The sequence below is a fragment of the Streptomyces thermospinosisporus genome (genome assembly GCF_039526425.1).
In the GTDB taxonomy this organism is placed as follows: domain Bacteria; phylum Actinomycetota; class Actinomycetes; order Streptomycetales; family Streptomycetaceae; genus Streptomyces; species Streptomyces thermocarboxydovorans.
The window spans coordinates 23106-76646 of the sequence record NZ_BAAAIZ010000096.1 but is presented as its reverse complement, the minus strand read 5'-3'; the positions used below and the strand labels follow the sequence as shown (position 1 = coordinate 76646).

Here is a 53541-nt window from a genome sequence, read left to right as displayed (position 1 = left end):
CACATCGGCCAAGAACGGCTACACCACTTCAAGGGACGCCATCCACCAAGTGACAGGCGACCACAAACAAGTAGGGAATCGTTTGCCGCACCCAGTCTGGTCACATGTCGTCATCCAGCGCACGCGCAAGTGAAGACCAGGACGGCCACGCGAACAGGAGCCGAAGAAGCGCGAGTACCGGGAAGCCGCCGGAAGTTGCGCGGCCGGCCGCCGACTGCCGGGATGCTCGGTGGGGCGACTGAGCCGAAAGTGGTCCGAAAGGGCAGTGTCCAAAGTGACAATAGAGGCGGAAGAAAAGGCTTTGTATGGTGCTTTTCTGACGCCTCGTCCGGAGGGCGACGGGGGATGACCACAGCGAGGTTCCATGCGGAGCATACATGTGGCAGCGTCCGGTGTTGTGGCAGTGGCGCTGCTGGCGGGGGCCGCGCCGGCGCAGGCCGCCCAGGTGGGTGCGGGTGAGCGTGCGGCGACGGTTTCGGAGCGACCGGCCGAGACAGCTGCGGCCAAGAAATCGTCAAAGTACAAAATCCTGAAGGAGTTCGACTACTCCCGGAGCAAGCGTTATGACCTGCCGCTGCGGCTGGGCGAGTACCGCCGCAATGCGAAGGGGAAGATGGTTGGCTTCGGCTGGACGAAGATCAAGAAGAAGCACAACATCACCAAGTACGGCATCATCGGATGGCTGGCCAAGTCTCCGAACATCGATCATCTCGCGGGGAAGCGGTACAACCTGACGGGGTGGGCGCACCGGGTGAAGTGCGGACCACTTTCGTGCAAGATCGTTGAACGGCGCAAGATGCTGCTGGCGACGGACGAGACGATGTACGCGGTCGGCGAAGGCCCGCGGATGGCGTTCCTCGGCGCGGTAACGGCATTCTGCGTCGGCTCGGTGAAATGCCCGACCTGGGTGAACACCAAGTTCAAGCCAAAGATGTCCGTCGCATCGGTGAACGCGGCCGGCAGCGGTGAACAGTACCTGTTCACCTACAAGCCTGTGAAGGAGCAGAAGGGCCGCCTGGTCCTGGCCGGCTGAGTCAGAGGACTCTGCCAGAAGGACTGAGTCAGAAGGACTGAGTCAGAAGGACTAGCGTGGATGCTGCTGAGAGCTTGGCGCCTCAGCAGCATCCGTGCGTGTGCGAGAGGGATCGGTCGCGGTGGGTCATGGCAAGCGGCGCCGGAAGCCCGTCACCGTGGGCTCGTTCGAACCGCTGGGGGGTTCGGAGCCGGACAAGAGTCTGCGTGACGCGCGGGACAGGGAGGTTGCGCGGTTCTTTCAGGACGTTGCCGACATGGTCTTCAGGGGTGGGCCGCGCGGGATGGAGCTGATGGCCATGGACGTGGCCGCGCGGACGTTCTCCTTCCGGCATGTGGGCGAGCCTGACTCGAGGGCTCTGGTGAGCGAGGCCGGCGAGGTGCCGGAGGCCGACGCCGAGCGCAGCGACGTGGAGTGGACGCCGCAGCCGGGCTCGCCGGCGTGGGCGCACCTCGCCTATCTGCTCCAGGAACTCCCGTTCGTCCTGTCGTTCCGTGAGTACGGACCGGAGGGCGGGCCGTCCTTGGTTGGTGTCGAGTCGCCGGGGCGCCAGTACGCGGATGTGCTGGTGGAGCACGGGGGCAAGCAGTGGCGCGTGCGCGTGAAGCTGGAGGGGCGTGAAGAGCCCCTCCAGCTTCCGGGGATGGCGATCGGTGAGCTGTTCGGAGAGGGAGGGCACCGAGACGCCGGGCGCGAGGGCGTGGTGGACGCGGGAATCTAGGAGCGATATGGCCGACTGCCCCTCGACCGCGCCGGGTTTCGGTCACCAGCGAATGGCGACGGATAGCCTGCCAATGGCTGGGTCGGGCAGATGCGCCGCCGGCTCTGTGACGTCCAACGGCCACAGGAACAGACGCGCTTCGGATTTTGTGCGGCATCATCCGCCCCGCCAAGCAGGTAAAGGCAGAGTGGGTGGGTGGCGGGAAGGAGGGATGCGGCCCACAGTTCCCACAGCGGGCGGGACCCGGCGGCCCCCCCTTCACCCAGCAGACGGGGTCGACGAGGTTTCCCCGGTGTTCCGCGCCCCATGGGATGGCCCTGGAAGAAAAGCGGCCCTTGGTGAGCACGACCGCGACACTGCTCCGTGGATCAGCCGTGCCGGTGCCGTTGACCTGCTGGAATACGCCGACACCGACGGCGGGGGGCCCGCGGTCTCCGTCCCCGGTGCTTGCACAGGGCGTCCAGCTCCGTCATCCCCGTCCGTAGTGCGCGGGGCACACACTCGTTCCCACTCGGCCCGCTGCCGTGCGTGCTGCAGCCACATACCACCGGCCACCGCGGCAATCACGGCAGCGATGAGAAGGATCCACCAGTGCACCAGCAGCCCGCGCACGATGGTGATCACAAACCCGAGCGCCAGGGCCCCGGCTCCCAACTGGGCAAGCTGGTCGTCCTGCGGCTGCGGATCATCGACAAGCTGCTCAGGCTGCCGATGCGGCGCTACGAGACCCAGTGCTCGACGGCGGACGCGCACCGCCACCGGGACACCCGACCGGATCCTCGCCACGTACCAGCTCGCGTACGACTGACGGTGCGCGGGGAGCGCTGCGGGAAGGCTGCGGGAAGATCAGGCACTGGTCGACAACCCGGCAGCGCCGGAGGGACACTCTCCTGTGGGGGCTGCGGCGGTGTTCCGGCCTGCCACACTGCCGACTGCCGACCGGAAGGACCGACGACGTGATCATCTTCGGCACCAAGGGCTACCTCTACCAGCTCGCCATACTGACCCTGGTCTGCGGCCAGTGCGGCAACCCCGCCGCGCACACGCTCCGCAAGCGGGTCACCAAGTTCACCCTGTTCTTCGTGCCGCTCTTCCCGATCTCGACGAAGTACACGACCCAGTGCACCTTCTGCGGCGCGGAGCAGCGGGTGACCGAGGAGCAGGCGGCACAGCTCCAGGCGCAGGCCGTCGGCGGGCCGGGGCAGGGGCAGGGATTCGGGCAGCCCTCCCGGCAGCAGCCGTACGGGTCCTGAGCCGGCGCCGGTGAGCGCCAGCCGTGCCGGCCGGGGCGACGGGCGCCCTTCGGAGCCGTTGCCTTGCCTGACCGCGGCCGGGACGGACGGCGGTGAAGCGGTGGACGAATCATCGCGTTCCCGCCCTCCTGGGCGTCTTTCAGCGTCAGACTGCCAGGAGCGCTCTGCGCAGGCCTGAGCCAGGAAGGGCCCGGAGAGCCCTGTCCGTTGCCGGAGCTGACCGCGGGTACAGAGGCCTCGGCCAGGCCCGCACGGTGCGACCGGCGGGACAGACATCTGTCTCTTCGCTGGGTGCACCCTCCCAGTGGCGGGCTGAAGATGGACGAGATCCGGACGAAGCGCCCGTCGAGGGTGCCACGGAGGTGAGCAGTTGAAGTTCCCGGTGCACAGCGCGTACAGCCAGCCCCGAAAGGCAGCACTGTTCGTCGATTTCGACAACATTTTCCTGGGTCTCCGTGAATTCGATGCGGAGGCGGCCGAGGCCTTTGCGACCCGCCCGGCTCAGTGGATGAGCTGGCTGGAAACGGTCGACGGCGCCGGAGCCGGCCAGAACAGCGTCAGATCACGGCGTTTCCTCGTGCGCGACGTCTATCTGAACCCGCTGGCTTTCGGACGCTATCGCGCCGTCTTCACCCGGAGCGGATTCCGCGCCATCGACTGCCCGCCCCTCACCACTCAGGGCAAGAACAGCGCCGACATCTACATGGTGCTCGACATCATGGACGCCCTCGGGAATCCGACTCGGTACGACGAGTTCGTCATCCTCTCCGGGGACGCCGACTTCACTCCCGTGCTGCGCAGGCTGCGTGCTCAGGATCGGTGGACCACGGTGGTGACGGCAGGACTCAGTGCCGCGGCCCTCCGGGCGAACTGCGACACGCTCGTCACGCCGGAACAACTCGCCGCAGCGGCGCTCGGCGACCTCTCCGAGCCCGACGAGGAGCCTTCGTTCCCCTGTGTTCCCGCCTCCCCGCTCTTGACGTCCGCGGGACAGGCACGTGCGGTCGCCGCGCGGCCGGCCGCCGATGTCGCCGCGGTCGCCGATGCCATCCGCGCGGCCGTACGGGGCGCCGATCGTCCCCTTGCCGCAGCCGCCGCGGCGCAGGCCGCCCTTCGTGTCGACCCGGGAATCAAGGAGAGCAACTGGCACGGCACCGGATCCTTCCGGGCCTTCCTGGCGGCGCATCTCGGCGACCTGCGGTACGAATCCACCGTGCCCGGCTATGTCCTCGACCCGGCACGGCACTCGACGGACGACATCGTCAGCGACGAGCGAACCAGGATCGACCCGTTCCTTCAGCAGGTGAGCACGGTGACCGGGGTCCCCCCGTTGCCGTCCGACGCATACCGCACACTGTTCGTCACCCTTGCCGAGGACCTGCAGCAGAACGCGTTCGCTCTCTTCCCGACGTCGAAGCGTGTACGTGACAGGACCGAGGAACTGGGCACGCCGGTTCCCCGCAATGCCATCAATTTCGTCATCAAAGGTCTCAAGTACGCCGGCCAGACCTTGACCCAGTCCGTGACCGCGGAAGCACTCGCCGAGGCATGGGCGAGCAACGTCTGCACGCTCTGCACCAATGCGCAGATGCAGCTCACGGACGACGACCGGCAGGCGGTCCACACATGGATCACCGGCGGCGCTGCGGGCACCGACTGACGATGGCCGCGGACCTCGGTGCTGACGAGAGGACGAATCCGGTCGAGGCCGCGCGCGCCGTGGTGGCCGGGCGCCATCCGGAGGCCCGGGCCGCGTTTCTGGGCGGGAGTGTTGCGGCGGGGCGCGGGACGGCGACGTCGGATCTGGACATCGTGGTGCTGCTCGACGGGCCCCCGGCGCCGTATCGTGCGAGCTTCCTGCACGGCGGGTGGCCGGTGGAGATGTTCGTGCACACGGAGGCGTCCTGGCACGGGTACGTCGAGCGGGAGCTGCCGCGGCGCCGGTCTCCGCTGCTGTGGATGTGTGCCGACGGGGTGCTGCTCGTCGACGCGGACGGGCTGGGGGCGCGGATCGCCGCGCGGGCACGGCAGTTGGTGGCTGCGGGGCCGCGCGCGGAGTCCGCGGAGGAGATCGGCGATCGGCGTTATGCGATCACCGACCTGCTGGACGATCTGGCGGGCAGCGTGGACCCGGACGAGCGTCTGTTCATCGCGACGGAACTGGTGCGCCGGACCGGTGAGCTGGCGTTGGCGGCGGCCGGTACGTGGAGCGGTGGCGGGAAGTGGACGGCACGGCGTCTGGAGAGTGCCGCGCCGGGGCTGAGTTCGCGCCTTCGGCATGGCCTGCGGGAGGCACTGGAAGGCCGGGCGGAGCCGCTGGTGGTGGTCGTCGACGAGGTGCTCGGGCAGGTGAGTGGCCGGTTGTGGGCGGGTTACCGGCGGTCAGGCACCGTCTGAGCGAGCTGCCGCTCTATGCTTCTACTCACTTGTAGAAGGACGGTGTCCGGCGCCGTCCTTCAGTGAGGCACGCATGTGAAGGAGTGGACGCCAGGATGGTGTTCAAGCGACTGCTCGGCTCGCTCGGCGTGGGCGGGCCCACCGTCGACACGGTGCTGGACGCGGGGCCCTTCCGGCCCGGCGGGGCGCTGTCGGGGCAGGTGCGCCTCAAGGGCGGCAACGCGGATTTCGACATCGAGCACATCACCCTGGAGCTGGTGGCCCGCGTCGAGGCCGAGCACGAGGGCGGTGAGAGCGAGGGCGTCGTCGCCTTCGAGCGCTACACGGTCGGCGGCGGTTTCCGCCTCGCCGAGGGCGAGGAGCGCAGCGTGCCGTTCAGTGTGACGCTGCCGTGGGAGACGCCGGTCACCGAGCTGCACGGGCAGCCCCTCGGCGTCGTCCTCGGTGTGCGCACGGAGTTGGCGGTGGCCGGGGCCAGGGACAAGGGCGACCTCGATCCGCTGGCCGTGGGCCCGCTGCCCGTGCAGGAGGCGATTCTCGAGGCGTTCGGTCAGCTCGGTTTCGGTTTCAAGTCGGCCGACCTGGAGTACGGGCGCATCGGCGGCACCGGCCAGCAGTTGCCCTTCTACCAGGAGATCGAGCTCACCCCGGCGCCGCAGTACGCGCACCAGGTGAACGAGATCGAGGTGACCTTCCTGGCCAACCCGGGCGGCATGGAGGTGGTCCTGGAGGCGGACAAGCGCGGCGGCTTCTTCTCCGCGGGGCACGACGCGCTCACCCGTTTCACCGTCGGGCACCAGGACGCCCGTGACTGGAACGCGGAAGTCGACGACTGGGTACGGCAGTTGATCGAGCAGCGGGCGGCCCACGGCTCGCCCGGCCCGCACGGGTCCTTCGGCGCGTACGGCCACGGGGAGCACCACGACGGGCACCGGTCCGGGCCGGGCATGGGTACCGCCATCGCCGCGGGGGCGGCCGGGCTCGCGGTGGGTGTGGCCGGCGGCATGGTGGCCGCCGAAGTCGTCGATGAGGTGGGGGACTTCTTCGAGGGTGAAGAGGACGAAGAGGGCTGACGAGCCCGGCGGGGCCTGACGAGAGCTGACAAGGGGGCTGACGAGGGCTGACGGCCCAGTGGGAACCCACCGGGGAACTTCTACGTTCTTGTAGAAGATGCACGGAACTTCTACCTTCTTGTAGAAGATGCGGGCGGCGGGCCGGGACCAGGAACCCGGGCCGCCGCGCCGCGAAGCCCCCTCACCTCTTGGAGAGCGCATGGCCCTGTGGGACCGGATCAGGGAGTCCGCATCGACGATGCAGACCCAGCTGATGGCGAAGAAGAACGAACTGACCAGCGGTGCCTTCCGCGACGCGAGCATGGCGATGTGCGCGCTGGTCGCGGCCGCCGACGGCACGATCGACCCCGCGGAGCGTCAGCGGGTGGCCCAGCTGATCGCCACCAACGAGGTGCTGAAGAACTTCGCGCCCGACGACCTGCACCGCCGCTTCGAGGAGAACCTGAGCCGGCTCACCACCGACTTCGCGCTCGGCAAGGTCAGCGTGATGCAGGAGGTCGCCAAGGCGAGGAAGAAGCCCGCCGAGGCCCGTGCCGTCATCCAGATCGGCATCGTCATCGGCGGCGCCGACGGTGACTTCGACAAGGACGAGCAGGCCGTGGTGCGGGAGGCATGCCACGCCCTGGGCCTGCCGCCGCACGAGTTCGATCTCTGAGAGACGCGTCAGAGCGAAGGGGATCGACGAGCGGCCCGCACCTCACAGGGGCGTCGCCGCGCGGAGGATGAGGACCATGGTCACCGCCGAGTTGGCCGATGACATGGCCGAGACGGCGGCTCCCGCGGCGGCTCCCCAGGCCGCGAGCCCGACCGAGGTGAACACCGGCGGCCAGCGGCGTGCCGCCGGAGCGGGAGCGAGCAGGGCCGCCACCCGGCGGGGCACCGGTCCGACGGCCGCCAGGGCGGCCAGCGTGGGAACCGGTGTGCCGCGGGAGACGAGGGCGGCCTTGCCGATCGCCGAGGCCACGGTCCGGCGGCTGCCGACCGCCTGGGCCGCGTCCTCGTCCGCCCAGCGCTCCGCGGTGTACGCCACCGCGGTGCGCAGGGGGCGCAGGAACGGGTTGGTCCGGGCGGCCAGTTGGGCCACCAGGAGGAAGCGGTGGTGCCGGGCGGTGAGATGGGCGCGCTCGTGGGCGAACAGGGCGCGGCGTTCGGCCGGTTCCAGGTGGTCCAGCAGGGCCGTGGTCACCACTACGCGGTCCCGTCGGCCGGCGCCAGGGAGGGCGTAGGCGTAGGGGACGTCGTCGGGGAGGACCGCCACCTGGTTGCCGCGCACCCCGGCCAGCGCGCGGTGGGCGCGGCGCCGGACCCGGCCGTGCCGCCACAGGGTACGGGCGCAGGCGGCGAGCACCAGGACGAGCGCCGGGATGGCGGCCCGGCCCGCCACCTCGTCGTACGGCACGGCCTCGCGCACCTCGGGGTCGGACCAGCCGTCGGGCAGCGGATTGCCGGGGAGCTGGGCCGTGCCGACCACCATCAGCAGGGCGAGGCAGACGGTGCTGCACACCGCCATCACCGCGGTCACGGCCGTCAGCAGCCGGGTCGCGGTCCTGGGATGCAGATGCTGCTCGGCGAGGCGCGCGACGGGCCAGGCGGTCAGGGGCAGCACCAGCGGAAGAAGGACGAACACCCCCATGAGGTTTCAGTCTTCCCCCTCTTCTCCTTCTTCTCCTTCTTCTCCTTCTTCTCCTTCTTCTCCTTCTTCTCCTTCGCCGCCTTCGTCCTCCGCCTGCCGCAGCAGTTCGCGCAGCAGCCGTTCGTCGTCCGGCCCGAGACCGGTGACGAAGCTGGCCAGCACCGCCTCCCGGTCGCTCTGCGCGTCGAGCACCTTGCGCATCTTGCGGGCGGCCAGCCCGGCCTGGTCGGCGGCGGGGGTCCAGGCGAAGGACCGGCCCGCGCGCTCCCGGGTGACGGCGCCCTTGGCGAGCAGCCGGGTCAGGATGGTGACCACGGTCGTATAGGCGAGGTCGCCACCCAGCCGCTGCTGCACCCAGCCCGCCGTCGCGGGTCCGTCGGCCTCCCGCAGCGCCGACAGGACCATCGCCTCCAACTGGCCCTGACCGCGCCGCCGCCGGGGACCCTGCTGCTCCTCCCCCACGCCTCGTCTCCCTTCCGGCACCGCCGCCTGTCGTACGGGCGGACGTCGAATACGGGCGGACATCGTATAGACGGTCTCGGGTGCCCTCCGCTGCGTGCCCCGGATCGGTGTGCCAACGGGTGACCGGTCCGGGAGAGGGGTGGTCGGGGCGGCCTCCCCTCTGCCCCATTCAGGGCAGGTGCCGTGCCGCTCTGCCCCGCTCAGGGCAGATGCCGCGCCGCGAAGTCCAGTTCCAGGCGGACCTGCTTGATGCGCTCGTCGACCACCAGGGAACCGTGGCCGGCGTCGTAGCGGTAGACCTCGTGGACCGCGCCCCGCTCCTCCAGGCGGCGGACGTAGTTCTCGATCTGGCGGATGGGGCAGCGCGGGTCGTTGACGCCGGCGGAGATGTAGACGGGGGCCTTGACCTGGTCGACGTAGGTGATCGGGGAGGACGCCTCGAAGCGCTCGGGGACCTCCTCGGGGGTGCCGCCGAGGAGGGTGCGGTCCATCGCCTTCAGGGCCTCCATCTCGTCGTGGTAGGCCGTGACGTAGTCGGCGACGGGGACGGCGGCGATGCCCAGCGCCCAGGCGTCGGGCTGGGTGCCGAGGCCGAGCAGGGTGAGGTAACCGCCCCAGGAGCCGCCGGTGAGGATCAGCCGGTCGGGGTCGGCGAGGCCGGAGCCGATCGCCCACTCGCGGACGGCGGCGATGTCCTCCAGCTCGATCAGGCCGACCCGGTGCTTGAGCGCGTCCGTCCAGGCGCGGCCGTAGCCGGTGGAGCCGCGGTAGTTGACGCGGACCACCGCATAGCCGTGGTCGACCCAGGCGGCGGGGCCGGCGGCGAAGGAGTCGCTGTCGTGCCAGGTGGGCCCGCCGTGGATGTCGAAGACGGTGGGCAGCGGGCCGGTGGCGCCGGCCGGCTTCTGCACCAGGGCGTGGATGCGGCCGCCGGGCCCCTCCACCCAGACGTCCTCCACCGGCACCGAGCCGGGCGACTTCATGCCGGGCGGGTCGAGGACGACACCGCCGGCGGTGGAGCGGACGGCAGAGGGCTCGGCCGCGGAGGACCACAGGTACTCGACGGTGCCGTCGGGGCGGGCGGTGGCGCCGGAGACCGTGCCGGGCGGGGTGGGCAGCTCGATCAGCTCGCGGGTGGTGAGGTCGTAGCGGAACAGCTCGCTGCGGGCCTCGAAGCTGTGCACGATGAGCAGCCCGGTGCCGTCCGGGTACCACTCCGCGCTCACGTCGCCGGGCAGCTGAAGGGCGAGGTCGGTCTGCTCGCCGGTGGCCACGTCCCACACCATCGGCTCCCAGCGGCCCCGCCGCTGATGCCCGACGAGCAGCCGGGTGTCCCCGGCGACGGGTGCGAAGCCCAGCACCTCCAGGCCCAGCTCGCGGGTGCCGCCCTCGGTGTCGTCGAGGTCGGCGACGATGCTGCCGTCGGGGCGCAGCACGCGCAGCGCGGAGTGCATCGCGTCGCCGTGCTCGGTGTGCTCGACGGCGATGAGGGAGCCGTCGTGGGAGAGGTCGCCGACGCCCGCGGACTCACGGTGCCGGTAGATCTCCAGGGGCCGCTCGCCGATGCGGGCGAGGTGGATCGTGGTGCCGTCCTCGTCGGTGGAGCGGCCCACGACCGCGGTGCGTCCGTCCCGGCCGAGGGCGAGACCGGCGGGGTAGGACGGGTCGAGGCCGGGGACGGCCAGCTCGTCCTCGCCGCCGGCGAAGCGCTGACGGCGCCAGACGCCGAACTCGTCGCCGTCCTTGTCGTCGAACCACCAGATCCACTCGCCGTCCGGGGAGAGGACACCGTCCGTGGTGCCGTTGGGCCGGTCCGTCACCTGGCGCTGCTCGCCGGTCCTGCGGTCCCAGGCGTACAGCTCGTAGGTGCCGGTGGCGTTGGAGACGAACAGGGAACGGTCGGGTGCGTCCTCCGCCCACTCGGGGAGGGACACCCGGGGGGCCCGGAATCGCTTCTCCCAGTCGGGCATCTCGGAGGCTGGGGCGGCGTGTGGCTCAGTCATGGGGCCATACTGCCCGCTCGGAGGGACATCGCACCGTCACCCCCGCCCGGCCTGTGGACAACCTTCGCGAGCCCTCCAGGACCCCCACGGTTTCCGGCCGGCGGCTGCCCCGTACCGTTGTGGTGTGTACCGGTTTCTGCTGACGCCCCGGTGGTGGGGGATCAACCTCTTCGTGGTGCTCGCCATTCCCTTCTGCATCTTCATGGGGTCCTGGCAGCTCGGCCGGTTCGAGGACCGGGTCGACGGCCACCGCCAGGCCGAGGAGCAGATGGCGTCCGCCCGGAAGGAGGCCCCCCGGCCGCTGGACGCGATGCTGCCGGTGACCAAGGAGACCTCCGGCAAGCAGGTCACCGCGCGCGGCCGGTACGACGAGCAGCTGCTGGTGCCGGACCGCGAGCTGGACGGCAAGCAGGGCACGTACGTCCTGACGCTGCTGCGCACGGAGGGCGGCAAGGCGCTGCCGGTGGTGCGCGGCTGGCTGCCCGGCACGCCCGACGAGGCGGACGTCCCCGCGCCCCCGGCCGGCGAGGTGAGCGTGACCGGTGCGCTCCAGGCGTCGGAGACCCCGGGCAACAACGGGGTGAGCGCCCGCGGCGGGCTGCCGCGGGGGCAGACGGCGGCGATCAGCGCGGCGTCCCTGGTGAACCTGGTGCCCTACGACGTGTACGACGCGTACGTCACGCTCAACCGCGGCGACTCCGGGATGAAGGCGGTCCCGGCCACCGTGCCGGGCGGCACGGGGCTGGACCTGAAGGCCTTCCAGAACCTCGGCTACACCGCCGAGTGGTTCGCCTTCGTGGGCTTCGTGGTGTTCATGTGGTTCCGGCTGCTGCGCCGCGAGCTGGAGTTCGCCCGCGACGCGCAGCTCGGGCTCGTCCCGGACGGGGCGGCCGGGACGAACGGGACCGCTGAAACGGACGGTACTGCCGGGACGAACGGGACCGCCTCCGAGACGAACGGTACGGCCGAGACGAACGGTACGGCGAGCGCCGGCGCGTCCGGCGGGACGGCAAGGTCCGACAAGACCGGCGAGGATCAGGTCGCCGTCAGCAAGCCCGTCCAGTAGACCGAGCCGGCGCAGGCGTTACCCACCACGGCCGACGCGGAGCCGCTGCCCGTCGCGGGCGTGTAGGTGACCGTGACGCTGCCGTCGGCCGGGCCGTCCTCCGTGAGCAGCTGGGCGGAGGTGCCGGTGTCGCTGCCCGTGGTCGCCCCCTCGGTGCCCTGCGCCGGCTCGTCGGTGGGCGACGGGTCGGTGGTGGGGCCGCCGGAGGAGTCGCCGGGGGTGGGGCAGGTCTCGGTGGGCACCCAGGCGAACTTCACCTCGTAGGCCTCGCCCGGCTTGAGCACCAGCTGCGGCACCTCAAGGGAGGGGTCGGGCAGCCCGGCGGCCGGGTCGCCCGCGACATGGCGCGAGGTGCCGATCCTCGCCCGGTCGGCCGCGCCCGCCGGGGTGACGGTCACGCCGCCGGGGCCGGTGACGGTGCAGCGGGTACCGGAGACGTTGCTGACCCGGAAGGAGCCGTAGACGGCGCCAGTGGAGTCGGGGGCGGCGCTGGTGGCGACCGCGGGACCGAGATGGGCGCTGGTGCAGGCGGGGGCCTCGGCGGTGGTGCCGGCGGAGGGGCCGGTGCCCTCGGTGGCGCCCTGGGTGGCGCCGGGGGTGCCCTTCTCCTTGCCCTTGCCCTTCTCCTTGCCGCCCTTGCCGGCCTCGTCGGAGGAGCTGCCGGCGGTGGTCTCGCCGCCCGTTCCGCCCATGGCGTCGCCGGTGCCGCCCTGGGTCTGGGAGGCGTGGCCGACGGCGGAGGGGTTGGCGTCGGAGCCGGTGCTGTTGGAGACGTGCACGAGGGCCGGGACGGCGGTGCCGACGAAGAGGGCGGCGGCGGCCATGCCGATCATCGCCTGCCGCTTGCGTGCCCGGCGGGCAGGGACGGCGCGGCGCAGATACTCCAGGGTGCCGTCGCTCGGCTCGACCTGCCGCACCGCCTGGTGCAGCAGCTCGCGCAGTTTCTGCTCGTCCGAGTCGAGCCCCTCGGGGCTCTGGCCGTCGAGGCCGTCGTTCACTGTTCCGTTCCCAGCGTGTGGTTCCTTGGCCCCGGGCCCGGGGAGCGCGGTGGGTTCGCGCGTCTCCTCGGCCTCGGGGGGCGCGGTGGGCTCGCGCCTCTTCTCGGCCCCAGCGGGGGCAGTGGACTCGCGCTCCTGCTCGGCCCCAGCCGGGGCAGTGGACTCGCGCCCCTGCTCGGCCCCAGCCGGGGCAGTGGACTCGCGCCCCTGCTCGGCCCCAGCCGGGGCAGTGGACTCGCGCCCCTGCTCGGCCCCAGCCGGGGCAGTGGACTCGCGCCCCTGCTCGGGGCCTGTGCCCTCGGGGCGGGCGGTGCTGCCGTCGCTCATGCCGGCGCCTCCATGGCCAGCCGCAGCGCCGCGATGCCACGCGAACCGTACGCCTTGACCGAGCCCAGCGAGATGCCGAGGGTCTCGGCGACCTGGGCCTCGGTCATGTCCGCGAAGTAGCGCAGCACCAGCACCTCGCGCTGGCGGCGCTGCAGCCCCTTCATGGCCTGGATGAGGGAGTCGCGCTCGAGCTGCTCGTAGGCGCCCTCCTCCGCGCTCGCCATGTCGGGCATCGGCTTGGACAGCAGCTTCAGCCCGAGGATGCGGCGGCGCAGCGTGGACCGGGAGAGGTTGACGACCGTCTGGCGCAGATACGCCAGGGTCTTCTCCGGGTCGCGGACGCGCTTGCGGGCGGAGTGCACCCGGATGAACGCCTCCTGGACGACGTCCTCGCAGGAGGCGGTGTCGTCGAGCAGGAGCGCGGCGAGACCGAGCAGCGAGCGGTAGTGCGCCCGGTAGGTCTCGGTGAGGTGATCGACGGTCGTTCCGGCCGCCACTGCCTCGTCGGCGCCGTCACGCTGGTTCGGGAGGCGGGCCGGCCGCGCTGCTGGCATCGGCGCGATCACCGGCATGCCACCGGGCGACCCGGGCATACGCGGTCGGACGGCCTGGCGGGGCGGGCGCAGGCCCAAGCCAGGCGGCGCTGTGAAGTCGAGTACCTCAGCCACGCAAGTTGGACACGTTTCCCCTCGTAAGGGTTGTACGTGCCGGGCGTCACTTCTGCGCCGACGTCCTTTGCCCTCATGTGCCCCGCTCATCCCCTATGTCGCGTCATAACGGGCGTCCCCACGCCCGGTTCCAGGCGTCCCCACGCACCGGAAAGGGTGACCGCATAGACGCTCCCCGCCCTCTGCGCGGTTGCGGAGAACGGGGAGGCAAATTTACACACGCCCTTCATGGAATCTTAGTGCTGGGCACAACTTTTCCGCCTGAGGGCCCGGAGCAGGACAAATCCTCCGCGTGCGGACCGCCGGAAGGCTAGCTCTCGGCGGCCACCAGCTCGGCGATCTGCACGGTGTTCAGGGCCGAGCCCTTGCGCAGATTGTCCCCGCAGACGAACAGCTCCAGCGCGGTGGGGTCGTCCAGCGCCCGGCGTACGCGCCCCACCCACGTCGGGTCGGTGCCGACCGCGTCGACGGGCGTGGGGAACTCGCCCGCGGCCGGGTTGTCGCAGAGCACCACACCCGGTGCCGTGGCCAGGATCTCCCGGGCCCGGTCGACGGTGACCTCGTTCTCGAAGCGGGCGTGCACGGTGCACGAGTGCGTGGTGACCACCGGCACCCGTACGCAGGTCACGGCCACCGGGAGGTTCGCCAGGCCGAGGATCTTGCGGGTCTCCTCGCGGACCTTGAGCTCCTCGGACGACCAGCCGTCCTCCCGCACCGTCCCCGCCCAGGGCACCACGTTCAGCGCCACCGGCTCCGGGAAGGGCCCGGTGTTGTCGCCCACGGCCCGCCGCACGTCGCCGGGGCTGGTGCCCAGCTCGGTGCCGGCGACCAGGGACAGCTGCTCGCGCAGAGTCCGCACGCCCGCGTGCCCGGCGCCGCTGGCGGCCTGGCAGGCGGAGACGACCAGCTCGCGCAGGCCGAACTCGGCGTGCAGCGCACCCAGGGCGACGATCATCGACAGGGTGGTGCAGTCGGGGTTGGCGATGATGCCGCGCGGCCGCAGCCGTACCGCGTGCGGATTGACCTCGGGGACGACGAGCGGCACCTCGTCCTCCATGCGGAAGACGCAGGAGGTGTCGATCACCACCGCGCCGCGCGCGGCGGCGACGGGCGCCCACTGCCCGGCGACCTCGTCGGGCACGTCGAACAGGGCGATGCCGACGCCGTCGAAGGCCTCCTCGGTGAGCGCCACGACCTCGACCTCCTCACCGCGCACGGCCAGCTTGCGGCCGGCCGAGCGCGGTGAGGCGATGAGTCGGATCTCGCCCCAGATGTCCTTCCGCTGGGACAGGATCTGCAGCATGACCGTGCCGACGGCACCGGTCGCCCCCACGACCGCGAGCGTCGGCCGCACGACCCCGCCGGGCCGTCCGGTACCGGCCATCAGCGGCCGGTGCCTCCGTAGACGACGGCCTCGTCGCTGTCGGAGTCCAGTCCGAAGGCGGTGTGCACGGCGCGCACGGCCTCCTGCACGTCGTCCTTGCGCGTGACGACCGAGATGCGGATCTCGGAGGTCGAGATCAGCTCGATGTTCACCCCGGCGTCGCTGAGCGCGGTGAAGAAGTCGGCCGTGACACCCGGGTTGGTCTTCATGCCGGCGCCGACCAGGGAGATCTTGCCGATCTGGTCGTCGTAGCGCAGCGAGTCGAAGCCGATGGCGGCCTTGGCCCGCTCCAGGGCGTCGATGGCCTTGCGGCCGTCGGTCTTGGGCAGCGTGAAGGTGATGTCCGTCAGCCCCGTGGACGCGGCGGAGACGTTCTGCACCACCATGTCGATGTTGATCTCGGCGTCGGCGATGGCGCGGAAGATCGAGGCAGCCTCGCCCGGCTTGTCCGGCACGCCGACCACCGTGATCTTGGCCTCGGAGGTGTCGTGCGCGACACCGGAGATGATGGCCTGCTCCACCTGCTTGTCCCCTTGCTTGATCGGCTCGCTGCTGACCCACGTGCCCTGAAGGCCGCTGAAGCTGGAGCGGACGTGGATCGGGATGTTGTACCGGCGGGCGTACTCCACGCAGCGGTGGAGCAGCACCTTGGACCCGGAGGCGGCCAGTTCGAGCATGTCCTCGAACGAGATCCAGTCGATCTTCCGGGCCTTCTTCACCACGCGCGGGTCGGCGGTGAACACACCGTCGACGTCGGTGTAGATCTCGCACACCTCGGCGTTCAGCGCTGCGGCCAGCGCCACGGCCGTGGTGTCGGACCCGCCCCGCCCGAGGGTGGTGATGTCCTTGGTGTCCTGGCTGACGCCCTGGAACCCGGCGACGATGGCGATGTTGCCCTCGTCCACCGAGGCCTGGATCCGGCCCGGCGTGACATCGATGATGCGGGCTTTGTTGTGGACCGAGTCGGTGATGACACCTGCCTGGCTGCCGGTGAAGCTCTGGGCGTTGTGGCCCAGGTTTTTGATCGCCATGGCCAGCAGTGCCATGGAGATCCGCTCTCCGGCGGTCAGCAGCATGTCGAGCTCGCGCCCGGCAGGCATCGGGGAAACCTGCTCGGCGAGATCGATCAGCTCGTCCGTCGTGTCGCCCATCGCGGAAACCACGGCGACCACCTGGTGGCCGTTCTTCTTGGCTTCCACGATCCTCTTGGCGACGCGCTTGATGCCTTCGGCATCGGCTACGGAGGAGCCTCCGTACTTCTGCACGACAAGGCCCACGTGCGCTCCTCGCTCAGTCCGTCGTTTTCCACGGTCCGTACACATGTGTGCAGGCCGCAGTCGGCAGTCAGTCTAACGAGCGTCCGAATTTCCCCTTCGCGATATCGCATCGTGAGACATCCGGGCACCCGTGCAGCAGGGCTCATGCCCAGGGCCGCCAAGACCACTCGGAAAAGCGACCTGAGTCACACACCTGCCGGGGCGGAATCAGCCGGATTCCAGGCGCACGGTCCCCATGATCTTGCGCACGGTGGTCTCGGTCACTTCCCCGGGCACCTTCGTGGCGCCGACGAGGGAGACGGACATGACCTTCCCCTCGGAGTCCCGGAAAGCGAAGGTCCACGCCCGGCCGTCCGACGCACACTTCTTTGCCGTGCTCACACCAGTGGACCAGGCGGAGGCCAGGGTGCCGGACAGGCCCGACCGGGTGGTGAAGTTCTCCACGCGGCCGGAACGGACCTTGCCGCGGTCCGGCTGGGCGTACTCCCCGTACACCCAGGCCCGGGAATCGCCGGAGGCGGCCTCGCGGGGATCGGCGGCCCCGCTGTTCCCCCTGCTGCCTACGCTCGCCAGCGGGGTGTCCTCCTGTGACCCGTCCCGGTTCTCGTCCGAGGTGCACCACTTCTCTTTGAGATACGCCGGGGCGCGCATGGCGACCAGCGGCGTGTCCTCGGGGTCGTCGTTCTCGGCCGTGTACCGGACCCAGTCCGCGGATTTCGGATCCCACTCGGGCGGCACGTCGAAGGCGATGCCCCGTTCCGGGTTCAGCACGACCTTCCAGCCGCGGACGAGGGGTTCCGGGCCGGCGTCGCCCCGGGAGTCCGCCGGGCTCTGACTCCGGGACTGCGTAGGCGGGGCGGGTGCGGGGCCCGGATCGCTGCCGTCGCCGTCACCCAGCAGTACGTACCCGGCGACGGCCGCACACGCCACGACCACCGTTGCGGACGCCGCGACCGCGACGGTGACGGCCCGGTTGCTCCGCCGGGGCGGCGGGGGTCCGGCCGGCTGCCCGGACGGGCTCGTGGGCATGTCCCGCCACGCGTGCTCACTCTTCGCCGGCTGCTCCCCTGGCCACATGCCGCACCACGATACGGCGCAGGGAAGAAGGTGATCGTGTGGGGTGGGCCGGGCCCGAGTTCTCAGGCCCCGGGCCGGAGTTCGGCGATGAAGGCGGCCCAGGCGGACGCGGGAACGGTCAGACGAGGGCCTTCGGCGTTCTTCGAGTCGCGGATGTGGACGGGGGTTTCCAGAGCCACCTCGACGCAGTTGCCGCCCTCGTCGTCGCTGTAGCTCGACCTGATCCACTTCCGCTGGTCGCTCATGGCTGAGCCACCATCCCGTCGATGAAGCGGGCCGACTCAGCAGGGCTGAGAGCCTGTGCGCGGATCATGCTAAGCCGCTCGGTCGCACGATTGACAACCCCCGGATCGGCCGACAGATCGCTCGCCAACGAACCCTCGGTGAAAGCGAATCGCTCATGCGCTCGCGTCTCCAGCAACACCATGGGGCCCAGGAGCGCCACAGGAATGGCTCGCTCGAACGGCAGTACTTGCAGGGCGACATTGCGGGGAGGCCCCACCTCGAGCAGGCGGCCCAACTGCTCCTGGCCGGCCAGGGGTTGCGCAGTGCCGCCTCGGGGCCCCCGGGCGGGCAGCAGCTCGGCGGCCGGGGTGAGCGTGCCGTCACCTACCTCGGGGTGCCGGCCCTGGACGGCAACACCTGGCCCCTGCGCTGGTACGGCATCCCGACCCGGACCGCCCCGCACGTCCCGCCGGAGGCACGGGCACGGGTGCTGGGCGTCAGGGGGCAGCGATGAACGCCAGTTGGCAAGTCGGCCTTGCGGCCGCAGGCGTCACTGCACCGGGCGCATGCCCAGCGGCTCGCCGATCTCGCGGGCCATGACCCTGCCCGCCTCGAACTCCAGGGTGTCGTCGCCCACGTCCTGGTCGGTGTCCAGGCCGTCGAGTTCGGCGAGGGGCTGGTTCAGGCGGACGTGGGCCACCACCGACTGCAGGGCGCGCAGGGTCGCGGAGGCGGTGCTGCCCCAGTTGGAGAAGTAGGAGAACTGCCACCACCACAGGGCCTCGGTGGTGCGGCCGGCGCGGTAGTGGGCCATGCCGTGGCGCAAGTCGGTGATGACGTCGGCCAGGTCGTCGGAGATGCGGGCCGGGACCGGCTTCTTGCGGGGCTCGTAGGGGTCGAAGACCTCGGAGTAGACGTCGACCGGCTCCAGCATGCGGGCCAGGTTCTCGCGGAGTTCGTCCACGTCGGGCTCCGGGCCCGGGTCGGGCTCGTAGCGCTCGTCGGGGACGAAGTCCTCGTGCGCCCCCAGCCGGCCGCCGGCGAGGAGGAGCTGGGAGACCTCCAGCAGGAGGAAGGGGACGGCCGAGTCCGGCTCGTCGCCCTTCGCCACCTCCGTGACGGCGACCAGGAAGCTCTCGATCTGATCCGCGATCTGGACCGCGAAGTCGTCCGGGTTCTGGTCCGTCGCGTGCAGCGTGGCATCAGACATCTAGGAGTCGTCTCCCCTCGAAGGCACGGCCGAGGGTGACCTCGTCCGCGTATTCCAGGTCGCCACCCACCGGGAGGCCGCTGGCCAGGCGGGTGACCTTCAGGCCCATGGGCTTGATCATGCGGGCGAGGTAGGTGGCCGTGGCCTCGCCCTCCAGATTCGGGTCCGTGGCCAGGATCAGCTCGTTGACCGTGCCGTCGGCCAGCCGTGCCAGAAGCTCGCGGATCCGCAGGTCGTCGGGGCCCACTCCGTCGATGGGGCTGATCGCGCCGCCGAGGACGTGGTAGCGGCCCCGGAACTCACGGGTGCGCTCAATCGCCACGACGTCCTTCGGCTCCTCCACGACGCAGATGACGGCCGGGTCGCGGCGGGCGTCGCGGCAGATGCCGCACTGCTCCTGCTGCGCCACGTTCCCGCAGACCGCGCAGAAGCGGACCTTGGCCTTCACTTCCATGAGCGCGTGCGCGAGGCGCCGTACGTCGGCCGGCTCCGCCTGAAGGATGTGGAAGGCGATCCGCTGGGCGCTCTTCGGACCGACGCCGGGCAGCCGCCCGAGCTCGTCGATGAGGTCCTGCACCACGCCTTCGTACAACGGACTGCCGTCCTTCCTGGGGTTCCTTCACTACGTACGGTAGAGGGCTCGGCCGGTCTGAGAAAGGCAGAGCGACTCAGAACGGCAGACCGGGGATGCCGCCCCCGCCCAGGCCCTGCGCGAGCGGGCCGAGCTTCTGCTGCTGCAGCTCCTGGGCGTTCTCGTTGGCCGCGTGGACCGCCGCGACGACCAGGTCGGCGAGGGTCTCGGTGTCCTCCGGGTCCACCGCCTTCGGGTCGATCCTCAGCGCGCGCAGCTCTCCCGAGCCGGTGACGGTGGCCTTCACCAGGCCGCCGCCGGCCTGCCCCTCGACCTCCGTGCCGGCCAGCTCCTCCTGCGCCTTGGCCAGGTCCTGCTGCATCTTCTGGGCCTGCTGGAGCAACTGCTGCATGTTGGGCTGGCCACCACCGGGGATCACGATCAGCTCCCATCGTCACCGCGTTGTCGGGCGTTTTCCCGTTCGGCACGAGCCTACGTGGTCGCAGCGGCCGTCGCCCCAGCACTCTTTCGAGTGAGCCGCGCCGGGACCCTATACCTGATCAAGGCCCCCGTACGGGCGGAAAAGCGGCCGAAACACCGGCGCGCCCACCCTTTGGGCGGTATCAAGGGTCCGCCGCATCGACACCGGGCGTCATCGTCCGGGTGCGCGGAGTGAACGGTACGTGCCGGCCGGGGGCGGTCGGGGAGCAGGCGGATCGGTCGGGGTCAGTCACGTAGTCGCGGTCAGTAGGGAGTACCGGGTGGGTCAGCCGGAGATGCAGCCCGAGGGTCGGCCTCAGAACGGGCGGGGCGAGCTGCGCGGCGAGGGGGCGGCCTGGCTGCGGCCGGGGCAGGCGGGGCCGGGGGACCTCGGCGGCCGGGTCTTCCCGCTCGGTGACTGGGGCGAGCCCGCGGCCCGGCTGGACGAGCTGTACCGGTGGGTGGAGCGGGGCGCGCTGGAGACGGCCGCCTGGTATCTCGCCGACCGGGTCTGGAAACGCCGGTGCGCCCGGGCGCTGCGCTCCGGCGCGGCGGCGGGCGCGGTGACCGGGGCGGCGCTGCCGCTGCTGGACCTGGCCGGGGCGGTGAACGGGGTCGCGCCCTGGGGGTATCTGGCGCTGCTGCTGGGTGTGGCGTGTGTGGCCGGGGACCGGTTCTTCGGGGTGACGTCCGGCTGGATGCGGGACGTGGCGACCGCGCAGGCGGTGCAGCGGCGGTTGCAGGCGCTGCAGTTCGACTGGGCGTCGGAGTGCGTCCGGGAGGTGCTGGGTCCCGCGGAGGGCACGGCGAGCGAGGCGGCGGAGCGGTGCCTGAGCGTGCTGCGCCGCTTCTCGGAGGACATCACGGAGCTGGTGCGGGTCGAGACGGCGGGCTGGATGGTGGAGTTCCGCACCGGGAGCGCGCCGGTGAGCGTGCACACGGCGGTGGCGAGCGGCGGGCGGCAGGAGCAGGGCTCGTCGCCGAACGGGCGGGTCCCGTCGCACCCCGGCCAGCCGCGCCCCAACATGCCGCGCCAGCGGCCCCCGGAGCCGAGGTAGGAGCCAGAGCCCAGGTAGAGCCGGGGCCCAGGTAGAGCCAGGGGCCGGGGTCAGTCCCGGTTGAAGGTCAGCTCGCCCCCGCTGTGGACGCGGCGGAGCGAGCCGTCCGGGAGCAGGGTGATCTCGCTGGCGGAGCCCGGTGTGCAGGCGCTGCTGGGCCGGCCGACGGTGACCGTGGACGGGCCGAGCCGCAGCCGGTCGTCGGAGGCGGAGGTCAGGTCGGCCTCGAAGACGCAGTGGTAGGTGCCGTTGCCGGTGGGGCCGTCCGCGACGAGGGAGAGCACCGTGTCGCCGGTCTCGCCCTGCTGGAGGGTCAGCCGGCGGGAGTGCTCCCCCATCGCGTTGGTGAACGAGGTGGACCAGCTGCCCAGATAGGCGGTGGGGATCGCCCCGTCGGACGGCGGCGGGGTGGTGCTCGGCCGCTTCGGGTCGTCCGGTCCGGTGGTGGGGGTGGTGGCGCCGGTGGTCCCGGGTGCGGTGGCGGCCGTCGAGGGCGGCGGATGCTCGGCCTGGTCCTTGTCGCCGCCGCTCATCAGCGCGTACACGGTGCCGCCCGCCGCGACCGCGACGACCAGGGCGATCAGCACGAGCATCGCGGTGGAGGACCGCGGGTCCCGCCGGGGGTCCTGCCCGCCGGGTGCCCCGTAGTAGGGCGGTGGGCCGTACGGCGGGGTGGCGCCGCTCGGGTAACCGCCGTACGGGTAGCCGTAGGCGGCGGGCTGGGGGTGCTGCTGCGGGTGGCCGGGGGTACCCGGGGCCGGGCCCGGGGGCGGCATGGTGCCGCCCGGACCGCCGACGACCACGGTCGGCAGGTGGTTCACCGGGCCTCCGCTGCCCGGCTCACCCGGAGGCGGCGGGGCGGAGTCGTCGTCCGCGGGGGCGTGTTCGGGCGTCGCGGCGGGGGCGGCGCCGGAGGAGGATGCGGCGGGAGCGCTTCGGGCAGCCCCCTCGGGTGACGCACCGGCCGGGGTCCCGGACACGGCGGTGGGCGTCGGCCCGCCCGGGGCCGCCTGAGCCGCCGGGGCCTCGGGGTCCTCCGTGTCCAGCAACTGCACCGCGTGGCGGCCCAGTTGGGCGACCAGGGCGCTCGGGAGCCACGGGTCGCGGGAGCGGCCGTCGGCGACCGTGTCCTGAGCCCCGGTCCGCCGCAGGATCTCGTCCAGTCCGGGACGCGCGGCGGGATCCTTCTTCAAACAGTCGCTGATGAGGTCCCGCAGCGCCTCGGGCACCGGCTCGAGGTCCGGCTCCTCCTGCGCGATGCGGAACATCAGCGCGTGCACCCCGCTGTTGGCGGTGCCGAAGGGCAGCTTGCCGGTGGCGGCGTAGGCGAGGACCGAGCCCAGGCAGAACACGTCGCAGGCCGGGGTGATGCGGTCGCCGCGCACCTGCTCGGGCGCCATGAAGCCGGGCGAGCCGACCAGCGCCCCGGTGCGGGTGAGCCCGCCGTCGGTCACCGTCTGCAGGGCCCGCGCGATCCCGAAGTCGATCACCCGCGGGCCGTCGATGGTGACCAGCACATTGGACGGCTTGAGGTCCCGGTGGACCATCCCCGCCGCGTGAATGTCCTTCAGCGCGTACCCCAGACCGGCGGCGAGGATGCGCACCGACCGCTCCGGCAGCGCCCCGTGGTCGTGGCCGACGACCTGCTGCAGGCTGGGCCCCGCGACATACCCGGTGGCCACCCACGGCACCGAAGCCTCGGTGTCCGCGTCCAGCACGGGCGCCGTCCAGTGGCCGCCGACCTGCCGGGCCGCCTGCACCTCCTGCCGGAAGCGCGCGCGGAACTCCTCCTGCCGGGCCAGCTCCTCCCGGACGAGCTTCACGGCGACCGTGCGGCCCCGCTCGGAACGGGCCAGATAGACGTGCCCCATCCCCCCGGCCCCGAGCCGCGCGAGCAGCCGGTACGCCCCGATCTGCTGCGGATCCCCGGGCCCGAGCTTCTCCATCGCTGCGCCGCCTTCCCCCCAAGTGAGCAACAAGCCGAGGATAGTGCCGGGCCGGGGCGGGGTGAGCTGGGCTACCTCTACGGTTCCGTAACAGGCCCGTCCAGGCGGTCGAGGACCTCGGACAGGCGTTCCAAGGCCGCGACCGCACCGGCCAGTTCAGCCTCCCCGTACGCCCGCGCCAGCCGCTCGGCGAAGGCCGCGTGCCCGGGGTCGATGCGGGCGATCGCGGCCCGCCCCTCCTCGGTGGGCGCGAGGAGCTTGGCGCGGCGGTGGGCCGGGTTGGGGCGGTACTCGGCGAGGCCCTGCCCGACCAGCAGGTCGGCGATGCGCTGGACGCTCTGCCGGGTGATGCCCATGACGCGGGCGATGCCCGCCACCGGCAGCGGCTCGGTGAGGACCGCGCCGAGCACCTGCCAGCGGGCCGCGGTGAGGCCGGCGGGGCGGGCCAGCTCCTCGGCCAGCTGCAGGAACTGGCCGTTGAGCCGGAAGACGCCGAGCGCGGCGCGGCTGAGCAGCTCCTGCCGCGCCCTGCCGCCTGCGTCGTCCGGGGTCGTTGTGCTCACTGCGCCGCCGCCTGCAGCTCGGCGTACGCGGCGGCGTCCGAGTCGTGGAACAGCCGGTACCAGGCGTCGATCACCTTCTCGTCGTAGGCGCCGAGCAGCCGGAAGATCTCGCGTGCGAAGGCGACGGGCTCGGTGGGCCCGGCGGTGATCAGCCCGCGGTCGGTGACGGCGTCGGTGCCGGCGTACCGCTCCCCGCCCGCGTATCCGGTGGCCGCGAGGTAGGGCAGCGCGGCGCTGGTGTGCGCCCGGTCGTCCAGCAGGCCGTCGCGGGCGAGCCCGGCGGTGGCGCCGCAGATCGCGGCGACGGGCACCCCGGCGTCGAGGAAGGCGCGGGCGGCCCGGGCGAAGGGGGCGAGCGAGTCGCCCTCGTCCCACAGGCGGGCGCCGGTGAGGATCAGCAGCGAGCTGTCCTCGGGGCGCAGCGCGTCGAGCGCCAGGTCGGGGACGATGCGCAGTCCGCCCATGGTGGTGACGGGCTCCGTGGTGGGTCCGACGGTACGGATCCCGAACCCGGCCTGTGTGAGATGGGCGGTGGTGTGGCCGGTCTCCCAGTCGGCGAAGGTGTCGTAGAGGGCGAGGTGGACGGGTTTGCGGGTCATGACCGCTCCCTGGGCTCGGGGGGATGGGTGACACCTGCTTCTGGTCCTGTGGTCCTGCTCCCGATGACAAAATGCTGTCATTTCGACAGCATGCTGTCAATAGCCGAATGGCCCGTAGGCCCTGCCTTCCGCCCCTGCTGTCGACAACTTGTCGCGGAAACCCCGCGACCGCAGACAGGCCGCCGATGTCGCCGCCGCCCGCGTGCCCCCTACGCTCGGCGTATGACCCCTCAGACCCCTCAGCCGAACCCCGAGGCCGGCGCCGCCGTCAAGGCCGCCGACCGTGCGCACGTCTTCCACTCCTGGTCCGCGCAGGAGCTCATCGACCCGCTCGCCGTCGCCGGAGCGGAGGGGTCGTACTTCTGGGACTACGACGGGCGCCGCTACCTCGACTTCACCAGTGGTCTCGTCTACACGAACGTCGGCTACCAGCACCCCAAGGTCGTCGCCGCGATCCAGGAGCAGGCGGCGAGGATGACGACCTTCGCGCCGGCGTTCGCCGTCGAGGCCCGCTCGGAGGCGGCCCGGCTGATAGCCGAGCGCACCCCCGGCGACCTGGACAAGATCTTCTTCACCAACGGCGGCGCCGACGCCAACGAGCACGCGGTGCGCATGGCCCGCCTGCACACGGGCCGCCCCAAGGTGCTCTCCGCGTACCGCTCGTACCACGGCGGCACCCAGCAGGCGATCAACCTCACCGGCGACCCGCGCCGCTGGGCCTCCGACACCGCCTCGCAGGGCGTGGTGCACTTCTGGGCGCCCTTCCTGTACCGCTCGCGCTTCTACGCCGAGACCGAGGAGCAGGAGTGCGCCCGGGCGCTGGAGCACCTGGAGACGACGATCACCTTCGAGGGGCCGTCGACCATCGCCGCGATCCTGCTGGAGACCATCCCCGGCACCGCCGGGATCATGGTGCCGCCCGCCGGTTACCTCGCGGGCGTGCGGGAGCTGTGCGACAAGTACGGGATCGTGCTGATCCTGGACGAGGTCATGGCCGGGTTCGGGCGGACCGGCAAGTGGTTCGCGGCGGACCTGTACGACGTGGTCCCCGACCTGATGACCTTCGCCAAGGGCGTGAACTCCGGCTATGTGCCGCTGGGCGGCGTCGCCATCTCCGGCGCGATCGCGGAGACCTTCGGCAAGCGCGCCTACCCGGGCGGTCTGACCTACTCCGGCCACCCGCTGGCCTGCGCCGCCGCCGTCGCGACGATCAACGCGATGGAGGAGGAGGGCATCGTCGAGAACGCGGCCCGGCTCGGTGAGACCGTCCTCGGTCCCGGACTGTGCGAGCTGGCCGAGCGCCACCCGAGCGTCGGCGATGTGCGCGGCGTCGGCATGTTCTGGGCGGTGGAGCTGGTCCGCAACCGCGAGACCCGCGAGCCGCTGGTGCCGTACAACGCGGCCGGCGAGGCCAACGCCCCGATGGCGGCGTTCGCGGCCGCCGCGAAGGAGGGCGGCCTGTGGCCCTTCGTGAACATGAACCGCACCCATGTGGTGCCGCCGTGCACGGTGAGCGAGGCGGAGCTGAAGGAGGGCCTGGCGGTGCTGGACGCGGCACTGTCGGTGGCCGACCAGCACGTGGAGTAGCGGCACCGGGCGGGGCATGGGGCCTGCCCTGCCCCAACGCGTAAGGTGACGTGCTCGTAAGGACCGTGGACCGGGCCCGCGCGGGCGGCCGTGTGCGCCGCGGGCCACCGGACCGGCCCGCGGGGCTTAAGGTCCCCACGAGCACGTCACCGGCTTCGCGACGAGGGAGACACCCGACCATGCTCAGCGGCCATGTCGCCGTGACCCGCAGCACCCTGCGGCAGCAGATCGCCGACGCGCTGCGCGACGAGGTGCTGGCCGGGCGGCTGCAACCGGGGCAGGAGTTCACGGTCAAGGAGATCGCCGACCAGTACGGGGTCTCCGCGACCCCCGTGCGGGAGGCGCTGGTCGACCTCTCGGCGCAGGGCCTGCTCGACGCCGACCACCATCGCGGCTTTAGGGTGCACGAGTACTCCGCGGCCGACTTCCGCGGCATGATCGAGGCGCGGAGCCTGGTCACCGACGGCATGTTCGCCGCGCTGGAAGAGGGCCGCCTCACCCACCTCGCGCCCGAGGAACCCCGGACCGCCGCCGCCCTCGCCGGTGTCCGGCGGCGCGGTGAGGAGGCCCAGCGGGCGGCCCTCGCCGGGGACCTCACCGTGCTCATCGGCTACGACCTGCGCTTCTGGCGCGAGCTCGGGTCGCTGTTCGGCAACCCGTACCTCAGCGACTTCCTGCACCGGCTGCGGGTGCAGACCTGGGTGTGCGTGGTGCAGCAGCTGCGGCGGATGCCCGACCTGCGGGGGCGGCTGTGGTCCGACCACACCGCCCTGGTCGACGCCCTCTCGCGCGGCGACATCAAGGCCGCCCGCGCGATCGTCGAGTCCTACAACGCCCACGGACTGGCGCTGGTCGACCGCCTCCGGGACGGCTGATCCCGGAGGTCGTTCGTCCTGCTGCGTCGCCCGCCCCCGTACGGGTAGGGGACCTGCACGAAGACGAAAGCACGGTGCTCGCCGTACTCTTCCTTGACGACTTCCCCGATCCTCCCGACGACCGACGGCCCTGGGGCCGTGTGAGGAGCCCTCTTTGGCCTGTGACCTGTGGCTGGTGCCCCTCGTGGACGTGTTGTGCCACACGCCCGGCAATCCGTTCGCCGAGGAACTCGCGCAGTACAACTCGGTGCTCGCCGCTGCGGGCCTGCCACCGGTGCCGGTGTACCAGTACATGCCGGGACTGTCCGGGGAGGTCGCCCCGGTCGCGGGATTCGACTACGACGCGCTGCACTTCCTGCGCCGCGCCTATCTGCTCCAGGTGTGCGGCCTTCCGGTGACCCCGGTGGACGAACTCGGCGGTGACTACGAGCAGCTGCTGGAGATGTTCGACGCCACGGCCCAGCAGTCCCACCTCGTCTGGCACTACGACCACGCGGGCGCGTACGTCCCTCTCGACTTCCCGACCCCGCTGTCCAGCGACGAACTCCTCGCCGGCGGCGGCCCCCTGGGCTCCTCCCAGGCACTCCTGCGGGAACTGGAGCTCGTCGCCCCCACCCTCGGCATCGACCCGGCCAACCCCCCGGCCGCGCCCGAACCCCCGCGTGCCCCCACCGAGCTGGAGGAGCCGGCCCTGCCCGCCCCGTACGACCCCAGCCCCTTCTCCCGCGAGCGCCACGTCTGGCTGGGCCTGCACGCGGCGGCGACGCGGAGCCTGGCGCAGGGGTCGATGATCGTGTTCAGCTGAGCCGCAATCCTGGGGCGAGGGTCACCGCCCCAGCTGGGCGAGTCCCTTCTGCATGTCGTCGACGTTCATCACCGGTGTGTAGGTGATCTCCGCGCCGAGCTGCATGAAGTACGGTTCGCTGATCACCGGCATCTGCGAGCTGTCCTGCATGTCGAAGACCAGATAGGCGGTGCGCTTGCCGTGGTCCGAGGTGAAGTAGGCCGCCTCGGGCTTGATCTGTTCCAGGGATTCCCCGATCAGTTTCGCCAGCGTGCCGTTCCTGATGGCCTCGTTCGCCTTCTCCGTGTCCATGGAAGCCTTGAGCATCACGCGCATCGCACTCACCTTCTCCGGTCGACGCACGTGGGGTACACCCTCAGGCTATGCCCGCCGCACGGACCCGTCGACCGTGCCCGGCGAGCCGCACCGGCGGGCCGCACCGGTGGGCCGCCCCGGCGGGCTGCCCTGGCCCCGGCGATCCCCCGCGCTCGATCCCCTGCCCCCAATCCTCCGTCAGCTCGCCCGGGAATCCCCTATCCGCTGATGCCGACGCCGACGCCGACGCCGACGCAGGAGACGACGTACGCCCCGAACAGCGCGAGAAGCAGCCCCAAGAACCGGGTCCACCGGGGCAGGGGGCTGTGCCGGTGGGCGGTGTGCATGCGCCTGAGTTCCACGACGGCGGAGAGCACGCCGAGCGCGGCGATCGCGGTGAACACCCAGAACAGCGTGGGCCGTTCGTCCAAGGACGTCTTCTGCACGCCGGCCTTGCCGGTGACGAGCGACAGATACGGAACGACGTACTGAACGGGGCTGAACCCCGGCGCCTCCTGCTGCTCCGGGCTGTCGGTGTGATCCATCGGGGCTGTCGTCTCCCTGGTGTCGCGGCAGCCGGCGGCCTCTGCGGCCGAGGTCATGCCAGCGGGCTCCGCGGCCGAGGAGCCGAGGTCATGCCAGCGGGCTCTGCGGCCGAGGAGCCGAGGTCATGCCGGCGGCCTCTGCGGCCGAGGTCATGCCAGCGGGCTCTGCGGCCGAGGTCATGCCGAGGTCATGCCGAGGGGGAGGCACCCGGCGCGGAGTGCCTCCCGTTGCGGTGCATCGTGCGGTCAGAAGCGGCTGACCATGCCCGGGATGCCCTTGGGCGCCGGGATCGGCAGCACGTTGAAGCCGTTCTGCTGGGACGCCCCGGCCTTGCAGGTCACGTCCTTGGACGGCAGCTTGCCGGTGGTGAGGTAGGCGGTGGCCGTCTTGTCGGCGCAGGACTTGGTGCCGTAGATGCCGTGGCCGACACCCCCGCGGACGGTGACCATCCTGGCGCCCTTCATGGCCCTGCGCAGGCCCTGGCCGCTGGTGAGGGGCGTCTGGGGGTCCCACTCGTTCTGCAGGATCAGCGCACGCACCTTGTTGTCGATCCTGGTGGCGGGCTCGCTGCCGTTCCGCTTCCAGAACGCGCAGGGCTTGATGCTGGAGCCGAAGTCCCCGTACAGCGGGTAGGTGCCCTTGTCGCGGACGGCGTCGGCCCGGTACCGCTCCGGATCGCGCGGCCAGTTGCGGGTGTCGGCGCAGACCACGGTCCAGAAGGCGGCGTCGCCGTTGTCGGCGGGCACCTTGCCGAAGGCCGGGGGTGCCGGGGTGGGCGTCCTGAGCCCGGGGCCGCCGGACGTGGCCTTCCTGGACTTCTTGGCGGCGGCCTTCTTCAGCTCCACGACGGCCTCGGCGGCGTCCTGCACGCTGAAGAACACCGGACGCAGGCCGACGCGGATGTCGTCGCCGGTCAGCTTGGTGCCGTCGAGGACGATCGGCTTGCGGTCGGCCTGGGCGACCAGGTCGTAGAAGCTCTTGCGCACCGCGGCCGGGGTCCTGCCCAGCTTGTAGGTTGCGTCGCGGCGGGCCGTCCACTCGGTCCACCGGGTGAAGGCGGGCTCGGCTCCCTCGGCCCACACCTGGATCATGCCGCGCCACACCCGGGCCGGGTCGACCGCGCTGTCCAGCACGAAGCGGTCGGTGCGCTTGGGGAACATCTGCGTGTAGACGGCGCCGAGGTAAGTGCCGTACGAGTAGCCCAGATAGGAGATCTTCTTCTCGCCGAGCACGGCACGGATCACGTCCATGTCCCGCGCGGTGTTGCGGGTGGTGATGTGGCTCAGCCTGTCGCCCTGCTTGTTGTTGCACTTGTCGGCGAAGGTCCGGGCCCACTTCACGTCCTTGGCGAACGTCGCGGCCTTGTAGGGCCGTTCCCAGTCCCGCTCCTTCTCCGTGAGCCCGCAGCCGACCGGGGAGCTCTGGCCGACGCCCCGCGGGTCGAAGCCGACGAGGTCGTACTTGGCCTTCACGGACTTGGGCAGCTCGTTCACCATGTACTGCGGCATGTCGACGCCGGGGCCGCCCGGGCCGCCGGGGTTGAGCAGGAGCACACCGCGGCGCTGCTTCTTGGTGCTGGTCTTGTACCTCGAGATCGCGAGGTTCAGCTTCTTGCCGCCCGGCTTGCGGTAGTCGAGCGGCACCTTGATCGTCGCGCACTGGAGGGCGCGGGGTGCCGACTTGTCGCAGCGGTGCCAGGAGACCTTCTGCTTGAGGTAGGGGCCGAGCTGGTTCTCCGCCGCGGACGCCGTGGCGGGAGCCAGCGCGGGCACCAGCGTGGCGACGGTGCCGACCGCCGCCAGGAGGGCTATTCGACTGTTTCTCACGAGGAGTGGGCCCTTGTCGATCGACTACGGGGACCCATCTACCCTTTCGTGCACAGCAGTTGGGGTAATCCGTCCACGGGCCGGATTTTCTCCCACCTCAGAAGGACGAGGTTGCCGTGACAGATGGTGCTTGAGTCGCACAACCGGAAACGGCCCGTGGTCATCTTCCTCAGAAGGCCGGCTGACGCACGTTCAGTTCTGGCCTACGTCAGAAACGTCATCGGCTGTCTCGGCGGTGCCGCCGGGAGTGAGTACGAGCCGGGGGCGGAACGATGGACGGCCGGTACGGACTTCCGCACCGGCCCTCCGTTCACCTGCGCGCCCTACAGGCGTCTGCGGCCGGTGGCTACCCCTTTGCGGCAGTCGGGCCACTTGCTCTCCGGCACGATGAGGGTGGCGGTGGTGTCGTCGAGGGCGTAGCAGAGCTGGGCGTGCAGCACTTCCGCCTCTGCCGGGCTGAGGCGCAGCGCCGTGTCCGCGTCGTAGACACCGTCCCGGCACAGCCAGAGGTCGATGGCGATGGTCCCGTCGTCCTCTCGGCGGACGGGCTTGCTGGGGACGCGGTTGACCTGGACCCGCGGGTTCTTGTGCTGTGTCGCGCTCATCAGGCCGCCGCCCCCAGGGACACGGCGGGTGTGCCGATGTGTCGCTGTTGTCGTTCGTGAGCGACGAGATACGGGCGGACGAGGGGGCCGGTGCAGAGGGGAGCCGTGTGCTCGGTCCGCTTCGTGGTACGCGACCGCGCCACGAGTGCCTCGCTCAGCGCAGGTACGGCAGCGCTGTGCACGAACAGCCGCAGTCCGGAGAGCGTGCGCGGGGCCGCGTGGGCGGGCCGGCCTCGACGCCGACGGCGACCGGTGGCGGGAAGGAGGAGGACGAGGATCACGGCGAGTACCCGTTCGAGGGCATGCCGGATAGGCTTGGGCATGTTGACGCTCCTGTGCAGCGTTGACCTGCCCCGGGGTGCTGGAGACACCGCCGGGGCATCTTGCGTCAGACGGTAATCGTGCGACTACCGCCCGAAGTCAGGCTAGCGCCAGCGATGCTGACGCATCAACATTGATGCACTTATTGGCTCAGCCGGTGACCTGGGTCAGAGCAGTTCGTCGAACTCTCCGGCCTTGGCTCCGGCCAGGAACGCTGCGAGATTCGCCCGGGTGGTCCTGACGACGACATCGGGCTCGTCGCTCTCCCTCACCAGTACGTGCCCGTCGACTACCGCCAACTCCAGGCAGTTCCCCGCCTGTTCGGAGTAGGACGACTTGCGCCACTGAATGTCCATCCGATTCACGCTCTCACAGTTCGTGCAGCACCTTGCGTATGAAGTCACGCGAGGGTCCGGGCTCCAGGGACCGCTGCTCCATGCGGTCAAGTACAGCGCGGTAGTTCGTCAGATGCGTCTCCGAGTCCAGGAACGTCACGCCGTTCGGCACATCGATCTGAACGGTGTCGAGCTGCCGGACGGGACCGCAGGCGTACATGGTCGAGCTGCCCGCGCTCGGAAACCCGCCCGCCGAGAAGGGCACCACGCGCAGGGTGACGGCCTCACGCTCCGACTGTTCCAGCAGGAACTCCAACTGCCTCTTCACGACGGCCGGTCCTCCGAAGAGCATCCGCAGCGCGGCCTCATGGAGCAGAAAGGAACACGCAGGAGGGTCCGCACGGTCCAGAAGCGCCCGACGACGCATACGGAATTCGACCTGGAGGTCCAGAGCCTCCGGGGACAGCGGCGGTACGGCCTCGCCGAACACCGCCCGTGCGTAGTCCTCGTGCTGCAGGAGACCGGGAAGGTGGGTGATCTGTACGTGGCGAAGAGACACCGCGTGATGCTCCAGCTCGGCCAGATCGAGCATGAACGAGGCGATGGAGTCCCGGTATTCGTCCCACCAGTGGGACCCGGCACGCTCCCTGGCCATGCCGGCGAGGGCATCGACGTAGGCAGGGTCAGGGCAGGAGTAGTTGGCCGCCCACACCCGCACTCGGTCAGGGCTCACCCCGAACCGGGCTGACTCCGTGTTGCTGATCGCCGTCTTGTCCACCCGGTGCAGCGCGGCGGCCTCGGTGAGGGAGAGCCCTACATGCTCACGCATCCGCCGAAGCTCGACTCCGAGTCGCCGCTGTCGTGCAGTGGGCGGCTTCCTGATGGGCATCGGACACTCCGGACGGACAGTTGCCCTGGACAGTGGTCACTTCACCGCACGCTCGGACTGTGCAGAGCGGACGGCCGGTCGGGTTCACCGTACCGGCCGTCCGATCTGCTCCGCGCGCCCGCGGAAACAGCGCCTCAGAGGAACGAGTTGATCTCGATGGTCTCGTCGCGGCCCGGGCCGACGCCGATCGCGGAGATCGGGGCGCCGGACATCTCCTCCAGCGCCTTGACGTAGTTCTGCGCGTTCTTCGGCAGGTCGGAGAAGGACTTGGCCTTGCTGATGTCCTCGCTCCAGCCCGGCAGCATCTCGTAGACGGGCTTCGCGTGGTGGAAGTCGGTCTGCGAGTACGGCAGCTCCTCGACGCGCTTGCCGTCGATCTCGTAGGCCACGCAGACCGGGATCTGCTCCCAGCCGGTGAGGACGTCCAGCTTGGTGAGGAAGAAGTCGGTCAGACCGTTCACCCGGGTCGCGTAGCGGGCGATCACCGCGTCGAACCAGCCGCAGCGGCGGTCCCGGCCGGTGGTCACGCCCCGCTCGCCGCCGATGCGGCGCAGCGCCTCGCCGTCCTCGTCGAACAGCTCGGTCGGGAACGGGCCGGCGCCGACGCGCGTGGTGTACGCCTTGAGGATGCCGATGACACGGCTGATCTTCGTCGGACCCACGCCGGTGCCCGTGCAGGCGCCGCCCGCGGTCGGGTTGGAGGAGGTGACGAACGGGTAGGTGCCGTGGTCGATGTCCAGCAGCGTGCCCTGGCCGCCCTCGAAGAGCACCACCTTGTCCTGCTCCAGCGCCTGGTTCAGGATCAGCACGGTGTCGGCGACGTACGGCCGCAGCTTCTCCGCGTAGCCCAGCAGCTCCTCGATCACCTGGTCGGCGGCGATGGCGCGCCGGTTGTAGAGCTTGGTGAGGATCTGGTTCTTGACGTCGAGGGCCGCCTCGACCTTCTGCGTCAGGATCGACTCGTCGTACAGGTCCTGCACCCGGATGCCCACGCGGTTGATCTTGTCGGCGTAGGTCGGGCCGATGCCGCGGCCGGTGGTGCCGATCTTCCGCTTGCCGAGGAAGCGCTCGGTGACCTTGTCCACCGTGACGTTGTACGGCGTGATGATGTGCGCGTTGCCGCTGATCAGCAACTTGGACGTGTCGACGCCGCGCTCGTTCAGCCCGCTCAGCTCGGAGAGCAGGACCGAGGGGTCGACGACGACACCGTTACCGATGACCGGCGTGCAGCCGGGTGACAGGATCCCGGAAGGGAGCAGGTGCAGCGCGTACTTCTGATCGCCCACCACCACCGTGTGGCCGGCGTTGTTGCCGCCCTGGTAGCGCACCACGTAATCGACGGATCCGCCGAGCAGGTCCGTCGCCTTTCCCTTGCCTTCGTCACCCCACTGAGCACCGAGCAGCACAAGTGCGGGCACGCGCGTACACCCCTTCCGGGCGGGGCATGTCCATGGTCGAGGGCGTACGCGGAGGATCACCGCCGCGTGCACCGCGACCGTCGTTGGCCGCCAACCGTCGGACCGGATGCCCCGGAATAGACGAAGCCCCTGACGCGACAGCGCAGCGCAAGGGGCTCTTGCACAAAGATGCTACCCGAGGAAGCGAGGCATGGCCGAGGTGGCGACATCCGCGAGACATTCCGCGACGTCCTGGTCCGCTCCCGAACAGCTCCTTGTGGTCGTCGATCCGGTCGCCCGGCGCACCGACGGAGAGTCCGTGAGGATCGCGAAAGACGTGCTCAGCGCGGGTGCGGCCGGCACCAAGGTGTGTCTGCCGGACGGTCCGGAGGAGTTCGCCCGGGCCCTGCGGCGGCGCGGCTCGCGGCGGCCGGTGCTGGTCGGCGACGACCGGGCTCTGGTGCGGGCGGTGAGCCTGCTGCACCGGCAGCGTGAGCTGGCGGCGTGCGTGCTGTCGCTGGTGCCGGTGGGCGGCGCGCTGTCCCTCGCCCGGTCGCTGGGCGTGCCGGCCAGTGCGGTGGCGGCGGCGCGGGCCGTGCTGGACGGGGTCGAGCGCCGGATGGACCTGCTGGTGGACGACAGCGACGGGGTGGTGCTGGGCACGCTGCGGATCCCGCCGCTGGGTACGGGGCTGGGGCGGGAGGAGTCCGGGGCGGGCCGCCCCTGGCTGCGGACCTGCCAGTCGCTGGTGCGCACCCTGGTCCCCGCCCGGCCGTCCCGCCTCGTCACCGCCGTGCCCGATGCGGGGCCGTCGCAGCTGCGGGTGGAGGTCGACGGCGAGATGCTGGTCGATCTGCACCAGCCGGTGGACTCCGTCCAGGTGAGCCCGGCGCCGCCGGGCCGGGCCCGCGTCGAGGTCCGCCCGGCGTCGGCCGGCTCCGGATCGTCCGCGCTCCTGGCGGAGGGCCGCACGGTGACGGTGTCCGGCGCCCACTTCCGCTACCGCGCGGACGCGGTGATCTCCGGTCCCGTCCGCACCCGGACGTGGGAGGTGAGAGAAGCAGCCTGGGGGCTGACGGTGCCGGCGGGGTAGCCGGTGGGGGGCGGGCGGTCAGGGTGCCTGGAAACCGGCGGTGTCCAGCAGGAAGTCGAGGGGGGCGGGCATCGGCAGCTTCTCGCCGAACGGCCGGGTGTCATGCGCCTCGTATCCCTTGGCAGAGGGCGCCCAGAAGACCGTGGTCTGCTCCTCCTGCATGTCCAGGAGCAGGTAGACGGGGACTCCGGCCCGTCCGTAGACCTCGACCTTATCGGTGAGGTCGTCGTCGCGGGTGCTGGAGGAGGTCAGTCCGGCCACGAGGGACAGGGCTTCGCCGTCCAGGTGGGTGCTGGTGATCCGGCTGGCTCGGCGGTGGGCCACGTGGATGTCAGGCCCGTACGCGCGCTCCGCGCCCGGGAACACGTAGAGGAAGGGGCCGTAGCTGATCCGGTGATCTGCGGGAAGGTGCGGCCCGAGCTGTTCGCACACCGACTCCATGACGTCGAGGTAGTAGCCCCGGGACCACGGCGACAAGACGATGCTCCCCCTGATGATCTCGGCCTTGTAGCCGTCGGGTACGACCAGTTCGTCGAGAGTGGCCAGCAGCTCATCGAAACTCGGGGAGTCGTTGTCGCCTATCGTCGGTCGCTCGGCCATGACTGTCATGATGCGCCATCCCCTGCACGCGAACCAGCCGCCACTCAGCGTAGCTGATCAGTCACGCATGGAGGTGTCCGATCCGAATCGCCGCTCCCGGTGCACGCGCCAGCGTTCCATCATGTCTGCGACCTCCTTCTCCACGAACTCGAAGAAGGCCAGCGTCTCGGCGAGGCGGCGGCCCGCCGGGGTGGTGGGGCCGAGGCTGGTGACGCCCTCGCGCAGGGCGTCCCCCCAGCGCCGGATGATCGCCTCGCGGTTGGTGAGGGCCTCGTACCACTGGTCGCCGTGGACGCGGTAGCGCTCGCGGCGGGAGCCGGGCTCGCGCTCGCGGGAGATCATGTGGACCTGGGCGAGATAGCGCACGGCGCCGGACACCGCGGCGGGTGAGATCTTCAGCTGCTCGCCCAGTTCCGCCGAGGTCAGGGCGCCGGTGTCGGAGGCGAGCAGGGCCGCGAAGACGCGGGCCGGCATGCGCGGCAGGCCGGCCTCCACCAGCTGCGCCGCGAAGTGCTCCACGAAACGGGAGACCGCCTCCGGGTCCCGGTCCACCGCCCCGGCCGCCGCCTGTGTCATGCCTCGATCACTCCCCTGCTACGACTGCCGCGCCCCGCTGCGACTCCGTCCGCAACCCTAACCGCCGCTTCAGCCCCTTCTTCATCTTCACAAATTTCTGAAAGAAGCGTAAGTTCCGAAGCATGACGAAGGCCATCACCGTCTCCGGGCTGCACAAGTCGTTCGGCCGCACCCGCGCCCTCGACGGCCTCGACCTGGACGTCGAGTCCGGCGAGGTCCACGGCTTCCTCGGCCCCAACGGCTCGGGGAAATCCACCACCATCCGCGTCCTGCTCGGCCTGCTGCGCGCCGACTCGGGCGCCGCCCAGGTCCTCGGGCACGATCCGTGGACGGACGCCGTGGAGATCCACCGCCGCATCGCCTACGTCCCCGGCGACGTCACGCTGTGGCGCAACCTCTCCGGCGGCGAGGTCATCGACCTCTACGGACGCCTGCGCGGCGGCCTCGACCCGCGCCGCCGCGCCGAACTGATCGAACGCTTCGAGCTGGACCCGACGAAGAAGGGCCGGACGTACTCCAAGGGCAACCGGCAGAAGGTCGCCCTGGTCGCCGCGTTCGCCTCCGACGTCGACCTGCTGATCCTGGACGAGCCGACCTCCGGGCTCGACCCGCTGATGGAGGAGGTCTTCCAGCAGTGCGTCGCCGAGGAGCGGGACCGCGGCCGGACCGTGCTGCTGTCCTCGCACATCCTCAGCGAGGTGGAGGAGCTGTGCGACCGGGTGAGCATCATCCGCAAGGGCCGCACGGTGGAGAGCGGTTCGCTGGCCGACCTGCGCCATCTCACCCGGACCAGCGTGAGCGCCGAACTCGCCGGCCCGCCGAACGGCCTCGCCGCCCTGCCCGGCGTCCACGACCTTCAGGTGCGCGGCAACCGGGTCCGGCTCCAGGTCGACACCGACCGGCTGGACGCCGTGCTGCGCTCGCTCACCGACTCGGGCGTGCGCTCACTGACGTCCACACCGCCGACGCTGGAGGAGCTGTTCCTGCGTCATTACCAGGAGGACGTCACAGCGTCCGCCGAGGCGGTGGCCCGATGAGCACCACCCCCACCACCCCGTCCGCCCTCTCCGCCTTCGCGGTACGTCCCGCCGCCGCGCGGCAGCTCGCCGGTACCGGCACGCTGCTCCGCTTCGCCCTCCGCCGCGACCGCCTGCTCATCCCGCTCTGGGTCGCGGTGAACGCCCTCATGGTGCTCTCCATGCCCGGCACCCTGGAGGGCCTGTACGGCACGCCGGCCGAACGCGCCGACCTGGTCCGGCAGATGGCGACCAACTCCTCCCTGCGCGCGATGGTCGGCCCCGTCTTCGGCGACTCCCTGGGCGCGCTCACCGCCTGGCGGGTCGGTGTCTACGCGGCCGCCCTCGCCGCCGTGATGAGCCTGCTGATCGTCGTACGGCACACCCGTGACGAGGAGGAGAGCGGCCGTCAGGAACTGGTGGCCTCCGGCACCGTCGGCCGCCGGGCCCCGCTGACGGCGGCCCTCCTCACGGCCGCGGTCGCCAACGCCGCGCTGGCCCTGCTGCTCGCCGCGGGCCTGTCCGGCCAGGGCGCCGCGGGCGCGCTCGCCTTCGCCCTCGGTGTCGCGGGCACCGGCATGCTCTTCGCCACGGCCGCCGCGGTCCTCGCCCAGCTCACGGAGAGCGCCCGCCTGGCCCGGGGCCTGACGGCCGGCCTGCTGGGGGCGGCGTTCGTGCTGCGCGCGGCCGGCGACTCGGCGACCACCGACGGCTCCTCTCCTCTCACCTGGCTCTCCCCGCTCGGCTGGCAGGAGAACCTCCGCCCCTTCGCCGCCGAACGCTGGTGGGTCCTGCTGCTCATCGCCGGCGCCGCCCTGCTGCAGGGCGCGGTGGCCTACGAACTCACCGGCCGCCGCGACCTCGGCATGAGCTTCCTGCCGACCCGCCCCGGACCGGCCACCGGCCGCCTGGGCACGGCCGGCGCGCTCGCCTGGCGCCTCCAGCGGGGCGGCGTCCTCGGCTGGAGCATCGGCTTCCTCCTCGCCGGGCTGGTGTACGGCGGGATGACCGAGGGGGCGGCCGATCTGGTCGGCGACAACGAGCAGGCGCGGCAGATCATCGAGCGGATGGGCGGCCAGGCCCGGCTGACGGACGCGTTCGTCGCCTCGATGATCGGGATGCTGGGGCTGGTCGCCGCGCTGTACATCGTCGGCTCGGTGCTCCGCCTCACGGGGGAGGAGACCTCCGGCCGGGCCGAACCGGTGCTGTCCTGCGCGGTCGGCCGGCTCCGATGGGCCGCGGGCCACCTGGTCATCGCCTTCGGCGGCGCGGTGTGGATCCTGCTGCTGGCCGGCGCCGGCTACGCCCTGGCCTACGGCAAGGACCCGGGAGGCGTCCTGAGCGCCTGCCTGGTCCAGGTCCCGGCGGTATGGGTGATCGGCGGCACGGCCGTGCTTCTCCACGGGCTGCTGCCGAGGGCGGCGGTGGGGGCGGCCTGGGGCGTGGCCGGCGCGGTCCTCCTCCTGGGCTGGGTGGGCCCGGCCCTCGACCTGCCCCAGGCCGTACTGGACCTCTCCCCCTTCGGCCATCTGCCGAAGGTGCCGGGGGCGGAGATGAGCTGGGGCCCACTGGTGGTGCTGTGCCTGATCGCGGCGGGGCTGGTGGCCGCGGGCCTCGCAGCGCTGCGTCGCCGCGACCTGACGACGTAGACGACGCCCCGTCAGCCGCCCCACCGGTCAATTGCCGTCAGCCGCCCCACCGGTCGATTGACCGTCTCGAAGATCAAGGAATACCAGGTCAGACCTCGACCTCCAGGCCCTCCAGCCCCCGGATCACGAAGTTCGGCTTCCTCTTCGGTTCCGCCACCGGCTTCAGAGCGGGGGCCTTCCTCAGCAACGCGCCCATGGACGCCGCCAGTTCGATGCGGGCCAGCGGGGCGCCGATGCAGTAGTGGATGCCGGCGCTGAAGGAGATGTGCGGGTTGTCGCGGCGGGCGAGGTCGAGGTGCTCGGGGTCGGTGAAGACGGCCGGGTCGTGGTTGGCGGAGCCGAAGAGGAGGGCCAGTTCGGAGCCCCGGGGGACGACCGTGCCGTCGATCTCGATCTCGTCCAGCACCCAGCGTTCGAAGAGCTGCAGCGGGGTGTCGTAGCGCAGCAGCTCCTCGACCGCCGAGGGGACGAGGGAGTGGTCCGCGCGCAGGGCCGCCAGCTGGCCGGGGTTGCGGAACAGGGCCCACCAGCCGTTGACCGTGGCGTTCACCGTGGCCTCGTGGCCCGCGTTCAGCAGGAGCACGCAGGTCGAGATCATCTCCTGCTCGGTGAGGCGGTCGTCCTCGTCGTGCGCGGCGATCAGGCCGGAGATCAGGTCGTCGCCCGGCTCCTTGCGGCGCTCGGCGATCAGCTCGCGCAGATAGTCCGAGAACTCGATCGAGGCCCGCACCGCCTTGCGCGCCGCCTCCTCGGACGGGTTCAGCTCGTACATGCCGCAGATGTCGGCCGACCAGGGCCGCAACGGGCCCCGGTCCGCCTCCGGAATGCCCAGCATCTCGGCGATCACCGCGACCGGCAGCGGCTCGGCGACGTCCCTCAGCAGATCGCCCCCGCCCGCGGCGACCAGGCGGTCGACCAGTTCACCGGCCAGCTGCTCCACGTACGGCTTCAGCCGCTCGACCGTCCGCGGGGTGAACGCCTTGGACACCAGGCGCCGGATGCGGGTGTGGTCCGGCGGCTCCAGGTCGAGCATCCCGTGATCGTTGAGGGTGTGGAACGGCTCGTGCTCCGGCGGGGGCGGCGTGCGCCCGAACTCCTCGTGGCTGAAGCGGTGCAGATACGTCCGGCCCAGCCGGCGGTCCCGGAGCAGCGCCGAGACGTCCGCGTGGTGCGGCACCAGCCACTGGTTCGTCGGCTCGAAGTAGTGCACACGCCCCTTGGCGCGCAACTCTGCGTAGGCGGGGTACGGGTCGGCGACGAACGCCGGGTCCCACGGATCGAAGGCTGCCATGAAGGGACGCTAGCCTGGAGCCCCCGTGACTGACCAGGGGCTTGAGCAGAGAGCCCGGCGCTGCCCTCAACTCCGTGCCCCCTGGTGCTCACCCCGGCGTCACCAGCCGGGCCTCGTAGGCGAAGACTGCTGCTTGGGTGCGGTCGCGGAGGCCGAGTTTGACCAGGATTCGGCTGACGTGGGTCTTGATGGTGGACTCGGCGACGACCAGGCGTCCGGCGATCTCCGCGTTGGACAGGCCCTGGGCGATGAGGACCAGGACCTCCGTCTCGCGTTCGGTCAGGTCGCCGTAGGCCGCCTGGGCGGAGGGCATCAGGCGCGGGCCCTCGGAGAGCTTGGAGAACTCGGTGATCAGGCGTTTGGTGACCGAGGGGGCGAGCAGAGCCTCGCCGGAGGCGACGACCCGGACGCCGTCGGCGAGCTGGCGGGCGGAGGCGTCCTTGAGGAGGAAGCCGGAGGCGCCGGCGCGCAGCGCCTGGTAGACGTACTCGTCGAGGTCGAAGGTGGTCAGCACCAGGACCTTCGCCGCGCTGTCCGCCGCGACGATCTCCCGGGTCGCCTCGATGCCGTTCAGCTCGGGCATGCGGATGTCCATCAGGACGACGTCGGGGGCGAGTTCGCGGACCTTGCTCACCGCCTCGCGGCCGTTGACGGCCTCGCCCACCACCTCGATGTCCGGCATCGCGTTCAGCAGGACCGAGAAGCCCTCGCGCACCATCATCTGGTCGTCGGCGACCAGCACCCGGATGGTCATGCGTCCTCTCCTGCGCGTTCCGCTGCCGTGACCGGCAGGAACACCGCCACCTCGTAGCCTCCGCCGGACGTCGCGCCCGCCGTCATCTCGCCGTTCAGCATGGTCACCCGCTCCCGCATGCCGGTGATGCCGTGACCGGCGCCGGGGGACGGTTTCACCAGGGCCGGGTTCGGCGGCGGGCCGTTGACGATCCGCAGGCCGAGCCCGCCGAGGACGTACCCGATCTCCACGCGCGCACTGGCGCCGGGCGCGTGGCGCAGGCTGTTGCTCAGCGCCTCCTGCACGATCCGGTACGCCGACAGCTCCACGCCCTGCGGCAGCTCCCGCACCGCCCCGGTCACCACCTTCTCCACGTTCAGCCCGGCGTCGCGCACATTGGCGAGCAGGCCGTCCAGGTCGGCGAGGGTGGGCTGCGGGGCGTCCGGTGCCTCGTAGTCCTCGGCGCGGACCACGCCGAGCACCCGGCGCAGCTCGGTGAGGGCGGCCACCGCGTTCTCGCGGATGGTGGCGAACGCCCGCTCCAGCTCGGGCGGCGGGTTCTCCACCCGGTACGGCGCGGCCTCCGCCTGGATGGCGACCACCGACATGTGGTGGGCGACCACGTCGTGCAGCTCGCGGGCGATGTTGGTGCGCTCCTCCAGCAGGGTGCGCCGGGAGCGTTCGTGCGCGGTGACCGTCTGCTGGGCGGTCACCTCCTCCTCGGCCGCCCGCCGGATGTGCCACACGGACACGGACAGCAGGCCCAGCGCGGAGACGAACAGCATGGGCGCGCTGTCGGTGTAGTCGTGACCGCCGCCGAAGACGGTCTCCGCGACGAAGCCGTAGAGGGCGGTGAGCGCCCACATCCAGGCGGCGGTGCGCGGCCGGGTCCGTATCGCCACGACGATCAGCACGGAGAGGTGGCAGATGAAGGCGCCGGGCATCCAGGGCCAGTCGCCCCAGCCGCTGAGCACCGACACCACCGGCGTGGCCGCCATCGAGAGCCAGAAGGCGCCGACCGGGCGGAGCAGAGTCATCAGTACGGGCAGCGCACAGGCCAGTCCGGTCAGCAGCGCCAGCAGGCCCCGGACGCCGTAGCTCTCCACCGAGCCGACCCAGAAGGCCAGCAGCGCGGCGGCCGACACCACGGCGTGCGGCCCGTAGCCGCGCAGTGGGCGGGGCAGCAGGCGGGTCAGCCACCCGTTGGCCGCGGTGCGGGGCAGCGGGCGGTAGGCGAAGGCGTCGTCGAACAGGTCCTGGCGCAGTCCGCGCAGGGCGTTCCGGGCCAGCTGGAGCTCCGGGCTGCGCTGCGCGGACCCGTCCGCCGCGGAGCGCGGGGAGCCGGGCGATCCCGGGGAGGGCGTCTGGGTCGTGTCGGTCACGGTGCCACCGTAGGCCGAACGGGTGGCCGGGGTCGTCCCCGGTGAGAGGGGTTCCGGGGGGTCCGTCGGAAGTACTACGGCCTCGGTGAGGGCGGCGGCCGGCGGCCTCGATGAGCTGCCCTCAGTAGCCCGAGGGGCGGACCAGGCCGGACTCGTAGGCGAAGACCGCGGCCTGGGTCCGGTCCCGCAGGCCCAGCTTCACCAGGATCCGGCCCACATGCGTCTTCACCGTCTGCTCGGCGACGACGAGACGCTGCGCGATCTCCGCGTTGGACAGGCCCTGGGCGATCAGCGCCAGCACCTCCGTCTCGCGTCCGGTGAGGCTGCCGACGCGTTCCTTCAGCGGGGAGCGGGGGCGGGCGTCCAGCCGGGAGAACTCGGCGATCAGCCGGCGGGTGATGGCGGGTGCGAGCAGCGCGTCCCCGGCGGCGACGACCCGCACCGCCTCGGCGAGCTGCTCGGCGGAGGCGTCCTTGAGGAGGAAGCCGGAGGCGCCGGCGCGCAGGGCGTCGTAGACGTACTCGTCGAGGTCGAAGGTGGTCAGCACCAGCACCCGGATGTCCGGGTGGGCGGCGGTGATCCGGCGGGTGGCCTCGATGCCGCCCAGTTCGGGCATGCGGATGTCCATCAGCACCACGTCGGGGGTGAGCTCCGCGACCTGGGCGACCGCGTCGCGTCCGTCCACCGCCTGGCCGACGACCTCGATGTCGGGCTGGGTGTTCAGCAGCACGGTGAAGCCCTGTCGGACCATCTGCTGGTCGTCGGCTATCAGTACGCGGATCATGCGGTGCCGTCCTTGGGTAGCAGGGCCTCTATCCGGTAGCCGCCGTCGGCCGAGGGTCCGGCGGTGAGGCTGCCGCCGAGCATCATGGCGCGTTCGCGCATGCCGAGCAGACCGTGCCCGGCGCCCGAGGACGGCGGGGCCTGTCCGGTGGGCCGGGTGTTGGTCACCTCCACCCGCAGCGCGTGCGGCTGGTAGGCGAGGGCGACGCGGGCGGTGGCGCCGGGCGCGTGCCGCAGCACGTTGCTCAGCGCCTCCTGCACGATCCGGTACGCCGACAGCTCCACGCCGGGCGGCAGCGGCCGGCGCTCCCCGGTGACCTCGGTGGTGACGGTGAGTCCGGCGGCCCGGGTGTTCTCCACCAGGGTGGCGAGCCGGTCCAGGGTGGGCTGCGGGGCGTGCGGGGCCCCGGCCGGGTCGCCCTCGGGGCCCTGCGGGCCGGGGTGCTCGGAGCGCAGGACGTCCAGGACGCGGCGGAGTTCGGTGAGCGCCTCGACCGCGTTCTGGCGGATGCCGGCGAGGTTCTCCCGCAGCTCCTCGGACGGGTCGTCGACCAGGTGCGGGGCGACCTGGGCCTGGATGGAGATGACGGACATGTGGTGGGCGACCACGTCGTGCAGCTCACGGGCGATGCGGCTGCGCTCCTCCAGCAGGGTGCGGCGGGAGCGTTCCTCCGCGGTGAGGGTGGTCTGCTGCACCAGCTCGGCGCGTGCCTCGCGGCGTCCGCGCAGGGCGGAGCCGAGGAGCACGACGACGGCGTAGAGGATGACGGCGATCTGGCCGGTGGCCAGGTAGTTCTCGCCGCCGATCAGGCCCTGCAGCACATAGGTGGCCAGGGCGGTGAGCGCCAGCACCTCCGCGGCCACGCGGGTGCGGACCCGCAGGGCGAGCAGCAGCAGGACGAACAGGTGCCCGACGATCCCGGCGGAGGTCCAGGGCCAGCTGAACTCGTAGCCGCCGGGCTCCATTCCGGCCCGTACCGCGAGCGCGCAGAACACCATCGTGAGCAGCGACAGCCACCAGGCGGGGACCGGCCGCCACAGCGCGAGCACCATCGCCCCGGACTCGGCGGCGGCGAAGAACAGGGCGGTGCCGGGGCCGAGCATGCCGTGTTCGCGCAACTGGGCGGCGTCGCCGACCAGCACGCCGAACGCGGCCAGGCACACGACGCCGTGCGGCAGCCAGCGCACCCACACGGAGGGCGGCAGCGGGTCGGCCCGCCAGGTCCACAGATCGTCCCGCAGCACCCCCAGCCACCGCCGGACGAGCCCCTCCCCCTTCTTCGCCCCCTTCTTCGCCCCCTTCTTCGTCACGCGGTCCAGCCTAGACATGGCGTACGTCCTTCACGGGGCGGTGCGTGCGCACGACGCGGGACCGGCCGCGCGGCCCGCCGGGGCTCTGCTCACTCCCCTTCCGCTGCCGTGTCCCTTGCCGTTGCCGTGTCCCTTGCCGTGGCCCTTGCTCCCAGGTGCGGAAGGCGGCCCAGCAGACGGTCAGGGCGAGGACGAACACCGGCAGCCACAGGAGGCGTTCGGCGACCCAGCCGAGGTGGTCGGGCCGGGTGTGCAGGCCGGGCTGCCTGCCGAGGTGCAGGGTCATGGCGGTCGTCGCCATCAGCGCGGTCTGATGCCACAGGAAGAGCGTCATCGCGGACAGATTGACCAGCGCCACCGCCGCCCAGGCGAGGGGCCGGCGCAGGGCACGGGCGAGCGGTTCGCGCAGCAGCAGCGCAAGACCGCACTGGGCGAGCCCGAAGGTGACGACGGCGAGCGTCGGCGGGTCGAGGTTGGAGACGGCGGCGCCTGGGACGCCGACCATGGCCGCCGGGTAGCCGGCCAGGGCGACGAGCGCGGCGGTCGCCGCCGTGCCGCAGAGGAGGAGGATCCAGCCGGAGCGGCGGCGGTCCAGTTCGCCCCGGCTCCAGGCGGCGCCCAGGGTGTAGGGCACCAGCCAGCCGGCGGCGACATTGATCCAGCCGAGGGCGTCGGGGGCGCCCGGCCCGAAGCGCAGCAGGTCGACGTGGAGGACGACGGCGAGCGGCCACAGCGGGTGGAGCCGGGTCAGCATCGGGGTGGCCGCGGTGAGCACGGCGAAGACCAGCAGGAACCACAGCGGGGACAGAGCGAGCTTCACCAGGGTGCGGGTGGTGGTGAACTCCACGCCCGACAGCAGCAGCGCGAACGCGACCACCGTCCACAGGCTGAGGACGGCGACGACCGGTTTGAACAGCCGGACCATCCGGCTGCGCAGCCAGTGGCGGTACGGGACGCCCCGGGCGCGCGCCGAGGCCAGCGAACGGGTCGCCACATGCCCGCCGACCAGGAAGAACACGGCGAGGGTCTGGCACACCCAGGAGACGGGGGCCAGCCAGGGCAGATGCTGCAGCGGACTCGCGGTGCGCAGGGTGCGGCCGTCCCCGACCAGGGCGGTGACCAGCCAGTGGCCCAGGATCACACCGAGCACGGCGCACGCGCGCAGGGCGTCGACGGCGCGGTCGCGGTGGGCGGGCGTGGCGGCGTCGATACGGGCGGCCAGCCCGGTCAACCCGATCAGTCGGGTCCCGGTCAGCCCGGTCATGGCGGTCGGGGTGGTCATGGCGGTCGGGGTGGTCGGGGCGGTCAGGTCATTCATGGGTCGCATGGCCGCGCGCTTCCTGGTCTCGCTCTCCGGCCGCCTCCTCGAGCGCCACCGCGTCGGTGTCGCCCAGCACGATCCGGGTGAGGTTGGTCAGGGACGGGGAGCCGGGGGTGAAGTAGTCGCTGTGGCCGCCGTCGCCCGCCGGGAAGACCCGGGCGCCGAAGGCCGGGGAGACCGGGTCGGTGCCGAAACCGACGGTGGTGCCGAGGAGTCCGGCGCTGATGTGCGGGACGTGCTCCACCCAGTCGCCGGCCCCCCGGGCGGCCCAGACGCGGGCGGGGGTGTCCAGGCCGGCGGCGGTACGGGCGCCGGTGCCGGGGCTGCCGAGGAGGACGAGGTCGTCGACGCCGGAGCCGGCGGCCCGGGCGCAGACGACGGAGCCGTAGGAGTGGCAGAGCAGGGAGACACGGGGGCGTCGCGGGCCGGTGAGGGTGCGCAGCTCCCTCAGGAACGCCCGGAGTCGGGGTGCCGCCCGTTCGGCACGGGTCGTGGTGGTGACCGCCGGGCTGACGGTGCCGGGGGTCTCGTAGCCGAGCCAGGCGACGACGGCGACGCGGGTGCCCGCGGGCGCCTCCCGGGTGAGGCTCCGGTACAGGGAGAGGGCGGCGGTGCGGAAGCGGTCGTAGGTGTCGAGGCTGGTGTCCGAGCCGGGGACGAGGACGGCTACGCGGTGCGCCGCCGCGAGGTCGCCTAACACCTCGGTGACCAGGCCGCGACCCCGGCCGTCGAAGGCGAGCAGGTGCCGCGCCGGGTGCGCGAGCCGGCGATCGGCCGCGGCGCGGCCGCGGGCACCGTACGCGGCGGCCATCCGCGCGGCCTCGGCCGCGTTGGCGCGGTTGGCCGCGTAGATGCCGTCGAGCGTGGCCGGGGTGGGGGCGCCGACGGCCGCGGGGGCAGGAGCGGGGATGCGTGCCTCGGCCGCGGCCGAGAGAGGGAGGGCCACGGCGCCGGCGATGAGCGCGGCGAGCAGGGTGCGGCGGAGCCGGCCGGGGGCCGAGCCCCGTCGAGTTGGCCGCAACTCGGGGGCACCACACGCCACTTCCGGCCTGCGGCTGACACACCGTCGGATCCGGTGGGCGGACGGCCGCTCGCCTCCCCGCGCCTGACCCGCCGCGCCCCTGGTCCTGAGCGCCCCGTACGATCCCCGTCCCACGGTGAGCTTCCTCCCCCGGCCCGTCCATCGGGCCTGTCAGGCAAGGAAGTTAGGGCGGCGGGCTGGTAGACCGCGTCCCACCGGAGGGCTCACCTCCGGGGTAGCTCTCAGGTACTACGGGTCTCACCACGCCAGTTGGGCGATCTCCTCCGCCACCACCGCGCAGGCGTCGGCCGCCGGGTCGATCAGCGGGAAGTGGCCGACGTCCTCGAGCAGTGTCAGACCGACCACCTCGCCCGCCTTGGCCGCCGCGTCCGCGTACGCCTCGGCCACCGCCTGCGGCACGTCGATGTCGCGCCGGCCCTGCACCAGGGTGGTGGCGATGCCGGTGGGGACCAGCAGCGCGGGGTCGGCGTACGGCTGCCGCTCGGCGAACTTGCCGTCGCCGCCGAGGAACTGGCGCACCGCGCCGCCGCACACCTCCAGCTTGTCGGCGACGGCGAAGTCCGCGATGGGGGCGAGGGCGACCACACCGCGCAGCGGGGCGGGGCGGTCGGTGCGCCAGGGCGCGTCCTCGGGGAGCAGGTGGCGGGCGGCGGCCCACAGGGCGAGGTGGCCGCCCGCGGAGTGGCCGGTGAGCACGATCCGGCCCGCGTCGGCCTGCGGCAGATGCTCCCGGACCAGCGCGGGCAGCGCGTCGACGGCGGCGGCCACGTCGTCCAGGGTGTCCGGCCAGCGGCCCGCCACCGGATCGCCCTCGCCTGCCTCCGCCGCGCCCCTGCGGTACTCGATGCTGGCCACGGCGAAGCCCCGGCGGGTGAGGAAGGCGGCGAACGGGCTGATGTGCCGCCGGTCGTACGGTGCCCGCCACGCGCCGCCGTGCAGCACGGCCACCACGGGGGCAGGCCGGCCCGCGGCGCCCTCGGCGCGCGGGACGTAGAAGTCGATCACCTGGTCCGGGTCGTCGCCGTAAGCCGCGGTGGCGTCGGGGTCGACGGGCGGATGGGAGAGGGCCGACTTCTCCTCGGCGGCGGCCCGGGCGGTGTCTGCGGCGGCGTTCGCGGCGTCCGACATGTCCCAACCTTCCAGCAATGCAACCTACTTGGTGGACCGGCGAAGAGATCGGCCGTCGAGCCGGGACGGTATCAGGCCGGGAACCCCCGCCGGCATGGGGATGTCACGCTCGGTCACCCGCGAGGGGGCCGCCCCGGCGGTCACCGCGACGGCCCCCTCAGACACGAGCACCGCCATCTACTCCCCGGCCAGCACCTCGGCCAGCACCCGGGCCGCCCGCTCCACGTCCGCGAAGCCGACGTACAGCGGGGTGAAACCGAAGCGCAGCACGTCCGGGTGGCGGAAGTCACCGACCACGCCCCGCTCGATCAGCCGGGGCATGACCTCGGCCGCGTCGTCGCAGCGCAGCGCGATCTGACTGCCCCGCTCGCTGTGCTCACGGGGTGTCACGCACTCGACGCGCCCCTCGGGGACGTACTCCGTGACGCACTCCAGGAAGAAGTCCGTCAGGGCCAGGGACTTGGCCCGCACCGCCTCGATCGGCACCCCGTCCCAGACCTCCAGCGCCGCCTCCAGGGCGAGCATGGAGAGGATGTCCGGCGTGCCCACCCGGCCGCGCAGCGCGCCCTCCGCCGGTTCGTACCGCGTCCGCATGCCGAAGGGCTCCGCGTGGGAGTTCCAGCCGGGCAGCGGCGAGTCGAAGGAGTCCTGCAGCTCGCGCCGGACGTACAGGAACGCCGGTGAGCCGGGGCCGCCGTTGAGGTACTTGTAGGTGCAGCCGACGGCGTAGTCCACGCCGTGCTCGTCCAGGCCCACCGGCAGGGCGCCCGCGCTGTGGCACAGGTCCCAGACCACATACGCGCCCGCCTCGTGCACGGCGGCCGTGAGGCCCGGCAGGTCGTGCAGCCGGCCGGTGCGGTAGTCGACGTGGTTGAGCAGCACCGCGGCGGTGCGCTCCCCGACCGCCTCGGGCACCTCGGCCGGGGTGACCGCCCGCAGGGTGCACTCGGTCATCCGGGCGGCCGAGTGGGCGATGTACCCGTCCGTCGGGAAGGTCGTCGCGTCGACCAGGATCTCGGTGCGGTCCGGGTCGGCGAGCTCGGCCCGCCGCTGCGCGCCCACCAGGGCCTTGAAGACGTTGACGCTGGTGGAGTCGCCGACCACGATCTGCCCGGCCGCCGCACCGACCAGGGGCGCGATCCGGTCGCCGATCCGCTCGGGCGCCGTCCACCAGCCGCTCTCCGTCCAGGAGCGGATGCGCAGCTCGCCCCACTGGCGGCGCACCACGTCCTCGACCCGGCCGGGAACGGCCGCGGGCAGCGCGCCCAGCGAGTTCCCGTCCAGGTACACCACGTCGTCGAGCACGAACTCGGCGCGCTTGTGGGCCAGTTCGTCGGCACCGTCCAGCTTCTCGGCCCGCGCGCCCAGCTCGGCCTGCTTGCTCCTGCTCAGCTCGGCCCGCGGCTGCAGCACGGCCCGCGTGTTCGGCTCAGACATGGGACCGCGCCGTCCACAGCTCGGGGAACACGTTCTTCTGCGCCCGCCTCTCCAGCCAGGCCACCCCGGCGGAGCCGCCCGTGCCGGGCTTGGAGCCCATCGCACGGCGGGTGGCGACCAGGTGGTCGTTGCGCCAGCGCCACACCAGTTCCGCGACGTCGGTCAGCGCCTCGCCGAGGCGGGCCAGCTCGTCGTCCTCGTCGCCGGAGTAGATGTCCGCCCACACCCGTTCCACCTCGGGCGAGGACTCGTAGCGCTGCGACACGTCCCGGCCCAGCACCTCCTGCGGCACCGGGTGCCCGCGCCGTGCCAGCAGCCGCAGCACCTCGTCGTACAGGCTGGGCTCGTGCAGCGCCTTCTCCAGCTCGGCGTACGCCCGCGGGGATCCCCGGTGCGGGACCAGCATCGACGCGGACTTCTCACCGAGCAGGAACTCCAGCCGCCGGTACATCGCCGACTGGAAACCGGAACCCTCGCCGAGGGAGGACCGGTAGGAGTTGAACTGCTGCGGGGTGAGCTGGGCGAGCGGCGTCCAGCTGCCGTTCAGCGCCTCCAGCTCGCGGATGGATCGTTTCAGCGCGTCCATCGCGGTGGGCACGTCGTCCTTGCGCAGCGCCTTGGCCGCGGTCTCCCACTCGTGGACGATGCAGGTGAACCACAGCTCCATCACCTGTGTGGTCACCAGGAACACCATCTCTCCGGGGTCGTCGGAGAGCAGGTGCTGCAGATGGGTGAGGACGTCCGCCTTGACGTAGTCCTCGTAGGGGGTCGTCCCCTGGAAATCGAGATGCGGGGTCTCGGGCTCGTGAGCCTCGTGGGACATCGCTGTCTCCTGAATGCACTCCGGGTAGCGGTCCGCCCCTGCCGTTACCGGCACGGGGGCCCCGGTCCCCACCGTGCATCCTCCGTAATCGGGCGCACCCTCGCAAGAGCCGCCTCTCCAGACCGACCGCGCCCCAGCCGCGCCCCAGGGGGCAGGTGGCAGACTGACCGCATGACGACGCACAAGAACCTGCTGGGCGGCCCGGACCCGACCCTGCTGCCGGAGAACGAAGAGGCGTACCGCCTGCTGGGTGAGGAGTCCAGGTCTCCGGCCGAGGTCGCGGCGGCGCACCCCACGTTCTCGCTGGCCTGGGCGATGCTCGCCGACGACGCCTTCGAGGCCGGGCGGGTGATCGAGTCGTACGCCTACGCCCGCACCGGCTACCACCGGGGCCTTGACGCGCTGCGCCGGGCCGGCTGGAAGGGACACGGCCCCATCCCCTGGGAGCACCGGGCCAACCGGGGCTTCCTGCGCTGCCTCGCCGCGCTCGCCCGCGCCGCCGGGGAGATCGGCGAGCAGGACGAGTACGAGCGCTGCTGGCAGTTCCTCAAGGACAGCAGCGAGGAGGCGTACGCCGAGCTGAAGCGGTAGCCGTACGGCACCGTGCCGGTACATGCGCCGGGCCCGGCACCGCAGGTGCGCGGTGCCGGGCCCGGTTCGTTCTGCCGGACGGCCGTCGGGACGGCCTGGCGGCCGGACGGTTACTTGATCTTGGTGCCGGTGGAGCGCAGGTGGCGGCAGGCCTCGACGACGCGGGCGGCCATCGACGCCTCCGCCAGCTTGCCCCAGCTGCGCGGGTCGTAGACCTTCTTGTTGCCGACCTCGCCGTCGACCTTCAGGACGCCGTCGTAGTTGCGGAACATGTGGTCCGCGACCGGACGCGTGAAGGCGTACTGGGTGTCGGTGTCGATGTTCATCTTGACCACGCCGTTCTCCAGGGCGGTGTGGATCTCCTGCTCCGTGGAGCCGGAGCCGCCGTGGAAGACGAAGTCGAACGGCCCGGGAGACGCGGCCTTGCCGAACTTGGCGGCGACGCCCTCGTTCAGCTCCTTCAGCAGCTCGGGACGGAGCACCACGTTGCCCGGCTTGTAGACGCCGTGGACGTTGCCGAAGGACGCGGCGAGCAGGTAGCGGCCCTTCTCGCCCAGACCCAGCGCCTCGGCGGTGCGGATCGCGTCGTCGACGGTGGTGTAGAGGGAGTCGTTGATCTCGTGCGAGACGCCGTCCTCCTCACCGCCGGTCGGGGTGATCTCCACCTCGAGGATGATCTTGGCGGCGCGGGTGCGCTCCAGCAGCTCCTGGGCGATGGCCAGGTTGTCGGAGAGGGTCTCCGCGGAGCCGTCCCACATGTGGGACTGGAACAGCGGGTTGCGGCCGGCCTTGACACGCTCCTCGGAGATGGCGAGCAGCGGACGTACGTACCCGTCGAGCTTGTCCTTCGGGCAGTGGTCGGTGTGCAGGGCCACGTTGACGTCGTACTTCTCGGCGACGATGTGCGCGTACTCGGCCAGGGCGACCGCGCCGGTCACCATGTCCTTCTTGTACTGGCCGCCCAGGAACTCGGCACCGCCCGTGGAGATCTGGACGATGCCGTCGCTCTCCGCCTCGGCGAAGCCGCGCAGTGCCGCGTGCAGGGTCTGGGACGAGGTGACGTTGATGGCCGGGTAGGCGAACTTGCCTGCCTTCGCCCGGTCGAGCATCTCGTTGTAGACCTCGGGAGTTGCGATGGGCATCTGTCCGCTCCTTAGCGCTGCGGGTTGGCGTACTGCGTACTGTCGGCCCTGACCTGGAACCTTGGAAGCGACGTCATTGTCGGTCACATCCTTCCAGACTCGGCCGGAACGTCCATCCCGCTGTCCGCGGGCTGGGCGGTCGGCCGGTCAGTCCAGGCCCAGCTCGTCCTTGGAGTAGGCGAACAGGTAGGGCACCCCGGCGCCCTCCCGGATCTTCTCGGCGGCACCCGTCGCCCGGTCGACGATGGTCGCGACGGCCACGACCTCCGCGCCGGCCTCACGCACCGCCTCGACGGCGGTGAGCGGGGAGCCGCCGGTGGTGGAGGTGTCCTCGACGACCAGGACCCGGCGGCCCTTGATGTCCGGGCCCTCCACGCGGCGCTGCAGCCCGTGCGCCTTGGCGGCCTTGCGCACCACGAACGCGTCCAGCTTGCGGCCGCGGGCCGCGGCGGCGTGCAGCATGGCGGCGGCCACCGGGTCGGCGCCCATGGTCAGGCCGCCCACGGCGTCGAAGTCGTACTCGGCGGTCAGGTCCAGCAGCACCTGCCCGACCAGCGGGGCGGCCTCGCCGTCGAGGGTGATGCGGCGCAGGTCGACGTAGTAGTCGGCCTCCAGGCCCGAGGAGAGGGTGACCTTGCCGTGCACCACGGCCTTGTCCTTGATCTGCTGCAGCAGCGCGCCGCGTGTGTCCGTCATGCCTGTCAGCTTAAAGCCGGGTCCAGGTCCAGGTCGTCGAGGCCTCCAGCGGCTCCAGCGGGGTGACCAGGCGCGGGTGCGTGTTCAGCCCGTTCGGCGGGCCGGTCTGCGGCTCCACGCAGACGGCCTCCCGCTGCTCGTCGTAGATCACCACCCACTCGACGCGGCCGGCCACGCGTAGCCGGAGCTGTTCCGGCCAGGTGAGGGTGACGTCCACGCCGCCGGGCATGCCGAAGCAGTCGTCCCAGGGGCCGGGCGCCGGGTCGATGCGCCGGCCGGTGGGCAGGCGGTCCTCGCCGCGCTCCTCCTGCCAGGCGGGCTTGAAGTCCAGCCGGACGTCCTCGCCGCCGAGGTTCCGGTTGAACCAGGGGTGCCAGCCGAGCTGGGCCGGGAAGGACGACTCGTACGTCTCCACGCTCATGGTCAGCGTGAGCGAGTCGCCGGTGAGCGCGATCCGCTGGGTGACGCGGCCGGGGTAGGGCCACGGGTCGGTGAGGTCGTGGGTCAGCACCGCCTCGTCGGGGCCGCTGCGGGCGGTGCGCCAGGCGGCGTCGCGTGCGGTGCCGTGGATGGCGTGCGGCGGGGCGTTGAGCGGCAGCTGGTGGACGGTGGCCCCGTCCCGGAACCGGCCCTCGCGGACCCGGCCGCACCAGGGGACCATCGGGAAGCAGCCGTAGCGCTCCCCCTGCCGCAGCAGCTCCACGCCGCCGACGCGCAGCCCCGAGACCCGCCCGCCGTTGCCCGGCGCGACGGTCACCTCCGCGTCACCCGCGGTCAGCGTGATGTCTTCGTTCCTCACACGTCGACCCTAACGGGGTGATCAAGAGGGCCTCGCCGGACGCGTGGGAAACGGGTGTCCGGCCGGCCGCCGGTACGGCTGCCCGCGGCGCGGCGGCCTGCGGCGCGGCCGCCTGCGGGATGCTCAGCGCCGGCGGCGCAGTGCCCGGATCGCCACCACGACGGAGGCCACCGCGAGCGCCGCCGCGGGTGCCGCCCAGCGCAGCGGGGTGGGCTGGGAGACGGTCTGCGGTGCGGGGACGGGGGCGTACCGGCCGCGCGGCGGGGCGTGGTCCACCTCCTCGGCGCTGCGGCCGATCATCGTCCGGCGGGCGTGGGCGGCCTCGGCGACGGCTCCGTCGGAGGTGTCCTGGAAGTCCTCGTCCTCGTCCTCGTCCTCTTCCTCGTCCTCTTCCTCGTCCTCGTCCTCGTCGGCGTCGGCGGGGTCGAGGGAGGAGGGCGGGACCTCGGTGTCGAAGACGGAGGGGGACTCGGACTCGGGCTCGGACTCGGTCTCGGCCTCGGTCTCCTCCTCCGGCGCGCGCTCGGACGCGGTGCCGGGCTCGGACGACGTCGACGGCGAGGGCGGCGCGGACGGCGAGGGCGGCGCGGACGGCGGGGGCGGCGTGGACGCGGGCGCCGACGC

At 71.8% G+C, this 53541-nt stretch carries 55 protein-coding genes and 1 pseudogene; 17 read left to right on the top strand and 39 right to left on the bottom strand.

Annotated elements, in window-relative coordinates; translation table 11 throughout:
- Positions 1–397: 397 nt before the first annotated feature.
- The 7 genes from ABD207_RS26880 (at position 398) to ABD207_RS26850 (ending at position 7132) form a co-directional block, all read left to right on the top strand.
- Positions 398–1033: a hypothetical protein gene (locus ABD207_RS26880; protein ID WP_344015761.1), complete on the top strand. Its 636-nt coding sequence runs from the start codon at positions 398–400 to the stop codon at positions 1031–1033.
- Between the two features lie 256 nt (positions 1034–1289).
- Positions 1290–1754, top strand: coding sequence for a hypothetical protein (locus ABD207_RS26875; RefSeq protein WP_344015760.1), 465 nt, complete (start codon positions 1290–1292; stop codon positions 1752–1754).
- Between the two features lie 956 nt (positions 1755–2710).
- The gene (locus ABD207_RS26870; protein ID WP_344015759.1) at positions 2711–3007 is read left to right on the top strand and encodes a zinc-ribbon domain-containing protein; all 297 of its coding nucleotides are present in this window, start codon (positions 2711–2713) and stop codon (positions 3005–3007) included.
- Between the two features lie 370 nt (positions 3008–3377).
- On the top strand, positions 3378–4667 hold the full coding sequence (locus tag ABD207_RS26865; RefSeq protein ID WP_344015758.1) for an NYN domain-containing protein: 1290 nt from the start codon (positions 3378–3380) through the stop codon (positions 4665–4667).
- Positions 4668–4669: 2 nt separating this feature from the next.
- Complete coding sequence (locus ABD207_RS26860) at positions 4670–5404, top strand: nucleotidyltransferase domain-containing protein (RefSeq protein ID WP_344015757.1); 735 nt, start codon at positions 4670–4672, stop codon at positions 5402–5404.
- A 95-nt stretch (positions 5405–5499) separates the two neighbouring features.
- A complete protein-coding gene (locus tag ABD207_RS26855) occupies positions 5500–6477 on the top strand; it encodes a sporulation protein (RefSeq protein WP_344015756.1) in 978 nt (325 codons plus the stop codon).
- Positions 6478–6676: 199 nt separating this feature from the next.
- Positions 6677–7132 carry a tellurite resistance TerB family protein gene (locus ABD207_RS26850; protein ID WP_344015755.1) on the top strand — a complete coding sequence of 152 codons (456 nt, stop codon included), beginning with the start codon at positions 6677–6679 and terminating at the stop codon, positions 7130–7132.
- A gap of 42 nt (positions 7133–7174) precedes the next feature.
- Here ABD207_RS26850 and ABD207_RS26845 read toward each other — a convergent pair whose 3' ends face one another.
- From ABD207_RS26845 to ABD207_RS26835, 3 genes are all read right to left on the bottom strand, one after another.
- Complete coding sequence (locus ABD207_RS26845) at positions 7175–8110, bottom strand: M56 family metallopeptidase (RefSeq protein WP_344015753.1); 936 nt, start codon at positions 8108–8110, stop codon at positions 7175–7177.
- Positions 8111–8116: 6 nt separating this feature from the next.
- Positions 8117–8515, bottom strand: coding sequence for a BlaI/MecI/CopY family transcriptional regulator (locus tag ABD207_RS26840; protein ID WP_425580830.1), 399 nt, complete (start codon positions 8513–8515; stop codon positions 8117–8119).
- Positions 8516–8772: 257 nt separating this feature from the next.
- The gene (locus ABD207_RS26835; protein WP_344015751.1) at positions 8773–10575 is read right to left on the bottom strand and encodes a S9 family peptidase; all 1803 of its coding nucleotides are present in this window, start codon (positions 10573–10575) and stop codon (positions 8773–8775) included.
- A gap of 124 nt (positions 10576–10699) precedes the next feature.
- Between ABD207_RS26835 and ABD207_RS26830 the strand changes: the two genes are divergently transcribed.
- On the top strand, positions 10700–11641 hold the full coding sequence (locus ABD207_RS26830; protein ID WP_344015749.1) for an SURF1 family protein: 942 nt from the start codon (positions 10700–10702) through the stop codon (positions 11639–11641).
- Here ABD207_RS26830 and ABD207_RS26825 read toward each other — a convergent pair.
- From ABD207_RS26825 to ABD207_RS26795, 7 genes are all read right to left on the bottom strand, one after another.
- Entirely contained in the window at positions 11611–12966 is a 1356-nt protein-coding gene (locus ABD207_RS26825) for a hypothetical protein (protein ID WP_344015748.1), read from the bottom strand. The genes ABD207_RS26830 and ABD207_RS26825 overlap by 31 nt on opposite strands.
- Positions 12963–13538: a SigE family RNA polymerase sigma factor gene (locus ABD207_RS26820; protein WP_344001055.1), complete on the bottom strand. Its 576-nt coding sequence runs from the start codon at positions 13536–13538 to the stop codon at positions 12963–12965. Before ABD207_RS26820 ends, ABD207_RS26825 begins: the two co-directional genes overlap by 4 nt.
- Positions 13539–13944: 406 nt before the next feature.
- Positions 13945–15018 carry an aspartate-semialdehyde dehydrogenase gene (locus tag ABD207_RS26815; RefSeq protein ID WP_344015747.1) on the bottom strand — a complete coding sequence of 358 codons (1074 nt, stop codon included), beginning with the start codon at positions 15016–15018 and terminating at the stop codon, positions 13945–13947.
- Positions 15018–16295, bottom strand: a complete 1278-nt coding sequence (locus ABD207_RS26810) for an aspartate kinase (protein ID WP_344000908.1) — start codon at positions 16293–16295, stop codon at positions 15018–15020. The genes ABD207_RS26815 and ABD207_RS26810 overlap by 1 nt, the downstream gene beginning before the upstream one ends.
- 207 nt (positions 16296–16502) lie before the next feature.
- Positions 16503–17324: a DUF8017 domain-containing protein gene (locus ABD207_RS26805; protein WP_344015746.1), complete on the bottom strand. Its 822-nt coding sequence runs from the start codon at positions 17322–17324 to the stop codon at positions 16503–16505.
- A 110-nt stretch (positions 17325–17434) separates the two neighbouring features.
- Positions 17435–17617 carry a DUF397 domain-containing protein gene (locus tag ABD207_RS26800; RefSeq protein ID WP_344015745.1) on the bottom strand — a complete coding sequence of 61 codons (183 nt, stop codon included), beginning with the start codon at positions 17615–17617 and terminating at the stop codon, positions 17435–17437.
- A complete protein-coding gene (locus ABD207_RS26795; protein ID WP_344015765.1) occupies positions 17614–17874 on the bottom strand; it encodes a Scr1 family TA system antitoxin-like transcriptional regulator in 261 nt (86 codons plus the stop codon). Before ABD207_RS26795 ends, ABD207_RS26800 begins: the two co-directional genes overlap by 4 nt.
- On the opposite strand from ABD207_RS26795, the gene ABD207_RS26790 reads away from it, so the two are divergent.
- A complete protein-coding gene (locus ABD207_RS26790) occupies positions 17845–18111 on the top strand; it encodes a hypothetical protein (RefSeq protein WP_344015767.1) in 267 nt (88 codons plus the stop codon). The genes ABD207_RS26795 and ABD207_RS26790 overlap by 30 nt on opposite strands.
- 36 nt (positions 18112–18147) lie before the next feature.
- Here the strand turns inward: ABD207_RS26790 and ABD207_RS26785 are convergent, their stop codons facing one another.
- From ABD207_RS26785 to ABD207_RS26775, 3 genes are all read right to left on the bottom strand, one after another.
- Positions 18148–18807 carry a DUF5063 domain-containing protein gene (locus tag ABD207_RS26785; protein WP_344004127.1) on the bottom strand — a complete coding sequence of 220 codons (660 nt, stop codon included), beginning with the start codon at positions 18805–18807 and terminating at the stop codon, positions 18148–18150.
- Positions 18800–19399 (bottom strand): recombination mediator RecR, encoded by a 600-nt coding sequence (gene recR / locus ABD207_RS26780; protein WP_344004130.1) that lies wholly within the window; start codon positions 19397–19399, stop codon positions 18800–18802. The genes ABD207_RS26785 and recR overlap by 8 nt, the downstream gene beginning before the upstream one ends.
- A gap of 76 nt (positions 19400–19475) precedes the next feature.
- On the bottom strand, positions 19476–19817 hold the full coding sequence (locus ABD207_RS26775) for a YbaB/EbfC family nucleoid-associated protein (RefSeq protein WP_344015743.1): 342 nt from the start codon (positions 19815–19817) through the stop codon (positions 19476–19478).
- Between the two features lie 322 nt (positions 19818–20139).
- Between ABD207_RS26775 and ABD207_RS26770 the strand changes: the two genes are divergently transcribed.
- Positions 20140–20916, top strand: coding sequence for an SLATT domain-containing protein (locus ABD207_RS26770; RefSeq protein WP_344015742.1), 777 nt, complete (start codon positions 20140–20142; stop codon positions 20914–20916).
- Positions 20917–20966: 50 nt separating this feature from the next.
- Here the strand turns inward: ABD207_RS26770 and ABD207_RS26765 are convergent, their stop codons facing one another.
- The 3 genes from ABD207_RS26765 to ABD207_RS26755 all read right to left on the bottom strand — a co-directional run bounded on the left by ABD207_RS26765 (position 20967) and on the right by ABD207_RS26755 (position 24024).
- Entirely contained in the window at positions 20967–22862 is a 1896-nt protein-coding gene (locus ABD207_RS26765; RefSeq protein WP_344015741.1) for a serine/threonine-protein kinase, read from the bottom strand.
- A 77-nt stretch (positions 22863–22939) separates the two neighbouring features.
- On the bottom strand, positions 22940–23425 hold the full coding sequence (locus tag ABD207_RS26760) for a MarR family winged helix-turn-helix transcriptional regulator (protein WP_344015739.1): 486 nt from the start codon (positions 23423–23425) through the stop codon (positions 22940–22942).
- Positions 23422–24024, bottom strand: coding sequence for a DJ-1/PfpI family protein (locus ABD207_RS26755; protein ID WP_344015738.1), 603 nt, complete (start codon positions 24022–24024; stop codon positions 23422–23424). The genes ABD207_RS26760 and ABD207_RS26755 overlap by 4 nt, the downstream gene beginning before the upstream one ends.
- Before the next feature lie 222 nt (positions 24025–24246).
- Between ABD207_RS26755 and ABD207_RS26750 the strand changes: the two genes are divergently transcribed.
- The 3 genes from ABD207_RS26750 to ABD207_RS26740 all read left to right on the top strand — a co-directional run bounded on the left by ABD207_RS26750 (position 24247) and on the right by ABD207_RS26740 (position 27291).
- Positions 24247–25611, top strand: a complete 1365-nt coding sequence (locus ABD207_RS26750) for an aspartate aminotransferase family protein (protein WP_344015736.1) — start codon at positions 24247–24249, stop codon at positions 25609–25611.
- Positions 25612–25790: 179 nt separating this feature from the next.
- Positions 25791–26486: a GntR family transcriptional regulator gene (locus ABD207_RS26745; RefSeq protein WP_344015735.1), complete on the top strand. Its 696-nt coding sequence runs from the start codon at positions 25791–25793 to the stop codon at positions 26484–26486.
- Positions 26487–26640: 154 nt separating this feature from the next.
- Positions 26641–27291: a hypothetical protein gene (locus ABD207_RS26740; RefSeq protein WP_344015734.1), complete on the top strand. Its 651-nt coding sequence runs from the start codon at positions 26641–26643 to the stop codon at positions 27289–27291.
- Between the two features lie 21 nt (positions 27292–27312).
- Here ABD207_RS26740 and ABD207_RS26735 read toward each other — a convergent pair whose 3' ends face one another.
- The 7 genes from ABD207_RS26735 to ABD207_RS26705 form a co-directional block, all read right to left on the bottom strand.
- Complete coding sequence (locus ABD207_RS26735) at positions 27313–27606, bottom strand: hypothetical protein (protein WP_344015732.1); 294 nt, start codon at positions 27604–27606, stop codon at positions 27313–27315.
- A gap of 197 nt (positions 27607–27803) precedes the next feature.
- Entirely contained in the window at positions 27804–28187 is a 384-nt protein-coding gene (locus ABD207_RS26730) for a hypothetical protein (RefSeq protein WP_344015731.1), read from the bottom strand.
- A gap of 189 nt (positions 28188–28376) precedes the next feature.
- Complete coding sequence (locus tag ABD207_RS26725) at positions 28377–29957, bottom strand: alpha/beta hydrolase (RefSeq protein WP_344015730.1); 1581 nt, start codon at positions 29955–29957, stop codon at positions 28377–28379.
- A 323-nt stretch (positions 29958–30280) separates the two neighbouring features.
- Positions 30281–30562, bottom strand: a complete 282-nt coding sequence (locus ABD207_RS26720) for a hypothetical protein (RefSeq protein WP_344015729.1) — start codon at positions 30560–30562, stop codon at positions 30281–30283.
- A 488-nt stretch (positions 30563–31050) separates the two neighbouring features.
- Entirely contained in the window at positions 31051–31239 is a 189-nt protein-coding gene (locus ABD207_RS26715) for a DUF397 domain-containing protein (RefSeq protein WP_344015728.1), read from the bottom strand.
- A gap of 13 nt (positions 31240–31252) precedes the next feature.
- Entirely contained in the window at positions 31253–32107 is an 855-nt protein-coding gene (locus ABD207_RS26710) for a helix-turn-helix domain-containing protein (protein ID WP_344015727.1), read from the bottom strand.
- 134 nt (positions 32108–32241) lie between these two features.
- Positions 32242–33525: an adenylosuccinate synthase gene (locus ABD207_RS26705; protein WP_344015726.1), complete on the bottom strand. Its 1284-nt coding sequence runs from the start codon at positions 33523–33525 to the stop codon at positions 32242–32244.
- A 190-nt stretch (positions 33526–33715) separates the two neighbouring features.
- On the opposite strand from ABD207_RS26705, the gene ABD207_RS26700 reads away from it, so the two are divergent.
- A complete protein-coding gene (locus tag ABD207_RS26700; RefSeq protein WP_344015725.1) occupies positions 33716–34597 on the top strand; it encodes a diacylglycerol kinase in 882 nt (293 codons plus the stop codon).
- 18 nt (positions 34598–34615) lie between these two features.
- Here the strand turns inward: ABD207_RS26700 and ABD207_RS26695 are convergent, their stop codons facing one another.
- Positions 34616–35206 carry a Uma2 family endonuclease gene (locus ABD207_RS26695; RefSeq protein WP_344015724.1) on the bottom strand — a complete coding sequence of 197 codons (591 nt, stop codon included), beginning with the start codon at positions 35204–35206 and terminating at the stop codon, positions 34616–34618.
- Positions 35207–35254: 48 nt separating this feature from the next.
- Positions 35255–35773: a GbsR/MarR family transcriptional regulator gene (locus ABD207_RS26690; protein ID WP_344015723.1), complete on the bottom strand. Its 519-nt coding sequence runs from the start codon at positions 35771–35773 to the stop codon at positions 35255–35257.
- A 122-nt stretch (positions 35774–35895) separates the two neighbouring features.
- Between ABD207_RS26690 and ABD207_RS26685 the strand changes: the two genes are divergently transcribed.
- Both ABD207_RS26685 and ABD207_RS26680 read left to right on the top strand, forming a co-directional pair.
- Positions 35896–36810, top strand: coding sequence for an ABC transporter ATP-binding protein (locus ABD207_RS26685; RefSeq protein ID WP_344015722.1), 915 nt, complete (start codon positions 35896–35898; stop codon positions 36808–36810).
- Complete coding sequence (locus ABD207_RS26680; RefSeq protein ID WP_344015721.1) at positions 36807–38438, top strand: ABC transporter permease; 1632 nt, start codon at positions 36807–36809, stop codon at positions 38436–38438. The genes ABD207_RS26685 and ABD207_RS26680 overlap by 4 nt, the downstream gene beginning before the upstream one ends.
- Before the next feature lie 88 nt (positions 38439–38526).
- On the opposite strand, the gene ABD207_RS26675 is transcribed toward ABD207_RS26680, so the two are convergent.
- The 10 genes from ABD207_RS26675 to ABD207_RS26630 form a co-directional block, all read right to left on the bottom strand.
- Positions 38527–39729 (bottom strand): cytochrome P450, encoded by a 1203-nt coding sequence (locus ABD207_RS26675; RefSeq protein ID WP_344015720.1) that lies wholly within the window; start codon positions 39727–39729, stop codon positions 38527–38529.
- Positions 39730–39817: 88 nt separating this feature from the next.
- Positions 39818–40483: a response regulator gene (locus tag ABD207_RS26670; protein ID WP_344015719.1), complete on the bottom strand. Its 666-nt coding sequence runs from the start codon at positions 40481–40483 to the stop codon at positions 39818–39820.
- On the bottom strand, positions 40480–41844 hold the full coding sequence (locus tag ABD207_RS26665; RefSeq protein ID WP_344015717.1) for a sensor histidine kinase: 1365 nt from the start codon (positions 41842–41844) through the stop codon (positions 40480–40482). The genes ABD207_RS26670 and ABD207_RS26665 overlap by 4 nt, the downstream gene beginning before the upstream one ends.
- A 121-nt stretch (positions 41845–41965) precedes the next feature.
- Positions 41966–42628, bottom strand: coding sequence for a response regulator (locus ABD207_RS26660; protein ID WP_344015716.1), 663 nt, complete (start codon positions 42626–42628; stop codon positions 41966–41968).
- Positions 42625–43956, bottom strand: a complete 1332-nt coding sequence (locus ABD207_RS26655) for a sensor histidine kinase (protein WP_344015715.1) — start codon at positions 43954–43956, stop codon at positions 42625–42627. Before ABD207_RS26655 ends, ABD207_RS26660 begins: the two co-directional genes overlap by 4 nt.
- Positions 43949–45202 carry an acyltransferase family protein gene (locus tag ABD207_RS26650; RefSeq protein WP_344015763.1) on the bottom strand — a complete coding sequence of 418 codons (1254 nt, stop codon included), beginning with the start codon at positions 45200–45202 and terminating at the stop codon, positions 43949–43951. The genes ABD207_RS26655 and ABD207_RS26650 overlap by 8 nt, the downstream gene beginning before the upstream one ends.
- Before the next feature lie 46 nt (positions 45203–45248).
- Positions 45249–46280, bottom strand: coding sequence for an alpha/beta hydrolase (locus tag ABD207_RS26645; protein WP_344015714.1), 1032 nt, complete (start codon positions 46278–46280; stop codon positions 45249–45251).
- 258 nt (positions 46281–46538) lie between these two features.
- Positions 46539–47429, bottom strand: a complete 891-nt coding sequence (locus ABD207_RS26640) for an alpha/beta hydrolase (RefSeq protein ID WP_344015713.1) — start codon at positions 47427–47429, stop codon at positions 46539–46541.
- A gap of 177 nt (positions 47430–47606) precedes the next feature.
- Positions 47607–48866 carry a kynureninase gene (gene kynU, locus ABD207_RS26635; protein WP_344015712.1) on the bottom strand — a complete coding sequence of 420 codons (1260 nt, stop codon included), beginning with the start codon at positions 48864–48866 and terminating at the stop codon, positions 47607–47609.
- Positions 48859–49689 carry a tryptophan 2,3-dioxygenase family protein gene (locus ABD207_RS26630; RefSeq protein WP_344015711.1) on the bottom strand — a complete coding sequence of 277 codons (831 nt, stop codon included), beginning with the start codon at positions 49687–49689 and terminating at the stop codon, positions 48859–48861. Before ABD207_RS26630 ends, kynU begins: the two co-directional genes overlap by 8 nt.
- A gap of 171 nt (positions 49690–49860) precedes the next feature.
- Between ABD207_RS26630 and ABD207_RS26625 the strand changes: the two genes are divergently transcribed.
- The gene (locus ABD207_RS26625) at positions 49861–50280 is read left to right on the top strand and encodes a DUF3151 domain-containing protein (RefSeq protein ID WP_344015710.1); all 420 of its coding nucleotides are present in this window, start codon (positions 49861–49863) and stop codon (positions 50278–50280) included.
- 110 nt (positions 50281–50390) lie between these two features.
- On the opposite strand, the gene fbaA is transcribed toward ABD207_RS26625, so the two are convergent.
- The 4 genes and pseudogenes from fbaA to ABD207_RS26605 all read right to left on the bottom strand — a co-directional run.
- The gene (fbaA, locus tag ABD207_RS26620; RefSeq protein ID WP_344015709.1) at positions 50391–51422 is read right to left on the bottom strand and encodes a class II fructose-bisphosphate aldolase; all 1032 of its coding nucleotides are present in this window, start codon (positions 51420–51422) and stop codon (positions 50391–50393) included.
- A gap of 147 nt (positions 51423–51569) precedes the next feature.
- On the bottom strand, positions 51570–52118 hold the full coding sequence (gene pyrE, locus ABD207_RS26615; RefSeq protein WP_344004205.1) for an orotate phosphoribosyltransferase: 549 nt from the start codon (positions 52116–52118) through the stop codon (positions 51570–51572).
- A 10-nt stretch (positions 52119–52128) separates the two neighbouring features.
- Positions 52129–52917: an aldose epimerase family protein gene (locus ABD207_RS26610; protein ID WP_344015708.1), complete on the bottom strand. Its 789-nt coding sequence runs from the start codon at positions 52915–52917 to the stop codon at positions 52129–52131.
- A gap of 123 nt (positions 52918–53040) precedes the next feature.
- A pseudogene (locus ABD207_RS26605) lies at positions 53041–53541 on the bottom strand (carbon monoxide dehydrogenase); the annotation flags it as partial.

Coding starts and splice junctions, on each gene's coding strand:
- ABD207_RS26875 (WP_344015760.1), top strand. CDS start 1,290: ATGGTCTTCAGGGGTGGGCCGCGCGGGATGGAGCTGATGGCCATGGAC.
- ABD207_RS26860 (WP_344015757.1), top strand. CDS start 4,670: ATGGCCGCGGACCTCGGTGCTGACGAGAGGACGAATCCGGTCGAGGCC.
- ABD207_RS26855 (WP_344015756.1), top strand. CDS start 5,500: ATGGTGTTCAAGCGACTGCTCGGCTCGCTCGGCGTGGGCGGGCCCACC.
- ABD207_RS26850 (WP_344015755.1), top strand. CDS start 6,677: ATGGCCCTGTGGGACCGGATCAGGGAGTCCGCATCGACGATGCAGACC.
- ABD207_RS26845 (WP_344015753.1), bottom strand. CDS start 8,110: ATGGGGGTGTTCGTCCTTCTTCCGCTGGTGCTGCCCCTGACCGCCTGG.
- ABD207_RS26840 (WP_425580830.1), bottom strand. CDS start 8,515: ATGGTCCTGTCGGCGCTGCGGGAGGCCGACGGACCCGCGACGGCGGGC.
- ABD207_RS26835 (WP_344015751.1), bottom strand. CDS start 10,575: ATGACTGAGCCACACGCCGCCCCAGCCTCCGAGATGCCCGACTGGGAG.
- ABD207_RS26825 (WP_344015748.1), bottom strand. CDS start 12,966: ATGAGCGACGGCAGCACCGCCCGCCCCGAGGGCACAGGCCCCGAGCAG.
- ABD207_RS26820 (WP_344001055.1), bottom strand. CDS start 13,538: ATGCCGGTGATCGCGCCGATGCCAGCAGCGCGGCCGGCCCGCCTCCCG.
- ABD207_RS26815 (WP_344015747.1), bottom strand. CDS start 15,018: ATGGCCGGTACCGGACGGCCCGGCGGGGTCGTGCGGCCGACGCTCGCG.
- ABD207_RS26805 (WP_344015746.1), bottom strand. CDS start 17,324: ATGCCCACGAGCCCGTCCGGGCAGCCGGCCGGACCCCCGCCGCCCCGG.
- ABD207_RS26800 (WP_344015745.1), bottom strand. CDS start 17,617: ATGAGCGACCAGCGGAAGTGGATCAGGTCGAGCTACAGCGACGACGAG.
- ABD207_RS26785 (WP_344004127.1), bottom strand. CDS start 18,807: ATGTCTGATGCCACGCTGCACGCGACGGACCAGAACCCGGACGACTTC.
- ABD207_RS26765 (WP_344015741.1), bottom strand. CDS start 22,862: ATGGAGAAGCTCGGGCCCGGGGATCCGCAGCAGATCGGGGCGTACCGG.
- ABD207_RS26755 (WP_344015738.1), bottom strand. CDS start 24,024: ATGACCCGCAAACCCGTCCACCTCGCCCTCTACGACACCTTCGCCGAC.
- ABD207_RS26750 (WP_344015736.1), top strand. CDS start 24,247: ATGACCCCTCAGACCCCTCAGCCGAACCCCGAGGCCGGCGCCGCCGTC.
- ABD207_RS26745 (WP_344015735.1), top strand. CDS start 25,791: ATGCTCAGCGGCCATGTCGCCGTGACCCGCAGCACCCTGCGGCAGCAG.
- ABD207_RS26735 (WP_344015732.1), bottom strand. CDS start 27,606: ATGCGCGTGATGCTCAAGGCTTCCATGGACACGGAGAAGGCGAACGAG.
- ABD207_RS26730 (WP_344015731.1), bottom strand. CDS start 28,187: ATGACCTCGGCCGCAGAGGCCGCCGGCTGCCGCGACACCAGGGAGACG.
- ABD207_RS26720 (WP_344015729.1), bottom strand. CDS start 30,562: ATGAGCGCGACACAGCACAAGAACCCGCGGGTCCAGGTCAACCGCGTC.
- ABD207_RS26715 (WP_344015728.1), bottom strand. CDS start 31,239: ATGGACATTCAGTGGCGCAAGTCGTCCTACTCCGAACAGGCGGGGAAC.
- ABD207_RS26710 (WP_344015727.1), bottom strand. CDS start 32,107: ATGCCCATCAGGAAGCCGCCCACTGCACGACAGCGGCGACTCGGAGTC.
- ABD207_RS26700 (WP_344015725.1), top strand. CDS start 33,716: ATGGCCGAGGTGGCGACATCCGCGAGACATTCCGCGACGTCCTGGTCC.
- ABD207_RS26695 (WP_344015724.1), bottom strand. CDS start 35,206: ATGACAGTCATGGCCGAGCGACCGACGATAGGCGACAACGACTCCCCG.
- ABD207_RS26690 (WP_344015723.1), bottom strand. CDS start 35,773: ATGACACAGGCGGCGGCCGGGGCGGTGGACCGGGACCCGGAGGCGGTC.
- ABD207_RS26685 (WP_344015722.1), top strand. CDS start 35,896: ATGACGAAGGCCATCACCGTCTCCGGGCTGCACAAGTCGTTCGGCCGC.
- ABD207_RS26680 (WP_344015721.1), top strand. CDS start 36,807: ATGAGCACCACCCCCACCACCCCGTCCGCCCTCTCCGCCTTCGCGGTA.
- ABD207_RS26675 (WP_344015720.1), bottom strand. CDS start 39,729: ATGGCAGCCTTCGATCCGTGGGACCCGGCGTTCGTCGCCGACCCGTAC.
- ABD207_RS26670 (WP_344015719.1), bottom strand. CDS start 40,483: ATGACCATCCGGGTGCTGGTCGCCGACGACCAGATGATGGTGCGCGAG.
- ABD207_RS26660 (WP_344015716.1), bottom strand. CDS start 42,628: ATGATCCGCGTACTGATAGCCGACGACCAGCAGATGGTCCGACAGGGC.
- ABD207_RS26655 (WP_344015715.1), bottom strand. CDS start 43,956: ATGTCTAGGCTGGACCGCGTGACGAAGAAGGGGGCGAAGAAGGGGGCG.
- ABD207_RS26650 (WP_344015763.1), bottom strand. CDS start 45,202: ATGACCGGGCTGACCGGGACCCGACTGATCGGGTTGACCGGGCTGGCC.
- ABD207_RS26640 (WP_344015713.1), bottom strand. CDS start 47,429: ATGTCGGACGCCGCGAACGCCGCCGCAGACACCGCCCGGGCCGCCGCC.
- kynU (WP_344015712.1), bottom strand. CDS start 48,866: ATGTCTGAGCCGAACACGCGGGCCGTGCTGCAGCCGCGGGCCGAGCTG.
- ABD207_RS26630 (WP_344015711.1), bottom strand. CDS start 49,689: ATGTCCCACGAGGCTCACGAGCCCGAGACCCCGCATCTCGATTTCCAG.
- ABD207_RS26625 (WP_344015710.1), top strand. CDS start 49,861: ATGACGACGCACAAGAACCTGCTGGGCGGCCCGGACCCGACCCTGCTG.
- fbaA (WP_344015709.1), bottom strand. CDS start 51,422: ATGCCCATCGCAACTCCCGAGGTCTACAACGAGATGCTCGACCGGGCG.
- pyrE (WP_344004205.1), bottom strand. CDS start 52,118: ATGACGGACACACGCGGCGCGCTGCTGCAGCAGATCAAGGACAAGGCC.